This window comes from Gemmatimonadaceae bacterium (assembly GCA_035606695.1).
In the GTDB taxonomy this organism is placed as follows: Bacteria; Gemmatimonadota; Gemmatimonadetes; order Gemmatimonadales; family Gemmatimonadaceae; genus JAQBQB01.
The window spans coordinates 57,672-115,342 of record DATNEW010000041.1; the positions used below are offsets into that span (position 1 = coordinate 57,672).

The window sequence follows — 57,671 nt, forward strand, 5'->3', positions numbered from 1 at the left end:
CAGATCCGATGCCGCCGCGAGCGCCTCGACCGCGGCGCGATCGTACTTGTGACTGAGCTCCGTGCGAATGAACTCCCCGTCGGCCAGCACGAGACGCGGCAGTCCCGGAATCGACACGACTTGCTGTCCGCGCGACACCAGTCGCATCTCGATGCGATGCTCGCGCTCATCATAGAGCGCACGATGCTCGAAGGCTTCCGGGTTGAAATCCGCCCCCAACTCCGCGTTCAACACGCGGAGCATGTTGCGATTGAATTCCGCGGTCACACCGGCGGCATCGTTATACGCGGCATGCAACACGTCCGAATCCTTTCGGAGATCGGTGCCGAGCAGAAGGCGATCGCGCAGGCCCATCTGTCCGCGCACCCGGCGCAAGAGCGCGATCGCGTCACGCCCGGCGAAATTGCCAATCGTGCTACCCAAGAACGCAAACAACAGTGGACGCCGGATATCGCGAGGCAGCGCGATCGTGCTGCCGATGTCGGCAACGATCGGCAGCACCTCGAGCCCGGCGTACTCGCGCTCGAGCGCCTCGCGTGTCGCGTCGAGGAACTCGGCGCTCACGTCGATGGGCACGTATGCCGGTGCGTCGATCTCGGCAAGCATGGCGTTCAAGAGCAGACGTGTCTTCTCCGCGCTGCCGGCGCCAAGCTCGACGAGCGTGCACGGTGCGACCGAGCGCACGAGACTCGCCGCGTTCGCCTCGAGAATCTCGCGTTCGGCGCGCGTGAGATAATACTCCGGAAGCCGCGTGATCTCCTCGAACAACCGAGATCCGCGCTCGTCATAGAAATACTGCGGCGACAATTCCCGTGGAGTTCTCCACAGCGTCTCTCGCACGTCGTCGAGAATGGCCCGTCGCCGAATGGCCGCGCCGTCCTCGCATCGCGGAATCGTCGAACTAGTCATCGCGCGCGCACCGGAAGCCGCTGAAGATCTGCCGGCGAATGGGATAATCCCAATTGCGGAAGGTCGCGCGCGCGACAGCGGGACGCGTCGCCCACGATCCGCCGCGCAACACCTTGTACTCGCTGCCGAAGAACACTTCAGAGTATTCGGGATAGGGAAACGTGCGATATCCCGGATACGGCAGGAAATCGCTCGAGGTCCATTCCCACACGTCGCCGATCATTCCATAGCAGCCGAGCGGGGACCAGTTTTGACCGTAGCTCGCGATGGGCATGGTGCCGAACGACAGTTGATCGACGTTGGCGTGCGACGCCGTGACGGCTTTGGGCTCGTACACGCTGTTCGCGCGTGGGCTCCAGCGCGCCGCAACCTCCCACTCGAATTCCGTCGGCAACCGCTTGCCCGCGAAGCGGGCGAATGCCTCCGCCTCGTAGTACGAGACGTGACACACCGGCAGCTCGGGCCGCAGCGGCTCGACGCGATCCATCACGCGCACGCACCAATCAATGTGGCTCGTCGCTGCGGCGCTACGCACCTTCGCTCCGAGTTCCGCCGAGGCGGCCGCGGCGTGGCTCGTCGCTGCGGCGTTACGCACCTTCGCTCCGAGTTCCCCCGAGCCGGCCGGCGCGTGGCTCGTCGCTGCGGCGCTACGCCCCTGCGCTCCGAGTTCCCCCGAGCCGGCGTCTCCATCACGGATCCAGTACTTCGGCGCCTCGACACGCGCTTCCTGAAGCCACGCCCAGCCCGCATCTGACCAGAACTCTCGTGTCGTGTAGCCGCGCGCGCGGATGAATTCGCGATAGTCGTCGTTCGTCACCGGAAACACGTCGATCGAGAACGGCGCAACGTCGCGTTCGTGCGCGGGGCGCTCGTTGTCGTACGCGATCGTTCGGTCGTCGGTGCCGATGATCACGCGTCCGCCGCCGAAGCGCACACTGTCGCGTACGGGCCGCGACGACGGACGTCGCGGTTCGGTATAGCGTCGCGACGCAGCATAGGGCGCACCCTGCTTGAGCTGCAGCGTCTGCAAGATGGTCTCATTGTGCTGATACTCGTGCTGCAAGACCATGTTGTACACGTATCCATTCCGTAACAGCTCGTCGCCGTTCGCGAAGTCAGCCGATTCGAGGCGGCGCAGCACGCGTGCGCGAACGTCGTTGAGAAGCGTGCGGCATTCGTCGAGCGACGGAAGCTGCAACTCGCCCCGCACCTTTCGCGGATGCTCGAACGGGTTGTAGATGCCGGGCATCTCTCCGAACTCCACGGGCCCCTCGAGATTCCGCACCAGCCACAGCTCCTCGAAATGCGCGATGTGGCCCAAGTCCCAGATGATGGGACTCATCAAGGGATCGTGCTGGCGGTGCAGGTCCTCGTCGGTCAGCGGCTCGATCAGCTCGAAGGTTCGCGCGCGTGCCTCGTCGAGCCGCGCCGCGATGTCGTCGTGCGTCGCGATCATCAAGTTTCCGGTTGTGTCCAGCGTTCCACGATCGCGAGCCCGCCATCGACGGCGAGCGCCAGCAGCGCCGCGGGAATTGCTCCCGACAGGATCATGCGCGTGTCGGCCAGCGCGAGTCCAGCCACGATCGGTTCTCCCAGCCCGCCCGCACCGATGAAGGCTGCCAGCGTGGCGGTTCCGACGTCGATCACCGCCGCCGTACGAATACCGGCCATGATCACCGGCATCGCCAACGGAAACCGAACGTGGCGCAAGATCTGTGCGTCCGTCATTCCGAGCGCGCGCGCCGCGGCGACCGCGGCCGGATCCGCGTCCCGAACTCCCGTGAACGTATTCCTGACGATGGGATACAGCGAATAGAGAACCAACGCAACCAACGCCGGTACCACGCCAATCCCGAGGAGAGGAATCATGAAGGCGAGCAACGCGATCCCGGGCAGCGTCTGAAGTACACCAACCGCGCGAATCACGGATTCCGCGCGACCCGACATGCGCTCCAATACCAATCCCAGCGGCAGCGCCACGGCGACCGCGCAGAGCAGCGAGACCGCCACCAACACGATGTGTCGCGCGAGCAAGTGTCCGATCTCGCGCCAGTGCGCTCGCATGTACGCGCTCATACCATCGCGACCCGTCGACGCCGCAACGTCCGTCGCGCGCGTCGCGCCATCGAGTGAAAGCGACGCGAGCGCATCGCGCGCCACCGTCGCGACGGACGTACCATCGACTTCGACGCGCTTGTTGAGCGCGCGCATTTGCTCGTCATCCAAACGCCCGCTGAGCTCCGCGAGCGCGGCAATCGCGGCCGGATTGTCCTTCGCCAATCGAGGGCTCACCACGGCGGCAGCCTGGTACGGCGGAAAAAAATGTCGATCGTCCGCGAGCACGACGAGATCGTACCGCGCGATCAACCCATCGGTCGAATATCCGTCGATCACATCGACCTCGCCCGCGGCCAACGCTTGATACTTCACCGCCGGCAGCAACGCCCGCACATCACGGAAATGCAATGCGTACGCGCGCTGAAGTCCCGGCAGCCCGTCGGCGCGTCCTATGAAGTCCGGCGTCAGGCCCGCGCGCAAACGCGCCGACGCCGCGCCCAAATCGCTCAACGTGCGCAGATGCAGCGAATCCGCGGTGCGCCGCCTCACGGCGATCGCGTAGCTGTTCTCGAACCCCAGCGGCGGAAGCCACCGCACGTCGTACTTCACGCGAAACTCACGCGACACCCGCGCATATACGGCCTCGGCATCTCCCATCGGTTGTTCGCCGAGTATCGCAAGCAGGCCCGTACCCGTGTACTCGGGGTAGACGTCGATCGCGTTCGCGCGCAGCGCGCCGAACGCGATTTCCGTGGCGCCCAACCCGGGTCGCCGCACGACGCGCAGACCACGCGCCTCGAGAAGCTGAGCAAACATTTCCGCCAGGAGATACGACTCGCCGAACGGTTTGGATGCCACGACGACCGGCGGCGTCGCCCGACCTCCCTGGGTCGCCAGCTGAATGAATAGCGCCGCAATCGCGACGACGTTCACGAGATGTTCTCCGCCGGCTCAGCGGCCACTCGCGCGCGCTCCAGCAATCGTTTCACGTAGGCCGTCGCCGGATCGGCGACGAGCGCCTCGGGCGACGCGATCTGCTCGATCTTCCCTGCCCGCATCACGGCGACGTGCGTCGCGAGCAGCAACGCTTCGTGCAAATCATGCGTCACGAGAACCGTCGTCATCGCAAGGCGCTCGCGAATCCCCGCGAACGCATCCTGTAAGTCGGCGCGCGTGATCGCGTCGAGCGCGCCGAACGGCTCGTCGAGCAACAGCAGCGACGGTTCGCCGGCGAGCGCGCGCGCAATCGCAACGCGTTGCCGCTGGCCGCCCGACAATTTGCGCGGCCAGCGATCGGCGAACCGCGCAGGATCGAGCCCAACGAGCGTGAGCGCCGAGCGCGCGCGTTCCGCGGCATCGGGAGCGCCGTTCAGCCGCAGGACCAACTCCACATTCCGCTGTACTCGCCAGTGAGGAAGCAGTCCGCCGTCCTGCGGCACGTAACCAATACGCCGGCGCAGCTGCACGGGATCGACGGTCGAAACATCGACGCCATCTACACACACGACACCCGCGTCGGGATCGACCAACCGGTTGAACGTCCGCAGCAGCGTCGTCTTGCCCGATCCACTCTCGCCGATCAACGCGAGCGAAGCGCCCCGCGGCAGCGTGAGAGAAACCTCATCGAGCGCACTAACGTCACCGAAGCGCTTCGTGACACGCTCGGCGGACAATACAATCGATTGTGAATTGGTGCCGGCGGCGGAGACAGCCATCCGCGGAAGATCCATGCTCCCGCAAGGCCGCGGAAGATCGTCCGGCGATTTCTAGCGGAGCCTAGCGATGGCTAGCGCTCCGACGAACCGCTGTCGTCCCCATCGCGACGCGCCAGCCACATCGGTTGTGCGACGCAGTGGTCGAAGTCCTGACCATGACACGTCGACTTGGCCGACCGCTGGACTTCGCGACGCACGACGTCGGGATATCGCTTGCAGTCGCGCGTATTGCGGCCATGCACGCAGCCGTTGTAGCGCAGCAACGCCTTGCGCCACGCTTGATCCTGATTGTCCACGAGCTCGGTCGCCTTCTCGGCGACCCAGCCGAGAATGAAGACGCCGTATTTGAGATTCGTGGAGTCGGTGTGCACGTTCGACCCGAACTTGTGCTTGAGCCCGCTCCACGGCCGAGGCGAAACCTGCATCAAACCGATGGCGCCGACCTTCGAGCGCGCGCTGGACTTGAGCTCGTCGTTCTCGGTTAGCATGACGCCAAGCACCAACGCCGGCGGAACGCGGCGCGTGTACGCTTCGCGCACCGCGACGTCGGCCAGATGTTGCGCCCGCGCCTGATTCAGCTTGCCCGTGCGAAGCAGGTCCATTGCGAACAGCTCGCGATCGCGCAGAAACTGCGGCGTCTTGAGCGCCACCGCCGCCGAGGCGTGAATCCAGGGCGCGTGCAGCTCCGTCGAGTCCACATAGCTGTGCTCGATGATCGCCGACACGACCGGCTTTTCACTTACATAAACAGGCCGGCTGATGTTCACGGCAACAACGATCGCACCCAGAGAACCGAGCGCGACCGCCAGCTGCGACCAAAGAGAACGCCGAAATGAAATGACTGCCTCCGCGCGTCGGGCGAGTGGGCGTGGGAGTGCACGTGCGTGCGCGATGCCGGGAATGAGGCCACCGACACCAAACTTACCGAGCTCGGCGGACCAGAGTTCCAGGTCCGCGAGCCGAACTCAGCCAATTGGTTGACTGATAACGTCTTACGTTGTTCACAGGGTAAGGCGTGCAAGCCGTTCGCGCAACCCGATTTGCGATATTCTTGCAGATTGGCGCGGCATCCTTTTTGTCACACGCCGGGTATGTGACGCAGGTCCCAGTCACGCGCACGAAGCACACGCGCCTCATGTGCGGTTCTCTTGCGGTTCTCTCTAGCACCACCGACTCAATGGACAGCTCGGCCCGCACCGACTCGGAGTTCGATCCGCCGGCGCGTTCGCGACCACCACGCATCAAGAAGAAGCGCCGCATTCAGCCGCCGACGATGTACGCGATCGTGTTCATCGCGCTCGTCACGCTTGCGATTCTCGCGCAGTTCGCGGTGCACATGGCGCGCACGGACCCACGCGACACGCGCGCCATCGCCGAGCGCGAACTTCAGGTGAACACGCTGCTGCCCGGCGAGAAAGTCTTTCGCGAAGTGTCCGTGTTCAAACGGCCGGCGATCAGCTATTTCCGCGCGACACGCGGGCTGCTCGTTCTCACCAACAAGCGGCTCCTCTATCTCGGCCTCGAGCCGCGCGATCTTCTCGCGGCACCCGATCTGCCGCCCACATTCGAGGAGCGCGATTTCTCGCTCGACACGACGGTGCATGTCTCGTCGGGACGCACCTTCTTCGGATTGGCGAAAGCGGTCGTCATCAAGACGCCGACCGAAGAGCTGCGCCTTGGCGTGCCTTCAGGTGCGTGGCCGCGCGCCGACATTCTGATCATCGCGATGGACGCGCGCCACGACAAGGCGGTGGCGAATGCCGCGCAACAGCGCCAGTTCCTGGCGAAAGCCGAAGCGGAGCGCAAAGCCGCGGAAGTAGAACGCCGAAAGGCGAAGTACTACACCGTGCGCCGCGGCGACGCACTCGGCAGCATCGCGACGATCTGGAATACGACACCGGACAAACTACGCAATTGGAATCATCTGCCGGACAATCGCATTCGGGTCGGTGAAGTCCTGCTGGTCAAACCCGCGATCTGATTCAGTGGCTAGACGGCGTTCAGCGAACGTCCACTCTCGCGGCTCCGTCGAATACCACGCGCAACACGAACGCGCTCGATGTCGTGTACACGCGATCGATGCGAACGTCCGTCACGCCGCCGCTGAGTTGAACGCCGGGCGCGAGCTCGCGATCGAGCTGCGCGTCGAGCTGCGTCATGACGCGGTCGAGCTGATCGCCGATCGCCAGGTGGCCGTGTCCCGTGGCTTGGTCGAGCGCGCGACGAATACGCGGCGCGCCTAGTGTGGCTTTGATGCTCGAGAGTTTGCTCGAGCTTTCGAGCGTGAATCGCAGGTCGCCGATCAACACGGCGCGCGACGCGGCATCGTAGCCGACGCGACCGAGAAGATAGAGCGCGCCCGACACGCGTCCGGTGACGTCGACGCGGACGACGGCGGTATCGCCGACGCCCCAGACTTTGATCTCGCCGACGGTAATTCCCTTTCCCGCGACTTCGCCGGACAGCAGCGCCGTCGCGCGGCGACTGAGCTCATCGAACGGCAGCTCGATCTCGAGCGGGACGTGGATACCGTTGGATTTCGTTGCCAGCGTGAGCGAGGGCAGCGGCCGCATGTCCGCGGGAGGCGTCGAACCGACGACGACGCGCGGATGCGCCGTCAGCACGATCGACGTCGTGACGGCCGCGCCGTTGCCGGTCGGCGCACCAAGGCTGGCCGCATCGGGCGACATGCTGAACCAGATCGTGGATGCCGAATCGAGCGCGAACGGGTGCTGCAGCATGCGCCACATCGAGTCTGCCGCCGGCTTGAGATCCGCCACAGCAGGCACGATGGAGTCGAACTCCTGGCGCAGATGCGAGAGCTGGCCCTCGAGCATGTGCTTGATCGTGGGTGTGGCGTCGACGCGGAATGCGGTCACCTGACACGGATCGAGAATGTCGGGTGCGAGCACCGTCGCGCGCGACGCGAGTCGCCAATCGGTTCGCCAATACAGATTCGTGGCCAACCGCAACTCGGCGCGCTTCATGGGCTCGGGCTCGTACCCGCAGCTCGCGACGCCGATCCCGCCCGGCAAGCCGACGCGCGCGCGGAACCGCAATCGCGTGAACAGCGTGATCCGATCGTTGAACATCTTGAGATCGAGACTGTCGCGCCGATACACGTACTGATGGCAGACAAGACCACCCATCGCGCTGCACTGCGCGCGGTCGAGACTGTCGGTGACGGGAAAGACGGAGTCGATGCGCGCCTTGATGCCGCTCATCGCGATCGTGACGGGAACGGCAATCGTTGCCGGCTCGGCCGGCGGCGGCGTGACGGACACGCCTGCGGGCGTCGGCGACGGGACATCGAAATGCCGCGAGCAGGCCGCGGCGAATGAGAGCGCTATGACGACGCGCGCGCGACGCATCACGCGAGCGCTGATCAACGATCTCACCGCGCGGCGACCGATGCCGGCACTATCACGCCGCGACACTCGCCGAACCCGATGCGCGGCCTGCCCTCCGCTTCGCACCACCCGCGGAGGATGACTTCGTCTCCATCCTCGAGGAATGCGCGGCGTTCGCCCGTCGGCAGCTCGAGCGGCTCGGTTCCACGCCACGTGCGTTCGAGGAGACAGCCGCGCGACTCTTTCGTGGCGCCGGACACCGTGCCGCTCGCCAGCAAATCGCCTGGACGCAGATTGCAGCCGTTGCTCGCGTGATGTGTCAGCAGTTGCGCAATGGTCCAGTACATGTCGGTGAAGCTGCCGCGGCTGATCCGCATCGGCTCCATGGTGCGTTGGCGCATCTGCGCCGACGACAGCGAAACCTCGAGTGTGATCGCTAAACCACCTCGTTTAGTATCACTCTGCGAATAAAGATGCGGCAGCGGGACAGGATCCCCTGGCGCCCGCGCGAACGCCGGCGCGCGATACGGCTCCACGGCGTCCAGCGTCACCACCCACGGCGAGACCGAGGTCGCGAAACTCTTCGCGAGGAAGGGGCCCAGCGGCTGGTACTCCCACGTCTGCACGTCGCGCGCGGACCAGTCGTTCACGAGACAGAGCCCGAAGATGTGCGACGGCGCGTCATCCATCGCGATTGATGAACCCAACGTGTTGCCGGGCCCCACGAAGACGCCGACTTCCAGCTCGTAGTCCAGCCGCAGGCTCGGCCCATACGTCGGCGGTCCATCACCGTCGCGCGTCTGTCCGTTCGGGCGATGCACCGATGTTCCGCTGACGACGATCGACGAGGCGCGGCCGTGGTAGCCAATCGGCACCCACTTGTAATTCGGCAGCAACGGATTGTCGGGACGAAACATGCTGCCGACGTTCGTCGCGTGATGCATCGACGCGTAGAAGTCGCTGTAGTCGCCGATCGATGCCGGCAGCAGCATCTCGACGTCGTCCATGGGCACGAGCACGCGCGGCATCGGGGGCGCGCCGGCGCGCAGCAAATCGCTGATCGTTCGCCGGAGCGCTTGCACCGCGTCCCTGCCCTGTGCCATGAGCACATTCAAATTCGACGCATCGAGCAGCGACGCCGCGCGCAGGTCGAGAATCTGGTCGCCGATCGCGACACCGACGCGCGCGTCTTCGCCCGCGCGGCGAAAGACGCCGAACGGCAAGTTCTGAATTGGAAAGTCGGTCGCGGCGTCGTTCGCGGAATCCACCCACGAGCGAAGCGCCGGATCGTGCGTAGTGTCGAGCATGTCAGGGAAGAAAGCCGAGCAAACGAAGGTCGTCCACTGGCTCGCGGAAGGAGCACGAGCCGAACGAGGTCGCCACCCGTTGCCGCGCCGACGCAAGCGCACTCGCGTCGAGCTGGCGGCCGTGCCACGCGACGCTGTGCGGCGCGAACGTGAACGCGCTTGCATCACGTTCCGTCACAATGCGCTCGGCGTCCGCGTCCGATGTTCCCTGGGCCATGAACGCCGCCGCGAGAAAGACGTTCAGGTAGCCGTACATCGGTCCGTGCGGCGCATCGTCCGCATAGGTGAGTCGGAAATCGCCGCGAATGGGATGATGCAAACCAGCGGTCGCCTTGAACGGGACGCCGGCGTCGAGGCAACACCGAATGAAGCGAACGATGTCGCCCGGCGCGGGGAATGCTTCGGCGGTGACACCGCCGGTGCGAACCTTGGCGTGGATGCCTGCGCGCTTCACGGCGCGGACGAGCGCAGCCGGATCGGGCGACACCGGCAGCTCAGCGAAGACGACAAACTCGTCGTGCCCGAACGCCGCCGCGGCGACGATGTCTTCTTCACGCACTGCCTTGCACTCGAGCGTGTCGATCGCGGCGTTCGTCACGATTGCGTTGAATGCGCGAACGCGCTGCACATCGCCGGCGATGTCAGGGCCAGCCAACGCGGACACCGCCCACGGCGCGGGGCCGGCTGGATGCACGCCTTCGAGTGCGGCACCGAATTCATCGAGGCGCGCGACAGAGACGACGAACCGGCCGAGCATCCATGCGTCGGCCGACGTGCGGTACGCATCGTACTCGCGAACGGCGGCCGGCATGTCGAGCGCCGCGGGCGGAAACAGCCCGGCGTAATCCACCACGCCGTGCAGGAGCGCCCGCAGCGCCTCGCTCACGGCTCGAGCTTGCGCTTCGTATTGACGATGGTGCCGCGACAGGTCGCGGCGCCGCAGCGGCACCCGTAGAAACGGAGATCCGCCTCGGTGTACTTCGGATCATCCTCGTACATGTAGTCGTAGGTGATCTCGTCGCCCGCCGCGATGTCCTTCAACGCCTCGATCCAGATGCGCCCGCGAATCACGAACGTCTCCGCGTTCGGATCGCACGAGTGGTTGATGAAGCGCGCTTCATTGCCGTTGAACGCCGCGTCCACACACTGCTTCGTATTCACGATGAACAGAAACGTGTGGTGATCGCGCATTTTCTCATCGTCGTACCGGCGATCGGCTTCGGCGTTGCTGATCTTCTCGCCCGTGTACTCGATGATGCGCGTTCCCTTGGGGATAGCCTTGCGCGCGAACGCGCCGAGCCCGTGAATGGGCGAACCGCGCAGTTCCATCCACTCGTTGACGGGACCCGCTTTGCCTGCCGGCGACTTGCGTGCCGGCGGCGGCGTTGGCGCTGGCTTTCGAGTGGTGCGCTGCGTGGCGCGTTTGGCGGCGCGTTTGGTGGCGCGCTGCGTCGGACCTTTCTTTGCGGCGGTCTTCCTGCGTGTTTTCGTCGGCATGTCGTCCTGGTTTGTCATCCCGAGCGAGCGCTCTGCTCCGCTCAGGATGACAAACCTAGCCGATCAGAAATCGAACCGCATGCCCGCCGTAAGGCCGAAATTGTTCGCCGTGTTGCCCGTAATGCCGAGGCCGGTCGCGTCCTTGAAATTGAACTTGCCGATGTAGTCGCGGGCGAGAACGCGCAACGCCATTCCACGTCCCACGGTGAAGTCGGCGCCAACGCCGACGTTGCCGGCAAGGTTCGTCGCGCTCGCGTTGATGACCGACACGGCGTTGACGTCGTACTTCATCGCGCCGACACCTGCCTGCACGAACGGGGAGAGCGCGGTCCCGCCAGCCTTCGCGTTGCCGAGATCGTACTCGAGGTCCGCGTCATACAGGAGCACCGACGTCGTGCCCAGCTGCACGCCGCCGAGAATCGGCAAACCGACCTGCATGTTGGAATTCGTATAGCCGATGTTGCCGACGAGCGACAGCTGCGGCGACAACGACAAACCCGCCTGAGCGCCATACAGCATGCTTGGCTTGCTGCTCAAGCTCGTGCCGAGCGGGCCGCTGAGATAGTTGCCGAAGATCATCGCGCCGGCGTATGGCGTGACGTGAAGAACGGTGCCGGATTCCGGCGCCTGGGCGAGTGCGGGAGTCGCGAGTACCGACGACGCGATGAGAGCACGAATGAGGCTGCGCATGAGTCGAATGATTGAGATGTGAGCGTGTCTTCAACCGCCCACTCAGGCACGATGGAGACCACTGGGCGTGCCCGCTTTAACATCTTGCAATCACTCGGCTTAGCAGATTTGTGGCGTTCCGCCGAAACGGCTCGGCGTCATCTGCATGGGACGCGCATTCGTCCTCTTCCAGCTACCGCCGCAAAGTTACGGGTCGCTACAGGTATCCCATCGCCTGGAGCGCCTCGTAGCGGCGAAGCGGCGACGACGGAAAGTTGGTTCCACCGCCGTCGATGCGAAACGAGCGTCCGGGAAACTTCACCGCATGCGCCTTCGCGACGACCGCTTCCCACGCGGTGGGAATGGTGTAGCCGAACGCGTTCGCGACGAGCACGTCGTCGTAGTAGCCGGCGGTCAGCAGGAGATCGCCTTCTCGGTACGCGTCGTAGAGGTACAGATCTCGCGCGATCGTCTCGGGAAACTGAATCACCTTCCCCGACGCGCGATGATCCATGTACATCGAGCACGACGCGCCGAAGCCCGGCGCGAAGTTGGGACGGAACGTGCCGTCGACGAGTGACGCGAACGTATCGCCGAGCGGATCGCGATTCAGGTTCCACAGCAAGTTCGGATGCGCGTTGTACCCGAACCGCTCGCACTTCTCGAAGAACCAGACGCCATCGCGCGCGGCGATGAAGTTGGCGTCGCCGAATCCGGTGTAGCGCATCTCGCGGTACGCCGGAAACAAGCGGCCAACACTCTCGCGAACCGCGCGGCTGTCGACAGGAATGCCGAACACGAAATCGAACGCGCAGCCGATCAGATCGCCCAGGTCGCCCGCGAGCTTCTTCTTCGATTCGATCGACATGAACGCGAATTGGGGTTCGCCGTTGACGAACCACACCTCGACGTTCGTCTCGATCCCGTCCTTGAGCTCCTGCAGTACGAAGGACGAGTTGGTGCCCAGCGACTTGAGATGCTGCCGCAACTCGAGATTGGCCTCCTCCGCCGTCTCCGACTGCGGCAGCCACGTCTCGTAATTCTCGCCGCGATCGGGCTTGTACACGTACGCCGTGTTCGGGTGCTGCTCCAGGAAGGACACCGCCGCACACGACTCGTCGAACGCGAAGGAAGGCGGCGGCGTGATGCCGTACTTTTCGACGAAGCTCAGACAAGCGTCGCGGTCGTGCTCCATCGTGTCCGCATACTTGCCGCCGCCGAGCACCTTGAAGCCCTCGGACCGCAGCAGCTCGTTCTCCTCGACGCTGTGGTTCTCGTCCCACACCCAGTACGCGTTGCGGAAGCGGTGGCGGTCGTGAATCACCTCGCGCAGGGCGCGCTTCTCAACGAGCCCGTTGCCGACGAGATCGTACGCGCAGGCCGCGCGCCGGTCGGCGATGCCACGATAGGCAACCAACACGTCGTGACCCTCGTCGCGGAGGCGAAGGGCGAATCCTAGACCGGCGAAGTGACTGGTGGCGATGACGAAGCGCATGGCGCTTCTCTCGAATTCAAGCGGCGTGCCGGTACGAACTGTGCATTTTGCGGCACGCGAGTCGAACCCTTCTCACGAGAGCGGAATGAGCAAACTGCTGCGCGGCGTCGCCGCCGGGTACGGTGCGAAAAAACTGGGTGGCGGCTGCTTCAGCACCGTCCTGATTTTCATCCTGCTTTGGTGGCTGCTCGGCCACTTCGGAATCTTCAAGTAGATATCGACGCGCGCCGTGTCTTCGTCACTCGCCAGCCGAATCGCGCGAGCGACACCCGGCCCGCCGCGTCGACACGCACACCTTCGCGCTCGAGCAGCAGGCGCTGGGTAATTCCAGCGCCGCTGCGCGCGAGCTCGAGACTCAGTCGTCCCTGCGCGTTGATCACTCGGTGCCAGGGAAGCTTGCTCCCGGGCGGCAGCGCGTGCAGTGCGTACCCCACGAGCCGCGGCTGCCCCGGCATTCCGGCGATTCTGGCGACGCTCCCGTATGTCGTAACGCGGCCGCGCGGAATCTTCCGCACGGCCGCGTAAATCTTCTCGTACGACGTTCCGCCTCGCGGCACGCGGGCGCCCTGGTCGCTACTTCCTCGATCCGGCCGCGGACCCCACCGCGGCGCCTCGCTGCTCCTGCAGCAGCTCGACGAGCGAGCACCCGGCGCCGAGGATGTGCTTGCGCATGCGATCGAGCGCGGTGTCGACGTCGTTGGCGACGATCGCATTCGTGATGGCGCGGTGCTCCTCGTTCGCGCGTTCGCCGCCGTGCGCAAGCAGCACCTGCATGCGGAAGTAGCGATCGCTGTGCTGATGCAGTTTCTGCAGCAGGTTCATCGTGAAGACGCGGTTCGCCGGCGCGTACAACGCCGAATGGAAGTGCCAGTTGAGCGGCCCCCACCGCGTCGCCTCGCCGGCGCGCAACGCGTCCTCGAATTCATCGAGCACGTCGATCGCGCGGTCCAGTTGTTCCTTCGTCATGCGGGGAATGGCGCGACGCAGCAGATCGGACTCGATGTCCGCGCGCAACTCGAAGAGCTCGACGATCTCCTCGAGCGAGAGACTCGACACGACGGCGCCACGGTGCGGGCTGAACGTCACCAGCCCTTCGGCCTCGAGCTGGCGCAACGCTTCGCGCACGGGAATGCGGCTCACGCCCAGTTCGTCGGCGAGCGCATCCTGGCGCAGCGGCTCGCCTTCGGGGTAGTCGCCGCGCAGAATGCGTTCGCGAAGTGCGTCGACCGTCATGCTGGCGATGGTCTGCCGTTGAATCGGCACGGCGGTACCGCGTGTGGGCGCGACAGGGATTGCTGAATAGAGGGGGAGGCGGCTCGGTTCGGTGGCGGAACGTCTCGTCATCCAAGCTCCATGGGGACCGCGGGTACCGCGAGTGCGACGCGCAACGGTGCAACTTTATCGCAACGCGGCGGATACAGTATCCTCGCGTTCGCCATGCCGCAAGCAAGGCACCGCTTCGACCGGCAACGCATTACCATCTCCGCCCATGCCCTTCCGGACACGCGGTCCTTGAAGCATCCTCAAGGCTGCCCGCAAGTCCACGCCACGACCGTCCGAACGGCGTCCCCACCGCATATCTCACTCTCATCCGGCCGTCCCGGGACCCTATCTCATGGACTTCCTGACCCGCGTTCGCAATGCAGAACCGATCGCTCTTCTCATCGCCGCCATGGGAGCCGTCACCCTGTTTTATTTGGTGATCTTCATTCGCGCGATGGTTCGCGATCGAGAGTCCGGTCAGCCGGTCAGGTCATCGGCCCTCATGTGGCCGATCAGCTTCGTCGCCAACTTCTTCGACACACTCGGCGTCGGCTCGTATGCGACGACGACGACGATGGTGCGGTTCTTCAAGCTGATTCCGGACGAAAAGATTCCGGGCTCGCTGAACGTTGGCTACGTGTTGCCGACCGTGACCGAAGCCTTTCTGTTCATCTATGGATTCCGCGGCCTGATCACCGTCGAGCCGGTGCAGGTCGATCCCAGAACGCTGATCTCCCTCATCGTTGCCTCGATTCTTGGCGCATGGCTCGGCGCCGGCGTCGTTTCGTCCTGGCCGCGCCGAAAGATCCAGGTCGGTATGGGACTGTGCCTTCTCGCCGCCGCCATCATCATGGTCGTGCGCATGACCGTCTTCCATTCCCTGACCGTCGGAACCACGAGCCTCACGGGCACGCGATGGATTCTTGGGATGGGCGGCTTGTTCATCCTGGGCGCGCTGATGACACTGGGCATCGGCCTCTACGCGCCGTGCTTGATTCTCGTGACCGCGCTGGGCATGACGGAGAAGTCGGCGTTCCCGATCATGATGGGCGCGTGCGCGTTCCTCATGCCGGTGGCCGTCGCACGGTTCATTCGGGCGCGCGCGTACTATTCGCCGGCGATGATCGGCATGGCGATCGCCGGCATTCCGGCCGTGCTGCTCGCCGTGAAGTGGTTTACGAATCTGCCGATGGCGTACGTCAAAGTCCTGGTCATCGTCGTGGTGACGTACACCGCGATCAGCATGCTGCGCGCGGCGCGCAGAGAGAGAGACCTCGCCAGCGACGCGACCGCGGCGGAAGCGCAGCCGGCGCTGTGAGCAAAGTGCCCTTTCGTCATCCCGAGCGAGCGTCGGCGAGTCGAGGGACCCCCGTCCCGGCGGAGGAGTTCTCCGTAGTGAAGGGGATCCCTCGACTCGCTTCGTTCACTCGGGATGACAACTCCTCGCTGACGTTCGCACGCGATGACTGCGTAGTCAGTGTATCGCGCAGAACGTCTTGACCTGCTCCGACACATACGGCCGCAGCTTGGCGACGTAGTCGAGGAACTGCTTCGCTGCCTCGGGCGCCGCGGCACCGCCGCTCACCAGATTGATCTCGGCATCGGTCAGCGTGGAGTCGGCGAGCTTCGATAACTCGCAGCTCTTGGCCGGCGTCGCTTCGTTGGCCGCCGACTGGCTGATCGACAACGATGATGCTCCGAGCAGGAATTTTGCCTGCGCCGACGGGGCGATTTTCTCGGCGAACGCCAGGAACTTGATCGCGCGCTGATAGTCCTCTCGCTTCTGCGTTCCGGTCGCCGCCTTGTACAACGCGTTGCCGCGCGCGAGCGCGAATTGCGCGACGGTGCCGCGGTCTTCCCCGTTCTTCAACGCGAGGTCGATCGACGCGAGCGCGCTGTCAGGCTGGCCGGCGTCCATCTCGAGCTGCGCTAGCTGCAGGTAGCCATGCTGGAGCTTCGGATTGGCAGCCAGGGCGCGCCGCGTTTCCTCGAGCGCACCGGACGCGTTGCCGCTGCTCTTGAGATTCTGCGCGGCGAGCACGTGAAGCTCGGCGCTTTCGGGAAAACGCGCCAGTCCTCGCGGCAGTGCCGCGTCGTTTTCCGCGTGAACGAGCTGCAGATAGACGACGTACAACGGCGCATCCTTCGGGAATTTCGCGACGCCCATCGCGGCGATCGCCAGCGCGCGCGACGGTTGGCTGTCGGATCGATACGCTGTCGCGAGCCGTGAGTAGAAATCAGGATCGTTCTGGGCGCCCAGGTCCTTGTCGAGCAACCGCTCGCCGGCGGCGATGGCACCCTTCCAGTCGTTGTACGCGAGATGCACGAGCCACCGGAGCTTGAGCAGCGGCAGGTTTTCAGGGTGCTCGTTGGTCCCGCGGTCGATCAGCGGCGCGGCCACGCGCGCGTTGCCTTCGCGCGCGAGCGCGTTCACGACTTTCTCGATCAATGCTTCGTTCGACGAGTCCGTCGCGAGCAAACGGACCCACTCAGGCGCCGCCGCCTCTTGCTTGCCCTTGCTGTCGAGCGCCTGCGCGAGATCCTCGAGGGCGATGGGATTGGCCGGCGCCACTTTCAGAATCGCCTGCGAAACCGCGATGACGCTGTCGGCCGAGACGTCGAGCTTCGCCAGTGCATTCAACAGACAGATTCGAGCCGGGACCGCCGGCGCATATGCGGAGATTGCGGTCGCCGCCGCGGCGACGCCCTCTTTGGGCCGATTTTCACGATCGGCGTTCTCGCAAAGGCGCAGTGGCACGAGCTGCTTTCGTGCGGCGACGGCGTCGCGCGCGAGCGCCTCGGCCGCGTCGCTCACGGTTGGTCCGTCGGCGGCGAGCGGCTGCGTCAGTCGAAGATCGCGCACCAGCGTGAGCTCGGCATCGATGTGGACTTTGCCCGTGGCGCGCGTCACGGTGCCCGTGATGCGTTCATCCGCGCGGAACTTCCGCGCCATTTCCTTCAGCTCGCCTTCGCTGAGAACGGCGTTCTCCTCGAAGCCGGACAGGCGCAGCCACTCGTCGATGTCGCCGCCCGAGATGACCCGAAGCTCGCTGCGCGGAAACGCGCCGGCGATGCGGCTGCGCACGATGTCACTCGCTTTGCCGGCGATGCCGCGGTCGGAGCCGCGGAACGCCGGGACGATCAGGATCTGAGTGGTGAATTTCTGCTGCGCGCCGGCCTCGATGGGCCACAGGGCGGCAGCGAATATCAACGACAGGACGGTCGAGCGTAGCGGCATCGCAACGAAGCGGCTCGAGAGGGTGGGCGGGAGACGTCGTTCGATCGGCGGTGCTGTCGGACGTTCCTTCGGTAGACTATGATCGAGATTTGTATGTAAAGGTAACGCTCGACGCGGCAAAGCGTTGACGGGTCCGCCGCGAGCCAGGTTTTTTTGATGAACACTTTACAATTCCTACGCAAAAAAGGCCCGCCGGTCGGCGAGCCTTTTCACGGAGCGAACTCGAGCGTCGAACCGACCTCGACCGTCCCCTAACCGTACTACTGGACGACGACCTGGCCGTTCATCGCCGTGCCGTGGACGCCGCAGTGATACTTGAACGTGCCGGCGGTGGCGAACGTGCGGGTGAAGGTGCCGGCCGATTGCTCGGGCGAGCTGATGTTGCTGCCATCGTCGAAGACGACGCTATGTGTCACGCAGCTCGCGTAGCCACCGTACCCGGTATCGTCGCAAGCCGGCCAGGTCCACGTCACCGTGGTGCCCTTGGGCACATTCACCGTCCCGGGCGAGAAGGTCTGGCTGCTCGTCATGGTGACTTGGTTCGTGTTCGAGGTGGTCGGCGGTGGTCCGCCGGTGACCGGCGGAGTGGTGGTCGGGCCCGTGCTATCGCCGCTGCCGCCGGCGCCGCCGCAACCGGCAAGTACGGCGGCTGCCATCAGGGCAGCCGCGAAATTCCATCGTTTCATCGGGGTCCTCCAGAGCGAGAGCTGAACGTGGGAGTCGGCCTCGAAATCCGGAAGGACTTGAATTGGTTCCTGACCGATGCTGGAGGACGGTTTCCAGCATCACCGCGTCACGGCATCAGGGCATCAGGGCATCAGGGCATCAGGGCAGCAGTACCCGGGACCGAGCGCAGATTGAACAACGACTTGTAGTCGCTCGGTTGCGCTTGCTCGAGCAGCCCGCGGATGTCGCGCAGCTTCACCGCCGTGTGGTAGATCGTCCACGCCGTGCCGGCCAGCGCGGACGGCCATAAGTGGAGCGAATCGGTGCCGGCGTCGTAGCGCACCGTGCCGCGATACCACGTCGAGATCGCGCGTTGGCTCGCCAGCTTCATTGTCCTCCAGAAGATCGGCATCGCGTACGTGCGCCAGTGAATTCCGTCGGGGCTCGCGGCGAGCCAGAGATCGCTGTACCCGCAACTGGTGCCGTCTCGGAATGCGACGACGAGCGCCACGTAACCCGCATCGCCCGGCAGCGCCGAGACGTCCAGATGCCAGACGACGGAATTGGGGATTTTCAAGTCGACCGGCGTGGCCTCCGACCAGTTGGTTTGCTCGAAGCGCTGGCTGCTGTCCGGTTGCGCGGTACGCATCTGCACGCTGCTGCTCTGCGAGCTGCACCCATCCGCGCCGGAGCGCACGTACCAGAGCCGCGCGCCGCGATTCGCGTCGATGATCAGCGACGGCGACACCGCGTCGTGGTTGCGTTCCTTGAACGCAACGCGCGGGGCGGTCCACGTCCGCGCGTCGGCGGTCGACATGATCATGATCTTGTTGAAGCTGTCCGCGACGACGCGATAGACCTGAACCAGGCGTCCGGTCCCGGGGTCGAACGCGTGATCGGGATCCGAGTTGTACGCGCCCACGCCGGGAAACGGTACGATCGGATTCGTGATCGAGGGCGGCGTGCGCCACGACGTGTCCGTCGACGCGATCAGCACGCCCGGATTTTCATATGTTGAATTCGAATTCTTATACGGCGTGTACATCAGCCAGCACGCCGCGCCGTTCCAGGCGCGCGGCGGGCACGCGATGTCGGGATGCACGGCGTCCGACGCCGCCGAATACGAATCGGCCGGGAGCGAGACTTTGGCGAAGCGTTGCGACACGAGCTCCGCGACGCGGTCGGGGATCGGCCGGCCGTCGAGCCGGCCGATGGCGCCTGAAACCGAGTCAGCGTGGGGAGTGGGAAGCAGAGGAGAGCGCAATGGTTGCGTCACTGCCGTCGGCGTTTTCACGTCGGAGCAGGCGACCAGTGCGGCGGCGCACGTGAGTCGTAAGAGGGCTCTCATTCCCGTTTCCTGAACAGCAGGCTTGGAAAGGCATGTCGATCATCACGAGCGTGATCCCCGTGCGAAGACGCGGATATTCCGGGTACCGGAAAGTCAGTAACAAGCTAACGCGCGGCGCGGGAAATAGCGCCATTTGGATGCAGTGCAAATGCTTTGGTCCCAACGCGTTACAAAGTTAGTTTGCATGTAGACCAATGTATTATTGACGCAAACCAACGGCTCACCGCATTCTGCCCGGGGGTGCCAGCGGGTTCGTCACGGCATCGACACCCGTGACGGCCGTTCGGAGACGCGCCGCCACCTGGACCGATCGGGTATACTGAACGAACGCGATCGCGCACCAGCCTGGTGATGCGTCTCGCAGTCAGCCACGGCGATGAGGAGCAACCATGGCGAAGCAATGCCAACACCTGAGCGACGTTCGCGACGTTCGCCCCCACACGCCGAACGGCTGTGAGGAATGTCTAAAGATGCATTCATCGTGGGTGCATCTCCGGCTTTGCCTCGAGTGCGGCCACGTCGGCTGTTGCGACGACTCACCCAATCGCCACGCGACGAAACACTTTCACTCGACGGCGCACGCCATCATCAAGAGCTTCGAGCCGGGCGAGGATTGGGGCTACTGCTACGTCGACGATCTGATGTTCGAACCGGCGCCGACGCCCCAGTAGCGGATGCCCCCGGACGTTCGAGGCGCCGCCGACTCGGCCTGGCCGAGCCTCTCGCTGGAGGCGTGGCGCGATACGCACGCCACGCTGCACATGTGGCTGCAGATCGTCGGCAAGACGCGTCTTGCGCTCGCGCCGATGGAAAATCACTGGTGGCAGACGACGCTGTACGTCACGCCGCGAGGCTACACGACGTCCGCGATGCCGTACGGCACACGCACACTCGCCGTCGACGTCGACTTCATCGATCACCAGCTGAACGTGCGAACGAGCGACCGCGCCGCGCGCGTCATTCCGCTCGTTCCGAAATCCGTCGCGACATTCTACGCCGAGTACCTCGACGCATTCCGGTCCCTGGGCGTCGACCTCCATCTCTACCCGGTCCCCGTCGAGGTCGAAACGGCGATTCCGTTCGCCGACGACGACCAGCACGCCGCCTACGATCGCAGCGCTGCCGAGCGCTGCTGGCGCATGTTCGTGCAGGCCGATCGCGTGTTGAAGCAATTTCGCGGCGGCTTCATCGGCAAAGCGAGCCCGGTGCATTTCTTCTGGGGCAGCTTCGATCTGGCGTACACGCGCTTCTCCGGCCGGCGCGCGCCGCCGCATCCTGGCGGAGCTCCGCACTGCCCCGCATACGTCATGGCCGAAGCCTACTCGCACGAGTGCAGCAGCGCGGGCTTCTGGCCCGGCGGCGGCGCGATCACCGAGCCGGCCTTTTATGCGTATGCGTATCCGGAGCCGCCCGGGTACGCAGACCGTTCCGTGGCCGCCGGCGCATTCTACAGCCGCGATATGGGCGAGTTCATCTTGCCGTACCGAGTTCATCTTGCCGTACGAGGTAGTGCGGACCTCCGTCTCGCCCGACGCGACGTTACTCGCGTTTCTCGAAAGCACGTACGCGGCGGCGGCGGATCTCGGCCAATGGGATCGAGCGGCGTTGGAACGTGCGCGCGCGATCGACCGCGGTGCGTCGCCGGCGAGCAGTGAAAAAGCCAGTCAAGTCATCGACTCGACTGGCTATCCGTGATTGCATGAGACTTCCGCAATATCGAAACTGGAACGTCGCGGGCCGCGAATCAGTCAATCCGATCGCAGGATCGTCGTCGGCGTGACGCGCCCAAGCCGCCAGGCCGGCAGGCCGGCAGGCCGCTCGCAACCATAGCGACGACGGCGAACGCCGGCCGCCGCCGTAATGAGCCCACCGCAAATCGCACGTCGCCGCTCGTCTGCTCGAGCAAGCGCGTGCCGCGCCCGTCACGAACAGCTTCCTTCGCCCGCTCCACGCCGCCAAATGCAACGAGCGCGGCGCGCCTCGCCACGTCCGCGCCCATACCGCGCGCGACGTTGAGCTCCGTCGCACGTTCGAGATGAAAGCGCAGCTCTCGATCCATGTCGTGCTCGACCCAGTCGCGGCGCAGCGCGGCACGCAGCCAGAGTCTGGACGCTCGGAGGAATTCATCTCAGCGCTCGGCGACCAGCACGAGATCGACGGCGTCCGCGAACCGGCGCCAACCGGTCGTCTCGGCGGATAGCGGACGGTGTCCGGCGGCCGTGAGACGATAATACTTGGCCTCGCGATTGTTCTCAGTGGTGGACCATTCGCTCGTCACGAGCTCTTTGCGGTCGAGCCGGTAGAGCGCCGGATAGAGCGACCCTTGACCAATCTGCAGCGCGTCGCGCGATAGCTGCTCGAAGACCAAGGGGCCGAGCAATCAACCGGTGGCAAAGGCTGGGTGGGAGCATATCCCACCGGCTTTGGAGCGGCGCCGACGAAGCTGGGCTCCTCCACCTTGCCGCGGCAACGCCGTTGTCCTAGCTTCCCCTCTAATTCAGAGGGGTACCGCTGAGCGCGCCAGTATGTCGACGCCATCGGCCATAGCGCGCACGAAATCACAAGGAGGAATAGGAGACATTCCTCATGTCACTGTGTCTCTTGTCGGAGCTATCAATGCCGTTCGCCTTACCGGTGACGATACTGAGGATCAACCGAGCGGCCAGCGCGACGCTTCTGACCATCGCCGTCGTGCGAAGCGCGCCCGTTCTCTGCCAGGCGGCGGCGATCGCCGTTCCGTCGGCAAAGACTGCGGTCGGGCCGTTCGACGTCCGCATCGTGCAGCGGGCCGCGGCGCTGCTCTCGTCGCCCGGACACTGGAATCGTGTCGACCGCGGTGGATGCCCCCGGGAGGACACGACGTATACGGTCCGGTGTGCGTTGGGCCGCGCCATCAAGGAAGCGGCCGGGCTCGAGTGGAATCCCGCGGCCGCTGGCGCCCCCGCCAATACGAAGTCATCGCCCCGGCCGATCGAATGCGCACTACACGTCTCGGCTGATGACCCAGGGGGATCGTGTGGCACGCTGTGGGAAGAGGTGCCCGTGTTCTTCGTCTCGCGAGCCAAAACGATCAGCAGCGGCGTGTGGCGCAAGGACGCGCAGCCAACGGAAGTGTGGGCCGGCACGATGGCCGACGCGGAGGGGCCGGTCAACTTCGAAGGGCGCCACGGCGTGGACGTCGTCGCTCGGCGAAAGGGGTCTGACCCGCTCATTGAATTCAACAATGACTCGACGACGACGTTTGCCGACGTGCGGGAATACTTCCGCGAGTTGGAAGCTCGAGTGCAACAGCATGCGGCGTCGGACATGGAACGCGTCGCGGACAGTGTGGAGATCGAGATCTATAAGGGCGGCCACGGCGTGATCCGAACCTACAACGGCTGGTTCCCGGTATCTGGCTTCACGGCGCACGGCTCGCGCATCACGTTCCGGATGGACACGACGAAGGAGATCGCTCCGAATGCGGTCGATCGCCAGATCCTGGTGCGCGCCATGAAGATCCTGTCGTCGGATTCCGTGTGGAATCGCGCCGACGACCGCACGTGTCCGGCGCACGCCACGAAGTGGAGCATCTACTGCGCGGTGGAGCAGGCGGAGATCGACGTGGCAGGCGGATACCATCACCGCCGGCCCGCGGGCGAGCTGGTGCGCGAGATCGTCGACGAACGCACGAAGTCGCGGAATTATCACCATCGCATGATGGACTACAACAACGATCCGACGACGACGCTGGCCGACGTGCAGAGCCTGTTCGCCGAGGCGATCGCGCGAATCAGGCCGTAGGGCTGCAGATTCGGTTGGTTTCTTCCAATAGCAGGGGTGGGACTCGAACCCACGACCCCGGCATTATGAGTGCCGTGCTCTAACCACCTGAGCTACCCTGCCAACACGTGCCGCCAACAACCACATACCCTGAAATCAAACGGCCGGCCCCTAAGGACCGGCCGTCCGAATAGCGGGGGCGGGATTTGAACCCGCGACCTTCGGGTTATGAGCCCGACGAGCTACCAGGCTGCTCCACCCCGCGGCAGTGACCGTAAACTAAGGGTACGTCAAAGCGTGTCAAGGCGACTTGGGTGCCTTCGCCACCGTGTCCGGCGCACTGCTGAATCGATACAGCAGTTCCTTGTTGCCGCGCACCATACCGAACACTTCACGCGCGATGCGCTCCTGCGTCGCCGGATCGTGCTGCACCTTGTCCTTGTAGCGCGTGAGCGAGTCGACGACGCGCTGCAGTGAATCAACCGCTTTGGTCACCCGCGCGCGCTGGCGCTTCTGACGCACGAGATCCGTCGTGCCGAACTCGCCACCCTGTACCGCGAAGGCGAGCCCGGCCAGCCCGAGCGCCGCAATGATCAGGCGGCGAACGACGGTGCGACCATCCACGGTCAGAGCGGTCAGATACCGTACAACGCGCCGCCCGGGAACTCCGCGGCGCCGCCCAGCTGCTCCTCGATGCGCAGCAGCTGATTGTACTTCGCGATGCGATCGGTGCGGCTCGCCGAACCGGTCTTGATCTGCCCGGCTCCGGTCGCGACCGCGAGATCGGCGATGAACGTATCCTCCGTTTCACCGGAGCGGTGCGAGATCACCGACAGATAGCCCGCCGCGCGGGCCATCTCGATCGCCTCGAGCGTTTCGCTGAGCGTGCCGATCTGATTCACCTTGATGAGGATGGCATTCGCGACGCCGCTCTCGATGCCGCGCGCCAGACGCTCGGTATTCGTCACGAACAAGTCGTCGCCCACGAGCTGGCAGCGATCGCCGAGCGCCGCGGTGAGCTTCGACCAACCATCCCAGTCGTCTTCGGCGAGCCCGTCTTCGATCGACACGATCGGATACTCGTCGATCCATGACTTGTACAACTCGATCATCCCTTCCGCGTCCTTCGTCCCTGCTCCGCTCTTCTTGAACGTGTATGCGCCGTTCGAGTACAACTCGCTCGCCGCGCAATCGAGCGCGAGCGCGATCTCCTTGCCTGCGGCGTAGCCGGCGGCGTCGATCGCCTCGAGGATGACCTTGATCGCTTCCTCGTCGTCGCGCAGATCCGGCGCGAAGCCGCCCTCGTCGCCGACGCCCGTCGCGAGCCTCCGCTTCACGAGCACTTTCTTCAACGCGTGGAAGACCTCGGTGCCCATGCACAGCGCGTCGGCGAACGTCTCGGCGCCGATGGGCACGATCATGAATTCCTGAAAGTCCACGGTGTTGGTGGCGTGGGCGCCGCCGTTGAGAATGTTCATCATCGGCACGGGCATGACGCGCGCGAGGGGACCGCCCAAGTAGCGATACAGCGGCATCGTGACAGAGGCCGCGCCCGCGCGCGCAACGGCGAGCGACACGGCGAGAATGGCATTGGCGCCAAGGCTCGACTTGTTCGGCGTACCATCGAGCTCGATCATCGCGCTGTCGATGCCGAGTTGGTCGGTCGCGTCGCGGCCTTGCAGCGCCGGAGCGATCGTATCCTCGACGTTCTGCACGGCGTGCTGAACACCCTTGCCGCCATAGCGGCCCGAGTCTCCGTCACGCAGCTCGACGGCTTCGTGTTCGCCGGTGCTCGCGCCGCTCGGAACGGCGGCGCGGCCGGTCACGCCATTCGCGCACAGGACGTCGACTTCGACGGTCGGATTGCCACGGCTATCGAGAATCTCTCGCGCCTTGATCTGTGAGATGGTTGCCATGCCGATAACGCTAAAACCATCCGGCGTGGTTGTCATCTCGACGCGCGTGCATTACTCCACGGGTACGCAAATCTCGGTGAGCAATTCTTCCTTCGGCGTGCGCGTTGGATCGTTGAGGTAGCGTTCGTAGCTTTCGCCCTGGGCGATCCGAACGGCGTTCGCGGGAATCCACTCGCCCATGAAGCGCGCCCACGTGTCGCCGAGCCGCTCGTACGGTCCCTTGTGTACGGTGCATGCGTATCGCCGGGCCGGGAGGCGGTGCTCGGTGAGCGTGTCGGGAATCTTCACGCCCTCGGGCACGACGATCGCGGCGTCGGAGCGGAGCTGATCGGCCGCCGTGGACTCCGGGTCGTCGTGATAGAGTGCGATCATCACCGCGCCGGGGTGCCCGAAGAGACCCGCCGGTCCGGCAATCGCACCCAAACGCCCGAACGCCTCGTTGATCTGGATGTACGGGCCGATGTGTCGCACGCCCGCCGCGCGCATGGCGGGTTTGTCCTCGATGTCGACGTGCATGTCGAGTCCTCCGGTGTGTCGTGGTGTGAATGCGGCGATCGCGGCCGCGGCGGCATTCGCGGCGTGCGGCTCGTAGTGTACACCGCAGGCAGCCGCGAGCTCGATCCGCGCCTGTGAGAGTTTTCTAAATTCGGTCGGCGGCATGTTGTAGTTCGCGCGAAAGGCGCGCGTGAAGGCCTCGTGCGTGTCGTAGCCCGCGCCGAACGCGACGTCGGTGACGGGCGCGCCGGAGTGTGCGAGTCGCCACGCGGCGCGCTCCATCCGCAGGCGCCGCACGAGCTCCATCGGGGTTTCTCCGACCATGCCGCCGAACACGCGATGAAAATGGAACGGCGACAGACAGGCGTCGCGCGCCAGCGACTCGAGGTCGAGCGCGGCATCGAGATGATCGACGACGCGCGCAAGCACGCGGCGTACCGCCTGGCCGTAGAAGCTCCGCGTTCCCGGTTTCATTGCACGGGAATGTAGGAAGCGCCGACGAGACGCGCTTGATATTTCTTGCGAAGTTTCGCGGCGTTGTCGCGCGCCGAGCGCGGGGCTTACACGCCCGCGACCGGATGCTCCGACGTCGACACGCCGTAGATCGCGCGTAGCGCGTCTGCCATCCGGGTCCACGTTTCCGTCATCAATTCGGCGCGATGATCGTAGTCGTAACCGACCGTGGGCAAAGGCTCCAGAAAGTGGAGCTCGATCGTGCCGGGCCGCACGCGAAACGTGCCCTTGGGCATCACTTCGCGCGCACCGTAGACGACGGTGGGAATGATCGGCGTCTGTGACGCGATCGCGAGCACGAACGGCCCCTTCTTGAACGGTCGAAGATGGTAGTCCTGGCCGCGCGTCCCTTCCGGGCAAACGATGATCGCGCGCCCGCGCTGCACTTCCTTCGCGGCGACCTTGTACGACTCGAACGCCGCTTTGCGATTCTCGCGCTCGAGAAACACGATGCCGGCGCATTCGGCCGCGAAGCCAAAGACGGGGATGCGACGAAGCTCAGCCTTCGCGACGAAGCTGCACCACGGCACCTGCGACGCGAGCGCGAAGATGTCGAACCAGCTCACGTGGTTGGCGACGAACACCGAGCCCGATGCGCGATTCAGCCGTTCCGCGCCGTTGACGTGCACGGTCACTCCCGCCGCGCGGTTGATCGACCGCGCCCACGTCCGAACGGCGCGGGAATAGATCGAATCCGGCCCCTGCGGCCGTCGGAGCAGACGAGCGACGATGACCGTTGGCCCCAGAATCATCGTCATGACCAGCGCGACAAGCGCGACGAACAGCGATCGCATCAACGCGAAAAGTGATCGTGGCCCGCGCTGATTTCAACGCGCGCGCCCATTGCGTCCTTCACGTGAACGCCCACGCCGCTCGCCTCCGGTTGACGGACGCGGCCAATCTCCGTCAGCGGAATGCCGAAGCGGGCTTCGAACGCGCGTGTATCGAACGCCGGCCCGGTCACGAGCAGCTCATATTCTTCCCCGCTGACGAGCGCGTCGCGCGCATCGATGCCGCCGATGAGCGGCAACCGCGGCGCGTCGATCACGATCCGCGCATCGCTGGCCGCGGCGAGATGACCGGCATCCGCAACGAGACCGTCCGAAATGTCGACGGCCGCCGACGCACCCTGCCACGCGAGCCATCGCGCCTCGGCAAGTCGCGGCACCGGATGCGCAAAGCGCTCGTGAAACCGCTCAGCACGTTCGCCGCGACGGAGTGCAGTCAGCGCAGCGCCGGGTGCGCCAAGCCGGCCCGTCACGAACAGCTTGTCTCCAGGCGTGGCGCCACTGCGCATCAATGGCGCGAACGCGTGTCCGAACACGGTCGTGGTGATCGAAAGCTCGCTGCCAGAACTGATATTGCCGCCGCGAATTACCGTGCGAGCAGCGGTCACCGCTTCACCAAAACCGTCCGCCAACTCGCCGAGCGACTCGCGCGCATCGCTCGGTACGACCAGCGAGATCAACACGCCGCTCGGGTGCGCGGCCATCGCCGCGAGATCGCTCAGCGCCGCGGCGACGGCGCGATATCCGATCTCGCGAAGTGAGAGCCAGTCACGCCGAAAATGGCGTCCGTCGACCGCCGTATCGACGCTCGCGACGACCCGATCGCCGCGTGGCGGCGACCACACCGCCGCGTCGTCGCCGACGCCCTGGGCTCGCGTGCCCCACCGCGCAAGCAGCTCGCGGATGGCGTCGAATTCCGCGCCCGGTCCAAGTGCGATCTCGCCCGTCATCTACCGATCGCCGGCAGCTCGGCGAGTACGGGATATCGCGTCGGCCGATCGTCGAACGTCCAGCTCTGGCGCAACTCGGCGACGACGTCCTCGAGCGAGATTCCGCGCACGCCGGCGCTGCTCGGAATGCGCTCCGCCGCGCGGCCGTGAACGTAGGCCCCGATCGCGCCGGCAACGAACGCGTTTCCGGTTTGAGCGAGCATCGTTCCCGCGATGCCGCTCAACACGTCGCCGCTGCCGGCAGTCGCGAGCGCGGGCGTACCCGTCGCGCTCACGAGCTGCGCGCCGCCGCGTGACGCGATGATCGTCGGCACACCCTTGAGAAGAATCGTCGCGCCCAACGCCGCTGCCTCGGAGCGAGCGACGTCGAAGCGATTCGCGAGCACCTCTTCGGCCGGAATGCCGCTGATGCGCGAGAACTCGAGCGGATGCGGCGTCAGCAACGCGGCCTGGTCGCCGATCAGTCCCGCGAGCAGCTGTGCGCGTCCCTCGAACAGCGTGATCGCGTCGGCATCGAGCAACATCGGACCATTCCAATTATGTAATACCAATTCCAGTATCGCCCGGCTGGCATCGGACCGGCCGAGTCCGGGACCGATGACGACGGCGTCGGCCCATTCGGCGATGGTGGTGCGGACGCCATCCGCATCGGTCGGCCACGGCGCGGCGAGCGCGTGAGGCTCGGTCTCCTGAATGACCGGCACGCTCGCCGGGTCGACCACCAGCTTGACCATGCCGATCGCGCTGCGCATCGCGCCGCGGGCGGCCAGGACGGTTGCGCCCGCCATCCTGGCCGAGCCGCCGACGATCGCCAGCTTCTTTCGCGTGCCCTTGTGGGCTTCGGCGCCGATCGGCGGCAGATTTGCCGCGACGTAGGCATCGTCAATGAGCGAGGGCGCGCCGTCGTCGAGTGAGCTGTGGACGCCGAGCCCGATGTCGAGGACGACGATCGTTCCGCAAGCGTCGCGGCGTATGAGGTGTGCGCGTTTGATGGTGCCGAAGGTCAACGTGCAGTCGGCCGAGATGGCGTGCTCGCTCGATTCGCCCGTCGTCGCGTCGACGCCGCTCGGCAGATCGAGCGCAACGACAACCGCGCCGCGCTGTCGTACGGCGATCGTCAGCTCGGCACACTTCGCGAACGCACCGGTGAGGTGTCCTCGGCCGCCGGTGCCAAACAACCCATCGACGACGATGCGTTCGACGCCCGCGATCGAATCAGTCGCGTCCGTGCCGGACACGAGACTGCCCTCGGGAAGCGTCTCGAGCGCGAGCGCGCGCTCGGCCGACGCATCGGGTGTCTTCGCTTCGATCGGCTCCAGAACGCGGACGCGTGCGCCGGCAGCCGACAACGCGCGTGCGACGACCCAGGCATCGCCGCCGTTGTTGCCCGGACCCGCAAGCACCAGGACGCCCGCCGACAACCGATCGCGATAGCGGAGCGCGATCTCGCCCGCGGCCGCGGCACCGGCCCGTTGCATGAGTGCGCGCGACGGCACGCCGGCGGCAATCGCCGAAGCATCTCGCGCCGCCGACTCCGAGCTCGTGACGACGCGGATCATAATGGAATGGGGTGGGGTGGACTGCTACTTCTGCGACGTTCCGACGGTGCGGCCGTAGCTCAGTTCACCGTTGTCGATGCGGACGTTGAAGCCGCAATCGGGATTGCTGCAGGCCCAGGCTTTATAGGTGATCGGCGCGCCATCGCGGCCATAGTCGCTCAAGGGAAGCAACGTACCCACGTTGCATTTCCTGCAGCTCGGAAATTCCATCGCTTTCTCCATGCCCACCCTCTCCCATCATCACGTCGTCAAACGCGCTCGCCATTCGTCGCGGACGCGCCGCAGGATGAATCGCGATCTCGAACCTCAGAACGCTAAACGGTCAACACTCCGGACCACGGATACTCGCGCTCGAACGCCTGATCGAAAGCAAACACTTCGGCAAATTCTTCGCGCGTGTCGGTGGGTTGGCTCATGAGAAGCCCCAGGTCGACCAGCGTGAAGACGACATCGCCGATGTCGGCCGAGCTGCGGACGCCCCAGTGCTCGAGCACCAGGCGGGCCATGACGCCGAACCGGTCCAGCGCTAGATCGCGGCAGGCCAGCGCGAGCTCTCGCCCATTGATGTGGCGGCGCTCGTCCAGACGCTGCTGGCAGTACTCGAGGGCGGCGAGCACGAACAGATAGGCGCGCTCGTCAAAGCGCTGCTCCCGCAGCCGGATGCGGTCCATGATGCCGTCTCGAAACGCCAGTTCCGCCACTATCCCAGGTACCTCCGTACCTCAACAGTCCAAAGAAACGGCGAGACTCGCGGTCCCGCCGATGGAGACAAAATGACGGCTGTTCAGCGCCGCCACAACCCTTTCGGGCCACTGAATGACGCTCGAAAAGGCTGAGGCAGGCGGCGTGCCGATCCAAATGGTAGATTATTTGACAACGGTTACTGCGGGTGATGCTGATTTCTGCCCGCAACATGGTCATTCACCTTGTCCACCGAACCCGATGCCGACGAAGCGCGCCTTCAAGTACGACGTAGCGATCACCGCTGCCGACTTCGACGCACTCGCGGTGGCGGAGCTCAAGCGCCGCCTCGAGCAGCGTCTGTCGAAGCCCGTGTTCGTGGCGCCGAAGACCGCTGACAAGCCGCGCACCGCAATCGCCAACGCCGCGATCAAGAAAACGATCGAGAAGGATGCGCGTGTGGTCGTCGTGCTCTTTCAGCGGCTGTGGGGCGCGTCCGAGACGAGCGGCATCGAAGCCGCGGGCGTGAAGGCGCGCATCGGCACGACGAAGAAGAAGGACGTCGTCGTCATTCCGATCGACAACGCGCCGATTCCGAGTTGGATGAAGGCGACGATTCTCAGGTCGAGCGATTCGCCGACTGGCCAGCTCGCGATCGACACGATCGTCGGGGCGGTCGTCGAGGCGGGTGGTGCGCCGAAGAAACTGACGGAATCGGCGATCGCCGCGCGTGCAGCGGACGATGAACAGCGTGCGCGCGCACGGGCGTCGTTCCTTTCGTCGCAGCGCGCGATGGCGCTCATCAACCGCGAGCTCGACTCTCTCTCGGCGACGGTGCTGAAGCTGTGCGAGGCGCCGGGTACGCTGCCCGCGGGACTCGCCGCCGAAGCGCGGCGCACCCCCGATCGCTACACGGTGCAGATCGGACCGGTGGGCTTGAGCTTTTCATGGATTCGCGGCCGCTCGAACGCCATCGCTGACGGACAACTGCTCGTCATCGAGTGGGCGGGACAGCTCGGCGACCAGAATGGCGTGGCCGACGCCAAAACCGCCATGCCCGCGTTCGAGCACGTGTTGCAGCCGCACGCCACGAGCCCGGAAGATTGGCAGTGGCGGCGCACCGACCTCGATCTGTGCTCGTACACGACGCGCGATCTCGCCGCGCAATGCGTGGCGTCGGTGGTGCGGCGGTTGCCCGCGCAGGCCTAACTTGTCATCCTGAGCGAAGCGAAGGACCCCTTCCACGTCGGAGGAGATTTCTCCGGCGACCAAGAGGTCCCGCGGGCCTTCCGGCCCTCAGGATGACATGTTCAGGCGTACAGCGGAAATTTTCGCGTCAGCGCGCGAACTTCGTCGCGCACCGCGGTTTTCTCGCCGGCGTTCTCCGGATCTTTGAGCACGCGGTCGATCAAGCCCGCGATCGTGGCCATTTCCCGCTCGCCCATACCCCGCGTCGTCACCGCCGGCGTGCCGATGCGAATACCGCTCGTGACGAACGGCGACTGTGTTTCCTTCGGCACCGTGTTCTTGTTGACCGTGATCGCCGCATCGTCGAGCGCGAGCTGCGCGACCTTGCCCGTGAGGCCGCGGTTTCGCAGATCGACGAGCATGAGGTGATTGTCGGTGCCGCCCGACACGATCTGAAAGCCGCGGTCCATCAGCGCCTTCGCCAGCGCTCTCGCGTTCGCGATGACGCGCGCCGCGTAATCCTTGAACGACGGATCGAGCGCTTCCTTGAAGCACACAGCCTTCGCGGCGATGATGTGCTCGAGTGGACCGCCCTGGCTGCCGGGAAACACCGACTTGTCGATCGCCTTCGCGTGCGCGGCCGTCGATAGAATCAATCCACCGCGCGGGCCGCGCAGCGTCTTGTGCGTCGTGGACGTCACGACGTCCGCATGGGGAATGGGCGACGGATACACGCCCGCCGCGACGAGCCCCGCGAAGTGGGCCATATCCACCATGAACACCGCGCCGATCTCGCGCGCGATCTCGGCGAAGGCCGCGAAGTCCACGACGCGCGAATACGCGCTATATCCGGCGAGCACCATGCGCGGGCGATGCTCGCGGGCCTTGGCGCGCACGTCGTCCATGTCGATCAAGCCTTCGTCGGTCACGCCGTATGACACCGCCTTGAACAGCATGCCGGAGAAATTCACCGGCGAGCCGTGCGTGAGATGTCCGCCGTTCGACAGATCCATGCCCAGGAACGTGTCGCCCGGTTTGAGGAACGCGGTCATGGCGGCGTAGTTCGCCTGCGCACCCGAATGCGGTTGCACGTTCGCATGCTCGGCGCCGAATAATTGCTTGGCGCGGTCGATCGCGAGCTGCTCGACCTGGTCGACGACCTCGCAGCCGCCGTAGTAGCGCTTCCCCGGCAGTCCTTCGGCGTACTTGTTGGTCAGCGGCGAGCCCATCGCTTCGAGCACCGCGGGCGATACGAAGTTCTCGCTCGCGATGAGCTCCAGGCCATCCTTCTGCCGGCAGATCTCTTCGTCGATCAGCTTCGCGATGTCGGGATCGCGCTCGCGCAGTGCCTTGCCGGGCGAGCAGAGCGGATGGTTCGTCCAATCAGTCATGTGTCATCCCTGAATCGTTTTCAAGTTTTCTCAATCTTCTCGACGCGCCGAGCATGTCTGCCGCCTTCGAACGGCGTTTCGAGCCACGTTTTCAGAATGGCGACGGCCTTGTCGTCATCCACGAAGCGCGCCGGCAGCACGAGCACGTTCGCATCATTGTGCTCGCGCGCCAGCTTCGCGATTTCAGGCTCCCACGCGACCGCCGCGCGAACGTGCGGATACCGATTGGCCGTGTAGCTCATGCCAAGTCCCGTGCCGCACATCAAGACGCCGCGCTTGACCTTCCCTTCACTCACCTGCTGCGCCAGCGGATGCGCGAAGTCGGCGTAGTCCGACGACTGCGGGCTGGCGGTGCCGAGATCGTCCACGTCGAATCCGAGCTCGGCGAGCTTGCGCTCGAGCTTCTCCTTCAATGCGAAGCCGGCGTGATCGCTGGCGATGAGGATGCGTTCTTTCATGGGCGTATGGGCGTATGGGGGCGTATGGGCGTATGGGCGTGAGGATTGTCATACGCCCATTCGCCCATGCGCCCACGCGCCTATTTATTCGGCCACTGCGGCCACGTCCGCACCATCGAGCCCACCGCCTGAATGCGCTGTTCGGCGAGACGGTCCGCGGCGAGATACGTCGGAATCTTGTCGTTCTTCGCGATGGCGAAGACCTTGAGAATCGTATCGTAGATCTCGTCGGCCTTGCGGAACGCGCGAGCCGACGTCCAGCCCGCGAGCTCGCTGTAGACGTTGATCACCCCGCCCGCGTTCGCGACGTAATCCGGCGCGTACATGATCTTGCGGTGCTCGAGCTCGTCGCCATGACGCTCCTCGAGCAGCTGATTGTTCGCTGCCCCCGCGACGATCTCGACCCTGAGCTGCGGGATCGTCTTGTCGTTGATGATCGCACCCAGCGCGCACGGCGCGAAGATGTCGGCCTGCGCGCCGTAGATCTCGTCGGCGGTCACCGCGCGCGCGCCGAACTCGCTGACGACGCGCTTCACGCGCTCGGCGTCGATATCGGTCACGATGAGTTTCGCGCCCGCCTCGTGCAATTCCTTCGCGAGATAATAGCCGACGTGGCCACACCCCTGAACGGCGATGACCTTGTTGGTCAGATCGTCGGAGCCCCAGCGCTCCTTGGCCGATGCTTGAATGGCGCGAAAGACGCCGTGCGCGGTGACCGGCGACGGGTCGCCGGAACGACCGGCGAGACCGCTGACGTAATCGGTCTCCATGTGGACGTAGTCCATGTCCGCGGTGCTCGTGCCAACGTCTTCCGCGGTGATGTAGCGGCCACCCAGACTTTCGACGAACCGGCCGTGCGCGCGGAAGATCATCTCACGATCGGCGGTCTTGTTGTCGCCGATGATGACCGACTTGCCGCCGCCGAGGTTCAAGCCCGCGACCGCGTTCTTGTAGGTCATGCCGCGCGCCAACCGCAGCGCATCGACGATGGCGTCTTCGTCCGTGGCGTAACTCCAGAAGCGCGTGCCGCCGAGTGCGGGCCCAAGGACAGTGCTGTGCACGGCAACGATGCCGCGATATCCGGACGCCGAATCCTGGCAGAGCACGAGCTGCTCGTGGCCCATGTCGGCGATGGTGTCGAAAAGCTTCATGGTTAGGGATAGATGATTGTTATGGGCGTGTGGGCGTGTGGGCGTATGGGCGTGTGGGCGTGTGGGCGTGTGGGCGGCGCGCAGTTAGCGATTGTCATACCCCCATACGCCCATACACCCATGCGCCCATACGCCCATACGCCCGTCATTTCGAATACAGCTCGCGTGCAATCACAATACGTTGAATCTCCGAAGTCCCCTCGTAGATCTCCGTGACCTTGGCGTCGCGGAACAGCCGTTCCACCGGATAGTCCTTGACGTAGCCATAGCCGCCGAAGATCTGAATGGCCTGTGTCGTCACCCACATCGCGGTTTCGCTCGCGAGGAGCTTGGCCATCGCACTGTACTGCGTCATGTGCTCGCCGCGATCCTTCGCGCGCGCCGCCATGTGGAGCAACGCGCGCGCCGCGGCCACGCGCGTCGACATGTCGGCGAGCTTGAATTGTATGGCTTGAAATTCCTTGATCGGCTTGCCGAACTGCTTGCGCTCCGCCGCATACTTCGCGGCGTGTTCGAGCGCCGCCTCGGCGATGCCGATCGACTGCGCGGCGATGCCGAGTCGCCCGTTATCGAGCGACTGCATGGCGTAGATGAACCCGCTGCCCACCTGGCCGAGCAGGCGGTCGCCGGGCACGCGCATGTCCGAGAAGTGCAGCTGCACCGTCGGCGAGGCGCGCAACCCCATCTTGTCTTCCTTCTTGCCCACGCTGAAGCCCGCGAGCTCCGGCGTGACGATGAATGCGCTGATGCCGCGCGCGCCGCGCCGGTCTTCGGGATTGTCGGTGCGCGCCATGACGATGATGACGTCGCCCTTCGTGCCGCTCGACACCCACGCTTTCGTGCCGTTCAGGATCCAGTCGCCGCCGTCGCGCACCGCCTGCGTACGCAGCGACGCCGCATCCGATCCCGCCTCGGGCTCGGACAGCGCGAACGCGCCGAGCATCTCGCCGCGCGCCAGGGGTTTTAGAAAACGCTCTTTCTGATTCTCTGATCCCCACCGCAGGATCATCTGCGTCGGCAGCGAGTTGTGCACGCTCACCAGCACGGCCACCGACGCGTCGACCGTCGCGATCTCCTCGAGCGCCACGAGATACGTCAGCGTGTCGAGACCAAGCCCGTCGTACTGCTCCGGGATCATCATGCCGAGGAAGCCGAGCGCGCCCAGCTTCTCGACGATGGACGGCTCGAAGTGCTGGTCGCGGTCCCACGCCTCGGTGTACGGCGCGATCTCACGCTGCGCGAACTCGCGCGCCGTCTTCTGAATTTCGCGCTGCTCTTCGGTGAGAGGGGTGAGAGCCCAAGCCATCAGCGATGGGCGTTGGGCGATGGACGACGGGCGCTGCGGCGATTCAGCCTAGTAGGCATAGAAGCCTCGTTTCGTCTTTCGGCCAAACCACCCAGCGGCGACATACTTCCGCAACAGCGGACAGGGGCGGTACTTCGGATCGCCCAGCCCATCGTGCAGGACCTCGAGAATCGCCAGGCACGTGTCCAGGCCGATCAAATCGGCGAGCGCCAACGGACCCATCGGATGATTCATTCCGAGCTTCATCACCGTGTCGATCGCGTCCGGTGTGCCCACGCCTTCCATCAGGCAGTAGATCGCCTCGTTGATCATCGGCATCAGAATTCGATTCGCGACGAAGCCCGGATAGTCCTGCACCTCGACCGGCGTCTTGCCGACCGCCTTGCTCAGCGCGAGCACGCGCTGCGTCGTCTCGTCGGACGTCGCGAGGCCGCGAATCACCTCGACCAGCTGCATGACCGGCACCGGATTCATGAAGTGCATGCCGATCACGTGATCCGGCCGCTTCGTGCGCGCCGCGATCTCCGTGATCGAGATGGAGCTGGTGTTCGTCGCGAGAATCGCGTCGCCGCCGGCGACGCGATCGAGCTCCCCGAAGATCTTGAACTTGAGATCTCGATTTTCAGTCGCGGCTTCGACGATGAGCGTCGCATCGGCCGCCGCGTCGACCGACTGCGCCGTCCGCACTCGGCCCAGGATCGCGTCTTTGTCCGCCGCCTGGAGCGTGCCCTTCTTGATCTGCCTGTCGAGGTTGCCGGCGATCGTTCCGCGCCCGCGCTCCAGCGCGTCGGCAGACACATCGATCATCGTCACGTCGAACCCGTTCTGCGCGAAGACGTGGGCGATGCCATTGCCCATCTGTCCCGCGCCAATCACGGCCACACGTTCGGCCATCCGTCAATTCTCCTGAGATGCTTCAGATACGAGAGATGCTTGCGATGCTCGAGATGCTGTAGGCGTCGCGTCAAACCGCCGCCGCGCCGCGAACATGAACGCCATTCCCGCCACCATGCCGAGCGCCGCCGGAACGCCGCCTTCAGGCCCCCATGGCCCGCCCGTCGCCCAATCCGGACCCGAATCAACATAACGGTAGATGGGCGATTCCATGCGGATGCCGCTCACGGCGGTATGAAAGAGCACGGCCATCGTCCAGTTCCAGGCGAAATGCGCCATCCACGCGGCGTACAAGCTTCGCGTCGCATAGAGCACCGCGGCGAGAAAAAATCCGGCCAGCGTGACGAGCCCGAGCGATCCCGCCGTCGCATCGGGATTCGCGAAGTGCAGCAGCCCGAACGCAAGGCTCGTCGCCACGATCGCGGCGGTCCATCCCCAGCTCTCGCGCAGCACGGAAAGGATGTACCCGCGCGTGAGCAGTTCCTCGAGCAGCGCAGCAGGCAGCAGCGTCAGCGTCACGCGAAGCGCCGCCGGCGTCCACGAGCCCGGCGGCGAACCGACGTTGCGCATCCAGTGCGCAACCAGCAACAGCGCCACGGGCAGACCAATCGCGAACGCGCCGACGGCGAACCCGTACGCGAGCGCCGAGGGGCGTGCCGCCGAGCGATCGAGCCACACTTCACGCCACGTGCGCTTGTCGATCTGCCGAACGCAGATCGCCGTCGCGCCGAGCGCCGCGATCGCGATCACCCACGAGCTGGTATCGACGCCCGCCAGCCCCACGCGAGCGAACGACCACTCGAAGATCGGGCCGACAAGGCTCTGCACCACCACCACGCCGACAAACGTGATGGCGATGAACGCGACAATCCGCCAGGGCGCATGGAGCTGGCCGCCCGGGCCGTACAGGAATCGCCGCGCGTTCAATCCCGGCGGCGAACGATGGCGGCGGCGACCAACGCTTTCACGACGTCGAGCGCCGCGAACGGCGTGACGCCGAGTTGAATCGCGCGCGTCACGCTCGCGTCGAGCAGCGACAGTACCGCGATGCCGCCCACGTAGATCACGGCGATGCCCGCAACGCCGGCGAGCCAGCGGCCGCGCAAGGTCGCCGTGCGCCGTGCGAGCGCGCCCGCGACGTACGCGGCGACGGGATACGCGAGCAGGTAGCCCCCCGTCGGTCCCATGAAGCGCGCGATGCCCGGCGCTCCCAACGGCGTGAACACCGGCAGTCCGGCCGCGCCGGCAGCGAGGTACAGCATCATGCTCGCGGCACCGACGCTCGGTCCGAGCATCATGCCGGCGAGAATGACGAGCATCGGCTGCAACGTGATCGGCACCGGGGTCCCCGGCAGCGGGAGGGCGATCTGCGACGCCGCGGCGACGGCGGCGGCAAACAACACCGCGCCGAACACGCGATCCGACGCGAAGACGCGGCGCGCGTTTTCGCGCCTGGAAACGAGTGTCGTCGACATGTCAGTCGACATGTCAGTCGACTCGCGAAACGCTGAGCGCCACGGCATCGCCGCCGCCGAGACACAGCGTGGCGAGCCCGGTGGTCTTGTTGCGATCCTTGAGCGCGTAAAGCAGCGTGGTGAGGACGCGCGCGCCGCTCGCGCCAATCGGATGACCGAGGGCGATCGCGCCGCCGTTCACGTTCACGCGATCCCAATTCCACGACAAGCCCTGCCCGTCCGCAATCGCCTGCGACGCGAACGCTTCGTTCGCTTCGATGAGATCGTAATCTCCGATCGTCGTGCCGGCGCGCTTCATCAAGTTCTGCACGGCGTGAATCGGGGCGAAGAAGAGATCCTGCGGCTCGGTCGCGCCGGTCGCATACGCGTCGATGCGCGCGAGAATCGTGAGACCGTTCGCGCGCGCGTACTCCTCGGACGTCACGACGAGCGCCGATGCGCCGTCGTTGAGGCTCGACGCATTGCCGGCCGTCACCGACAACGATTCGTTCTTGTCCTTGCCCGGAAACGCGGGACGCAGCTTCGCGAGCGTTTCGGACGTCGTGTCCTTGCGCGGGCTTTCATCGGTGTCGACCGTCGTGGGTCCCTTGCGACCCGGAATCTGCACGGGGACGATCTCGTCCTTGAACTTGCCGGCGTCGATCGCGGCCACGGCCTTGGCGTGCGACTTCGCGGCGAATTCATCCTGCATCTCCCGCGTCACGCCCGCTTTCTTCGCCGTATACTCGGCGTGGCCGCCCATGTGGACGTCGCAGAACGAGCACCACAGGCCGTCCTTGATCATGCCGTCGACCAGCTGTTGATCGCCGAGCTTCACGCCGCCCCGCATGCCATAGTTGTAATAGGGCGCGTTGGACATCGACTCCTGGCCGCCGGCGACGACGACCTGTCGATCGCCCGCTTTGATGCCCTGCGCCGCGAGCATCACGGCTTTGAGTCCGGAGCCGCAGACCTTGTTGACGGTGAGCGCCGAGATCGTGGCGGGAATACCGGATTTCAGCGCGGCCTGGCGAGCCGGCGCCTGGCCAACGCCACCCTGGATGACGTTGCCCATGATGACTTCTTCAATGTCGTTCACGTCGATGCCGGCGCGCTCGACGGCGGCGCGGATGGCGACGGCGCCGAGCTCCGGCGCGGCAAGCGGCGCGAGGCCGCCCAGAAACTTTCCGATCGGCGTGCGGGCCGCCGAGACGATGACGGGGGTGCGAGAGGTGTCGGGCATGGGAGAAAGATAGTGCGGGCGCGGCGCCCGCCGCGCCATCCCCTGCGGCGCCCGCCGCGCCATTCCCCTCTTGACTCACCCCATCAGCCCCACCATGTTCTATCCAGACTCTCAATAGAGCATCTGAAACTATGAAGCTCCCCGTCCTCAAAGGCACCCTCGACCTGCTCGTCCTCCGCGCCCTCTCCTGGGCGCCGATGCACGGATTCGAGATCGTCTCCTGGCTCGAGCGCGCCGCCAACGGATCGCTCGACATCGACGACTCGGCGCTCTACCAGGCCGCCTACCGGCTCGAGGAGCGCGGCCTCCTCCAGGCCGAGTGGGGCGTCACCGAGAACAACCGCCGCGCGCGCTACTACAAGCTCACGGCGGCCGGGCGCACACATCTGCGAGCGGAAACGAAGCAGTGGAAACAGTACGCCGACACGGTGACCGACATTCTCACCGCGAAAGGGGCGACCGCGACCGGCCCCACCGCATGATTCGCCAGGGTATTCGCCGCGTCCTCTGGCTCGCGCTGCGCCGGCGCGACCGCTGGGAACGCGAAGTCGAGGAGGAGATCAAGATCCACCTCGCACTGCGGGCCGAGCAACTCATCGACGAAGGTCGCTCGCCCGACGCCGCGTATGCCGAGGCGGTTCGCCGCTTTGGTCCGCTCCACGACGCACGCGCCCGATTACTCCAAGCCGCACGCCACCGCGAGGAACGCATGCAGCGCACCGAATACCTGGACGATCTCCGGCAGGATACGAGCTTCGCGCTGCGGGGCCTCGCGCGACAGAAGATGTGGACCGTCGTCACCGTGATCACGCTCGCGCTGGGCATCGGTGCGACGACGGCGGTGTTCAGCGTCGTGAGCACGCTGCTGCTGCATCCCCTGCCCTATCCGCACGCGGATCGCATCGTCTACGTCAATCAGCAGCCGAGCGGCGGCAACAACACCGGCATTCAAGTCACCATCACGCCGTCGGCGCCGGTGATGCGCGCGTGGATGCAAAGCTCGCGCAGCTTCGAGACGCTGCTTGGATCGACACTCGGACCCAAGCGGCTGAAGACACAGAGCGGCGAGCCAAGCACCATCATGGCGGAAGCGGTGTTTCCGTCGTTCACGGACTTCACAGGCATGCGCCCCATGCTTGGCCGGATGTTCACGAACGCTGACATCGAGAGCGGCGGCCGCGTCGCCGTGGTCAGCGAATCCTTCTGGCGCGACCGACTCGACGGAAGTCGCGACGTGCTCGGCAAAGTGCTCACGCTCAACGATTCGACGTACGCGATCGTCGGCGTGATGCACGACATCCGCCTCGCGAACGGGTCGCAGCCTACAGCCGTGTGGCTTCCGCTCGACGTCCGCAATGATGCGCTCGGCATGTCGGTGATCGGACGCTTGCGGCCCGGGGCTACGCCCGCAACCGCGGCGAAGGAGCTTGATTCGATCTTCGCGCGCTCGGCGGGATTTACTGGCGGTAAAATCCCATTCCGTGCCGTCGTCACGACGCCGGCGCAACGCGTCGCGTTCCGCGACTCGTTGATCATGCTCGCCGCGGCGGTCGGTCTGGTGTTGCTCGTGGCATGCGCGAATGTCGCGCATCTCTTGCTCGCGCGCAGCGCGACCCGGCAGCGCGAGCTCGCGATCCGCGCCGCACTCGGCGCCGGGCGTGGCCGATTGCTCCGGCAATTACTCACCGAGAGCTTGCTGCTGAGTGGGATCGGCACACTCGCCGGGCTGTTCGTCGGCTGGGCCGGGCTCCACGCGCTCATCGCGAAGCGGCCAAACTCGCTGCGGACGCTTCAGCAAGCGCACCTCGACGGGACGACGCTCGCGATCGGCATCGGCATCGCGCTGGTGAGCGGCGCCTTCTTCGCGATCATCAGCGCCGTGCAGGCATCGCGGCACGCGACGCACGATGCGCTCAAAGCCGGCTCGCTCGCGACGGCGGGCGGCACGCGCCGCCATGGCCGCGGTCGTGCGCTGCTCGTCGTGAGTGAGATGGGTCTCGCGGCGATGCTGCTCGTCGGCGCGGTGTTGCTGGTGCGCAGCGTGAGCAGTTTACAGAATACGAATCTCGGATTCGAGCCACGGGGCCTGTACACGTTCAACGTTCCGCTGAAGGCGCCGTCGCTGGCGAGCGACGCGGCGAAGCGCGAAGCGCTCGCCGGATTCCTCGCTCGGCTGCATCAGCTTCCGACGGTACGCAGCGCGAGCGCCGCCAGTGTCGCTCCAGGCTCGCGCTGGTTCAGCATCGGACGCCTGGAAATTGGCGGCGAAGCGCCGCCGCCGCACGAAAGCTCGTCGTTCATCGACATCAACAAGGTGCAGCCGGGCTATTTCGCGACGATGGGCATTCACATCGTCGAAGGCCGCGTGTTCTCGGACACGACCGACGCCGGCCATCAGGTGATGGTGAACGAGAGCTTCGCGCGAAAGCACTGGGCACGTGGAACCGCGGTCGGTCGGCGATTGCGCATCGCGCAGACTGACTCCGAGCCGTGGCTCACGATCGCCGGCGTGGTCAACGATGCGCAGACGAACGGGCCGATCGCCGAATCGACGGCGCCGATGCTGTACGTGCCGCTCGACAAGATCGGAGACCAGGTCGTGGTGCTCGCCCGCGTCGCGGGAGACGCAGGGTCGCTCGCCCCGGCGACGGCATATCTGAAGGAGCTGGGCATCAAGCGTCCTGCGCCACCCGAGTCCGTGTTGCAGCGAGTGTCGGCGTCGATCGCCACGCCGCGCTACGTGACGATGTTGCTGACGATCTTCACCGCGCTCGCGCTCATGCTGACCAGTGTCGGTCTCTATGGCGTGATGTCGTACACGGTGGCGCAGCAGACGCGCGAGATCGGCATTCGCGTCGCCCTCGGCGCGAACGGCGGCCGAATCGCGCGGGCGGTGGTCGGCCGGGCCGCGGCACTCGCGGTCTGCGGCGCCGTCGTCGGCTTGATCGCCGCGGTGTGGGGGACCAAGCTGATCGAAACACAGCTCCACGGCGTGACGCGCCTGGACCCGCTGTCGTTCACCGTCGGCGGCGTCGTGTTGATCGGCGCGGCGCTCGCGGCGTGTATCGTGCCGACGCGGCGCGCGCTGTCGGTGGATCCGGTGACGGCGATTCGGGCTGATTAGAGAATACTAAACCGCTGCGTCACCGTTCGCGGGTCCAGAGCATGAGCGCGCCGCACCGGCCGGACGTGTGCGCAAAACCGATGGGCAGCAGGTCGCTGTCGGGATACCATTCCACGGCGCCGAGCGTCGTGACGTCGTATTTCGAGAGGTCGAACGGCAATTCGTCCAACGAGAGTCCGCCGCCGCTTCCTTTCTCGAGCACGCCGTGCACGTGCGTATCGCTCGGCGGGCTGTACCCCATCGGCAGATCGGGTGCGAGCGGCACGCCGTCCAGATAGACCTGCGGTGGTCCGCCCGACGCGCACCGCGGTGACTTGAGCAGCAGGATCGCCGACGACGCGTAGCCCTTCGGATTCTGTACCACCTTGAAGCCGGGCGCGCGCGAGGCGAGCACGTTCGCCAGCGGACGTCCCTCGTTCGCGCGCAACACCTTCTCATCGACGAAATACCCACTCTCGGTCTTTCGCCGCTCCTCGAAGCCGCGCAGCCCGATGGACAAGTAGTGCGGCGCCGAGTCGGCTTTGGTGACGACAGCGCCGAGCTGCGTCACGCGCCGCAATACGACGGTGACCGGCGTGGTATCCGACGGCGAAATCGCGACCAGAAGTGTTTGCACCTCATAGCCGAGTTTTTGAAGGCGAACGAGGCTGCCGCCGTCGGGAAGAAAGACGAGAGCGACGGTGCCGGTTTTCGTCGTCTGTGACGACATCCCCGTGACCACGTCGGTGACCTTGACGCTATCGACCGGGTCGCCGCTCGCCTCGTCGAAGACGCCGAGGAGGCGAAGGCGGTACGCCGGCACCCGCGTTGCCGACGCTTGCGCGGATGGTTGCGACGGTGTTTGCGCCAGGCTCGCCGCACTCGTGACAACGACTAACGCTGCGGCGAGCGTCAACAACCGACGTCCAGCGGACCACATCATTGGTCCTCCTCACGCGAAGTCCCCGGTGGTTCGGCAGCTACGTCAGCTACGGCCCCGGGACAATTCGATAAATCTTTCCCTCGAACGTCATTACATATAGCTCGCCCGCACCGTCTTCCGCAAACGACATGATCGACCCGACGTTGTCGAACCACTGCTGTGCATCCACGGGAACGCCATTTTGAAGCCGGAAGCTCCGAATCCAGCCGGCGCAGAAGTCCGCATAGAAGTAGCTGCCGCGAAGCGCGGGAAGCTTGTTGCCGCGATAGACGTACCCGCCGGTGACGGAGCAGCCGGTCGGGTGCGTCGACGTCAAGGCGCCGGGACGGCCGGGATGAGAATACTCTAACACCGGCACGATGGAGCCCGGATCGCTGCAGCCGGTGGTGCTCTCGGGCGAGCAATGCGTGGCCTCGAGCTTGTTCCAGCCAAAGTCGTCGCCCGCGCGTGTCGGCGAGACGGCGTTCACTTCTTCCCAGTCGTCTTCGCCCACATCCGCAACGTAGAGGGTGCCGGTCACGCGGTCGAACGAATCCCGGAACGGATTACGAAGTCCGTACGCCCAGATCTCGGGCTTCACGTTCGCGACGCCGACGAACGGATTGTCGGCGGGCACCGCGTACGGCGTACCGCCATCGACGTCGAGCCGCAGGATCTTTCCGAGCAAGAGGTTCTTGTTCTGCGCGTTCTCCGAGTCGCCGGCGCCGCCGTCGCCCGTCGAGATGAAGAGCTTTCCGTCCGGACCGAACGCCATCCACCCACCGTAATGATCGAACGGCGGCGGATGATCGATCTCGATGATCGGCTGCGCCGTCGAGGTGCTCACCTTGTTCGGATCGCTCGACACCGTGAAGCGCTCGACACGGTTGTTGAACAGCGTGTCGACGTAATCCACATAAATGAATCCGTTCTTCGCGTACTGCGGGTGAAACGCGAACGCGTACAGGCCGTTCACACCTTTGTTGACGCGGTCGCGAAGATCGAGGAACGGATCGGGAAGGATCTGGTCATTTTGAATGATGAAGATGCGCCCGTCGACCGTCCCCAGGAACAAGCGCGAGTCGCCGGGTGGCGCGGACATGAATCGTCCGCTGACGCCGCTCGCGATCAGCTGCAGCGCGAGATGCGGCAGTGCGCCACGCACGACGGTGAACGTCGCCGTGCCGCTCTTGCCTTCGGACTGCGCGGTGATGGTCACGCTGCCCGGTGAGACGGCAGTCAGCACACCGCCGGTGCGCACCGTCGCGACCGAGGTATCGGAGCTCGTGAACGTCACGGTGCGTCCGGTGAGATCGTTGCCGTTGGCATCCTTGACCGTGACGACCAGCGTCCGCGTGTCGCCGATCGTGAATGTGCTGGTATCAGCGCGAATGGCGACGGTGGCGACGGGCTGCGGCGTGACCGTAATCGCGACGCTCCCGCTGGCTCCGCCGCTCGTCGCGTGAATGGTCGTGCTGCCCGCACCAACCGCGGTCAGCAGGCCGCTGGCGCTGACCGACGCGACCTGCACGTTGTCGGAAGTCCACGTGAAAGTCGCGGCGGTAACCGCCGATCCATCGCTCGTTCGCGCGACGGCTGCCAACTGCTCGGTGGCGCCGACGATGAGCGACGCGTTTGGCGCCGTCACGTCGACGCGCGCGGTCACGATGGGCGGCGTGGAATCACTTCCGCACGCCGTGATCGCGCCGACGCAGAACGCGGCGGCGACGAGGGATCGACAACGAGCCAACATCACTCCTCCAAATGTCTTCAGTTCGACGCGCTGCCTGCGCGCTGGCCGGTGCCGTTCAGGAAGCGGATGAACTCCGCCGCGCTGCGCGTCATGCCGAGGAAGGTTCGCTCGGGCGTTCCGGACGCGTCGATGATGGCGTACAGCGGAAGCGCCACCGTATTGAACCGGCCTTGCTCGAAGAGCTGTTGCTCGCGGTCGCGCTCGGTGCGGCCGTCGGTGAACAATCGCACACGCACGAAACGTCCCAGCTGCGCACGAACGTCCTCGCGCGGGAACATGTTCGCTTCCATCCAGCGGCAGTTCGTGCACGTGTAGCCCGTGAAATCGATCAAGACCGGTCGCCCCGTCGCGCGCGCCTCGGCGAGCGCGCCCTCGTAATCATCGATGCGCCAGATCAGCTCGCGGGACCGAACGATCCCGCTGGCGCCGGACCCCGCGGGCGGCAGAAACGCCTCCGCTTCGCCCAGGCGCCGGCCACCGATGCCCGAAGCAAAGAACACTCCAGCGACGACTGCGACGGCCGCACCAACCCAGTAGCGCGTACGAGAGAACGTTAGCCCGCGGACACCGACGCGCACCCCGGACAAATATCCCGCTAGCAGCAGCGCGAGCGCCGCCCACACCGCGAGCACGACGCCGCGGGTGAACACGCCCCAGCCACTCACCAGATCGGCGTTCGACAGAAATTTGAGCGCGGCGCCCAACTCGAGAAACGCCAGCGTTCCCTTGAGAGCGACCATCCAGGCGCCACTTCGCGGCAGTCGCGTCAGTGCCCGCGGCACGAGCGCCAGCACGAGGAATGGCAGCGCGAAGACACACGAGAACACGAACAAGCCGATCGCGGGCCACCGCCAGTTGCCCTGTGTCGCCGACACGAGCAGCGTGCCGACGAGCGGCGCCGTACAGGTGAACGACGTCAACGCGAACGTCGCGCCGATCAGCAACGTGGTGCCGGCGCGCCCGAACCGATTCGCGCGCGACAACGCGTCGACGCGATTGATCACCTTTGACGGGAGCGCGAGATCGACCGCTCCGAACAAACTGAACGCGAACGCCACGAACAGGGCGGCGATCGCGAGGTTGAGCCACGGGTTCGCCGCGAATCGGCTGAGCGCTGCGGTCCCGAACGCGATCGACATGCCGAGCCCCAATCCCGTAAACGCGCCCACGATGCCGAGCGCGTACAGCGCGGCGTCCGCAACCGCGCGGCCGCGGCGCCCCGACGCACGCGTGCTGAAATACGAGATGGTGATGGGCACCATCGGGAACACGCATGGCGTAAGGAGCGACAGCGCGCCCATCGTCGCCGCCAACCACACGAAGAGCAGCAGATTCTCGCGGCCGGAGGTCCCGTGTTCCGTGATGGGCGCGGATGCTGATGCTCCCTGCACGCCGCCGCCGCCCGCGACAGACCCGGCGACCGGGGTGCCCTCGACCCGCACGTCGACCCGCGCCGTGTCCTCGCGTGGAGGCAAGCAGTATCGCGCGTTGCACGTTTGATAGCCGACGCGAACGAGCAGCGCGAATTTGCCGCGCGCGATCGGATCGATCGTCACCGGAACGGTGAACGTCGCGCTATCGTCGTACGTCGAGGTCTCGAGCTGAAAGTTCGGGTCCATCGCCACGACCGGCTTCGGCGCGCCGACCGGACCGGCGACTCCGGCGAACATGGACGGGCCAATGTCGATCGAGGTCGCGATCGGGCCGCCGGGCGGCTCCGTCAGGCCGTACAGATGCCAGCCTTTCGGAATCTCGGCGCGAACCACCAGCGAAAGGCGACCGCCCGGCCGCACGGCACTCGAGCCGGCGACGCGGGCGGTGATGGCGATCGGATGTTCCTGCGCGCGACCGATGGACGGCCGCGCGACTGACATTCCAATGAGCGCGGCGACAATTATGCGGTGCGCACCGACGTCAGGTGCCATCACTCGCATGCGCGCTCAGCGTCAGCGCGCGCGTCCGATTCTCCTCGACGACGCGTTGCACGAACGTGTCGAGCGAGATCGAGTTGGGCTTCTGCTCCTTGCCCGCGCCGCGCACATTGACGGCCACGGTCCCCTGTTCCGCTTCTCGTTTTCCGACGACCAGCATGTACGGGACTTTCATTCTCGCGCCCTCGGCCACGCGGTACTTGAGCGTCTCCGAGCGTGCGTCGAGATGAACGCGCACGCCCGCGTCATGTAATCGCTTCTGCACCGCTTCGGCGTATTCACGATAGTCGTCCGTGATCGGCAGCACGCGGACCTGCTCGGGCGCGAGCCACACCGGGAACGCCCCCGCGAAATGCTCGATGAGAATCGCAATGAACCGCTCGAGCGAGCCACTGACCGCCCGGTGAATCACCACCGGACGATGCGCCGCGTTGTCCTCGCCGACGTACGTGAGCTCGAACCGTTCGGGCGCGTTGTAGTCGAGCTGAATCGTCCCCAGCTGCCATGGGCGGCCGATCGAATCGGTGACGTCGAAGTCGATCTTCGGCCCGTAGAACGCGCCGTCGCCCGGCTTGAGCTCGAACTCGTGCCCCGTGCTCTCGAGTGCCGCCTTGAGCGCCGACTCCGCGCGATCCCACAACTCGTCGCTGCCGATGCGCACCTCGGGGCGCGTCGCAAACTTCACCGTCGCGCTCAGGCCGAACGTCGCGTAGTAGCCGAGGATGAACTGCAACAGAAACGCGACTTCGCTCGCGATTTGATCTTCGCGGATGAAGACGTGACAGTCGTCCTGCTGAAACTGGCGCACGCGCGTGAGGCCGGACAACGCGCCCGTCACTTCGTTCCGGTGCAGCACGTCGAACGTCACGTACCGCAGCGGCAGCTCGCGATAGGAATGCTTGTGCGACTGATAGAGCAAGTAGTGCGACGGACAGTTCATCGGCTTGAGCGAGAAGTCATGCTCGCCCGTCTCGGTATCGAGCACGAGGAACATGTTCTCGCGGTACTTGCCCCAGTGCCCCGAGATCTCCCACAGCCCCTTGTTGTAGAGCAGCGGCGTCTTGATCTCCTTGAAGTCGTCGCGCTGGCGCTCGCGAATGAAATCATTCAGCGCGTTGAACAACACCGTACCCCGCTCGGTCCAGAACACCGCGCCGGGCGAGAACTGGTGCATCATGAACAAGTCGAGCTGCTTGCCCAGCAGGCGATGGTCGCGCTTCTTCGCCTCTTCGATGCGGGCCAAGTGCGCGTCCAGATCTTCCTTCTTGAAGAAGGCCGTGCCGTAGATGCGCTGCAGCATCTGACGCTTCGAGTCGCCGCGCCAATAGGCGCCAGCCGTATGCGTCAGCTTGAAGTGCTTGAGCCGGGACGTATCGGGCACGTGCGGGCCGCGACACAGGTCGATGAACGGACCATCCGTGTACGTCGAGATGACTTCATCGTCGCCGAGCTCCGAGAGCCGCTCGAGCTTGAGCGGATCGTCGGCGAAGCGTTTCTGTGCTTCGGCGCGATTCACCTCGTCGCGGACAAACGGATACTTCTCCGCCGTGACTTTGCGCATCTCGTTCTCGAACGCCGTTATGTCGTCCGGTGTGAACGGCTCGGCGACCTCGAAGTCGTAGTAGAAGCCGTCATCGATCGAGGGACCGAATCCGATCTTCGCGTCGGGGCGCAGGCGCCTGACGGCCGTCGCGAGGATGTGCGCGGCCGAGTGGCGCAGAACGTCGAGTGCGTGCCGATCGCGGTCGGTGAGCACCTTGAACGAGCCACTCGCGCGCAGCGGCGTGACGAGATCCTGAATGGCGCCGTTGACTTCGACCGCGACGGCGGCCTGCAAGAGGCGTTCGCCAATCGACTTGACGACTTCCGAGGGGAGCGTGCCGGCGGGCACCGTGCGCTGCGAACCGTCGGGCAGCGTGAGGGTTAATTGCTTTTCTTCGGAGTCAGCGGGACGATCGATCATCTAGGTTGTTATTTCCGAGGGAGCGAAGCGACCGAGGAATCCGGCAACAAAAAATGGCCCTCTTTTTGCACGCCGTGCAACGGATTTGCCCAGTTGCTCTGTCCGCGTAAATTATCCCTCTGCAACAACCTCCGCCACAGGATTCACGCGCTATGTCACCGTTCCGCTATCGTGAGGAGGAATCCTCATCCACCGGCACCATACTCGGCGTCCTGGCTGGCGCCGTGGCGGGATTCGCCGTCGGGATGATCGTGGCGCAACGCGTGGGCGGCTTCAGTGGCCTCAAGTCGAAGATCGCGCGCCGCGGTGAGCAGATGCGCGACAGCGCCCAATCGTTCCGCGAGCGCTACGCGACCGCCGACGACGAAGGCGAGGACGAATTCGAGGATTACGAGTCCGACGACTTCGAGGGCGGCGACTACGACGCGGGACTCGAGGAGCGGGTGCTCGAGGCCTATCGCAACGATCCCATTCTCTCAGAGCGCGCGATCGACATCGGCTCGATCTCCGACGGTGTGATCGAGCTCGCGGGCTGGGTCGAAGACGAGAGCGAGGCGCAGCACGCCGTGACCGTTGCCCGCGGCGTCCCGGGCGTGGACACCGTGGTGAATCGCATTGCGATCGGCGACGAAGAGCGGCGGTTCGAGGAAGCCGCGCGTCGCGTGCGTGAAGGCGATCCTTCGTTGACCGAAGCGCACTGGGAAGGCGGCCAAGTGGGAACGGGCCGCCGCCGCCAGGGTAGCTCCGACGAGCCTGACCGTCACGCCAGTCCTAAGGTTCCGCTCGAGGATCGCTGGATGCGCGCGGACGACGCGGTGCGCAACGCCGCAGACGACGTCGAAGGTTTGGCCGAACGTCGCTCGCGGTCGAAGAAGTCCGTGCGTGGCGATCGCACGGGCGGCGCGCCCGTCGCGCCGACCGGTGTCCCCAAGGGGGACCACGTTGCGAATCCGCTCGAGGCGGACAGACAAGCGGCACGAATCGACGCCACCAAGGACTCGGGTGGCGCGCAGACCGAGAGCTCGGATCGATATTGATCCGCTTTCACGGTTGAGTGATTCGAGGGCCGCTGAAAAGCGGCCCTTTCCTTTATCTTAGAACCACCTATGTCCCTGCCAGACCGATTCGATTTCGCCAGCACCGAGCCCGAGATCTACAGGCGGTGGCTCGACGCCGGGGTGTTTCACGCGAACGCCGACGACTCCAATCGTGTCGGCGGCGATCGCGCGCCGTACACCATCGTCATGCCGCCCCCGAACGTGACGGCGATTCTGCACGTCGGCCATGGGCTCAACAATACGGTGCAGGACGTCATCATTCGCTGGGCGCGAATGAAGGGAACGAACGCGTTGTGGGTGCCGGGCACCGATCACGCCGGCATCGCCACCCAGAACGTCATCGAGAAGCAGCTGGCGGCTGAAGGCAAGACGCGCTTCGATCTCGGCCGCGACGCGTTCGTGCAGCGGACGGAAGGTTTCGTCGCCGAAACAGGTGGCGTCATCCTCGAGCAGTTGCGCGGCATCGGCGCGTCGGCGGATTGGTCGCGCACCGCGTACACGTTGTCGCCCGAGCTCTCGCGCGCGGTGCGCGAGGCGTTCGTGCGGCTGTACGAGCGCGGCTTGATCTATCGCGGCTACCGCGTGATTCACTGGTGTCCGCGGTGCCTCACGTCGTTGAGCGACGAGGAAGCGGAGTTCAACGACGAAACGGGAAAGCTGTATCACATCGCCTACGCGGTGCAGGGCCAGCCGGGCCGCACGCTCATCGTTGCCACCACGCGTCCCGAAACGATGCTCGGCGACGTGGCGGTGGCGGTGAATCCCGATGACGAGCGGTATCGCGATTTGATCGGCAAGCACGTGATGCTGCCGGTGGTGAACATCGCGATTCCCGTGGTGCCCGACGCATATGCCGACCCCGCGTTCGGCACGGGCGTCGTCAAGATCACGCCGGCGCACGATGCGAACGACTTCGAGGTGGGCAAGCGGCACTCGCTCCCGATGCCGATCGTGATCGACGAACGCGGCCTCGTGCGCGAGGTGAAGGACGCCGACGGACGCGTGCCGGCGGAGTTGAGCGGGCTCGATCGATTTGACGCACGCGATCGCATCGTCGAGATGCTGCGCGCGAGCGGCGCGATGCAGAAAGTGGAAACGCACAATCATGCGGTGCGGCACTGCTATCGGTGCGACACTGTGGTCGAGCCGCGCCTGTCGGATCAGTGGTTCGTGAAGATGGAGCCGCTCGCCCGCCCTGCCCTTCAGGGACATCGCGACGGTGCCATTCGCATTCTGCCGGAGCGGTGGGAGGCGGTGTACGTCAACTGGCTCACCAACATTCGTGATTGGAACATCTCGCGGCAGCTGTGGTGGGGTCATCGTATTCCGGTCTGGTACTGCAAGGACTGCGATCCGCCGCAGGACATCATCGTGAGCCGCGAGGATCTCACCGAGTGCCCGTACTGCGGATGCCCGGTGAAACAGGACGAAGACGTGCTCGACACGTGGTTCTCGTCGTGGCTGTGGCCGATCTCGACCCTCGGCTGGCCAGACGAGCAGTCGCCCGATCTGGCGGCGTTCTATCCGACGGACACGCTCGTGACGGCGCCGGAGATTCTCTTTTTCTGGGTGGCGCGCATGATCATGTCGGGCTACGAATTCATGGGCCGAGCGCCGTATCACACGGTGTATCTGCACGGCACGGCGCGCGACACGCAGCATCGCAAGATGTCGAAGTCCCTGGGCAACGGAATCGATCCGCAGGACGTGATCAAGTTGTACGGCGCCGATGCGCTGCGCTGGACGCTCATCGCCGGCATGGGCATGGGCACCGACGTCATTCTCGATCCGGACGACATCGACAAGTCGTTCGCGCCGGGCCGCAACTTCGGCACGAAGCTCTGGAACATCGGACGCTTTTTACTCGATCGGGTCGGGAACGATCCGGTGCGCGCGGTGTCGCAGCTCGATGCGGCGTCGCTCACGCGCGCGGACCAGTGGATTCTGTCGCGGCTCGACACGGCGATCGAGGAATGCGATCGCGCGCTCGGACCGCTGCAGCCGACGACGCCGCACGAGTCGCCCGACACGCACGTGTGGACCGACGCCGAGCGCTACGCGGGCCTGCGGCTGAATGAGTACGCGGAGTCGGCTCGGCGCTTCGTCTGGAATGAATTAGCGGATTGGTATTTGGAATCTCTAAAGTCACGTCTCGAGGTGTCGGGACCGGACCGCGAGGTCGCGCGCGCGGTGCTCGTGCACGCGTTCGACAACGCGCTGCGCCTGCTGCACCCGGTGGTGCCGTTCGTGACCGAAGCGCTGTGGCAGCAATTGCCGGGACACCGCGCCGGTGAATTGCTGGCGACCGCGCCGTGGCCCGCCCGGGAGCGCGCCACACAAACCGTCGCGGCGCAGGAATTCGAGTCCGTTCGCGAGGCCGTGCTCGCGATTCGGCAAATTCGCGGCGACAACAATGTGCCGCCCGGCAAGATGATCGACGTGCTCGTGCGGCCGAAGGCCGCGGGCAACGGCGGCAACGGCGGCAACGGCGGCAACGGCGGCAACGGCGGCAGTCCGCGCGCTGTGTTCGAGAGCGAGTCGGGCACCATCGCCCGCCTCACCCGTGCCGAGGTGCGCGTGGTGGACACGGCGCCCGAGGGGGCCGCGGCGCACGCCGTGATCGGAGGCGGCACCGAGATCATCGTGCCGCTCGCCGGTCTGATCGACGTCGAGAAAGAATGCGGCCGCCTGCGCGGCGAAGTCGCGGAGCTCGAGAAGCAGATCGCGTCGCGCGAGGGGCGACTGAACAACGCGAAATACCTGGAGCGCGCGCCGGCCAACGTCGTCGCGAACGACCGCGCCATCCTCGAGGAGATGAAATCCAAGCGAGATCAACTCGAGGACAAGGTGAAATCCCTGTGCGGAGCGTGAGCATTCCAACCACGCTCCGCTGGACGGCCGCGGCGGTGGGCGTCGGCCTCATCGCGTGCGCCTCGGCCGGCACGCCGCCCGGCGGTCCCGAACGACACGATCCTCCGAAGATCGTCTCGATCTCGCCCGAGTCGGGCGCGACCAACGTCAACATCAAGAGCGCCGAGATCAAGTTCGACGAGGTCGTGAGCGACCGGCCGTCCGGATCGGCGACGGACCTCGATCAGCTTTTTCTCATCTCGCCGCGCGACGGCGCCGCGTCGGTAAGCTGGCATCGCGACCGAATCACGCTCAAGCCGCGCAAGGGCTTCCGAGCCAACACCGCGTATCGCATCACGATGTTGCCGGGACTGGCCGATCTGCGCGGCAACGTTCGGAAGGATGCACTGACCATTCTGTTCGCGACCGGCGCCAGCTTTCCGCCGTATGGCATCATCGGCCGCGTGTTCGACTGGGCGACGCAACAGCCCGCGCGTGGCGCGTACGTCGAAGCGTCCGTGGTCGGCGATACCACGCTCGCCTACATCACGGCGACGGATTCACTGGGCCAGTTCGACGTCGGTCCGCTTGCCGCGGGCAGCTACCGCGTTCGCGCGATCATCGACGCGAATTCGAATCGCACGCTCGACCGCGGAGAAAAGTGGGATACGGTGACGACGCAGGTCACGACGTTTCGGCCCACGGTCGAGTTGTTGGCGATCGAGCGCGACACCATCGCCGCGAATTTCTCGCGCTTCACGGTGGACGACAGCGTGACGCTGCACGTGGAGTTCGATCGCCCGCTCGATCCGTTACTCCCGCTGCAGCCCGCGCTCTTCACCTTGCAGCGTCCGGATTCGTCGCAGCTCGAGATCACGTCGGTGCAATGGGCGGCGGCATTCAATCACGCGAAGGCGGTCGCGGATTCCGTGCGCGCCGATTCCGCGGCGCGAGCCCGGCCGGACACCGCGGGGGCGCGAGCAGCTCCGCCCGCGCCGACGCCACCGCCCGCCGCGGCGCCACAAGTCCCGGGCTTCCGCCCGCCGCCGCCACCGCCGAAGCCAAGTCAGCTTCCCCCTGAGAACACGATCGTCATCAAGGTGGCGCCGACCACGCCGATGCTGGTCGGCAAGAGCTATCGCCTGAGCGCGCGCGGCATACGCAATCTGCTTGGAAAGTCCCGGCCCATCGCTCGAACGTTCACGGTCCCGAAGCCCGTTCCGCGCGACACGACCAGGCGCTCGCCCACCGACACGACGCGTCGGCCCTCGACCCCAGGTAGACCACCTACAGGTAGACCGCCTACGGGTCGACCTCCGACAGGTCGTCCGCCCATCCTCCGATGACCGACGCGCGACGCGCCCTGCCCAGCGTGAACGCGCTCCTCGACAGCCGCGCGGTCCGACCGCTGCTCGAGCGCGCGCCGCGGAGCCTGGTCGTGGACGCCATTCGCGACGCGCTCGACGCCGCGCGGCAGACGCCGGCCTCCGCGCCGGCCGACGAAGGGGAGTGGGCCCGGGCCGTATCGTCGCGGCTCGATCGCGCCACGCGGCCCTCGCTGCAGCAGGTCATCAACGCGACCGGCGTCGTGCTGCACACGAATCTCGGCCGCGCGCCGCTCGCCGCCGTCGCGATCGACGCCATCGCCCGCATCGCCGGCGGATTCACAAATCTCGAATACGATCTCGAACGCGGATCGCGCGGCAGCCGGTACGTGCACTGCGCCGCGCTGTTGCGCGAGCTCACCGGCGCCGAGGACGCGCTGGTCGTGAACAACTGCGCGGCGGCGTTGGTGCTCGTGCTGAATACCGTCGCCGACGGTCGCGACGCCATTCTGTCGCGCGGGGAGCTCGTCGAGATCGGCGGCAGCTTCCGCGTGCCTGACATCATGCAGAAAAGCGGCGCGACACTCGTCGAGGTGGGAACGACCAATCGCACGCACCTCGATGACTATCGCCGAGCGATCGGCAGCGCCACCGGCGCGCTGGTCAAGGTGCATCGCAGCAACTTTGCGCTGACCGGATTCGTCGCCGAAGCAAGCTCGCGCGAGCTCGGCACGCTCGCGGCCGAGCACAAACTTCCGCTGATTCACGATCTCGGCAGTGGGCTGATGCTGCGACTCGACGAGTTCGGCCTGAGCGGCGAGCCCACGGCGCGCGACGCGCTCGCCGCCGGAGCGAGCGTCGTGACGATGAGCGGCGACAAACTCCTCGGAGGGCCGCAGGCGGGACTCATCCTGGGCTCGCGCGAGATCATCGAGCGAGTTCGTCGCAACCCGCTCACGCGCTCCTATCGCGTGGACAAGCTGACGTTGGCCGCCCTCGAGGCAACGTTGTCGCTGTATCGGGATCCGGCGCGGGCACTGCGCGAAATTCCGGCGCTCGCGCAGCTGACGTGCTCGGTGGCCGACCTGCGCGAGCGCGCCGACCGCATGCTTCATCAGCTCGGCTCCGCTCGCGTGAGCATCACCGACAGTGAGGCGAGCGTCGGCGGCGGCGCATTTCCCGACGCGCGCATTCCGTCCGTGGCGCTCGCGATCGACGGAGCCGCGACGGCGATCGAACAAGCGCTGCGAGGCGGAGAGCCGCCGATCGTCGGCCGCGTGAACGACGACCGGGTCCTGCTCGATTTGCGCGCTGTATTCCCGGCGCAGGATGAGGCGGTGGTGTCGCGACTGCGCGCGATCCTCACGTGACACGTCGTCCCGCCGCCTTTCTCGACCGGGACGGCACGATCATCCGTGACGCCAACTACGTGGGCGATCCAGACGACGTCCAGCTGCTCCCCGGCGCCGCGGCGGCGATCCGGCAGCTGACCGACGCGGGCGTCGTGCCGGTGATCATTACGAATCAGTCGGGCATCGCGCGTGGCTATCTCACCGCCGACGACTACGAGCTCGTGCGCCGGCGTGTGGACGCCATGCTTCACGCTGAAGGCGCAGCCGTCACCGCGACATACATGTGCCCGCACCACCCGTCCATCACCGGTTCGTGCGACTGCCGAAAGCCGGGCCTTGGCTTGTATCGGCAGGCCATCGCCGAGCTCTCGCTCGACCCTGCCCGCTCACTCTTTACCGGCGACCGTTGGCGCGACGTGGCGCCCGCCCGCGAGCTCGGGGGACTTGGCATCCTCCTCGACGTCGGATCGACACCGCGCGCCGATCTCGAGCGCGGCCTGCGCGAAGGATTCATCACCGCCGATTCACTCGGCGAGGCCGTCGCGACATATCTGCATACGCTTCCACCATCCGCCGGAGTTGAATAGAATCCGCGCGATGACTGCACGCATCGCGGTGCTCGCTTCCGGCGGCGGCTCGAACCTGCAAGCCATTCTCGAGCACTTCGATCGTCTTGGCGAGCGACGCGGCGGACAGGTCGTGGTCGTGGCGAGCGATCGGGCCGGCGCGGGCGCGCTCGAACGAGCCATGAGCCGCGACATCCCGACGTCGCTCATCGCGACCGACAAGTATCCCGACCGTCCGCAACTCGAGGACGTGCTGCGCGAGTATTCGATCGATCTCGTCGTACTCGCGGGATACCTCAAGCTCGTGCCGATCGAGGTCGTGATGAGCCATGTCGGGCGCATCATCAACATTCATCCCGCGCTGCTGCCATCGTTCGGCGGGCCCGGCATGTACGGCCACCGGGTGCATCAGGCCGTGATCGACTCCGGCGCGACGGTGACCGGTGTGACGGCGCACTTCGTCGACAATGAATACGACCGCGGCCGAATCATCGCGCAGTGGCCTGTGCCCGTCTTCGCCGCTGACGACGCCCGTACGCTCGCGGCGCGCGTGTTGCGCGTGGAGCACATCGTCTATCCGCGCGTCGTCGATGCGGTCGCGAGCGGGCGTACAACGCTCGACAATCCATGTATGCTCGGCGTCGGTGCGGTCGTCGACGGCCGTCCCTCGTTCACCCTGCTTCCGCATGAGGATTCTCGTCTTGCCGAGAACATCGAGCTCGCACTGGGCCATTGAACTGCGCGCTGTGACGCTGGCCGCATGCTGCGCCGTTGCCCTACCCGCGATCGCGACGGCGCAGGACACGAGCGCCGTAGGTCCGTACGCGCGCGCCGTGTCGACGTGGATCTCGCTGATCGCGTCGCCCGGGTCGGAGCGAATCGCGACGGATCGCATCGTCAGCGCCACCTCGGGATTCGTGCGCGATCGCGTGGGGAATCTCATCAAGAAGGTCGGTGACGGCTCTCCGCGGCGCGTGCTCGCGTGTGGGCTCGACGAGTCGGGCTATGTCGTGAGCGAGATCACCGACGACGGGTATCTCCGCGTGCACATGGACGGCAACGAGCGGCACGTCGCGCTGTGGGACGAGTATCACGAAGGCCAGCGCGTGATCGTCGCGGCGCTCGATCGCGCGATCGCCGGCCGCGCGCGCGATCTGCCGGGCGTCATCGCCGTGCGCAGCAATCACCTGTGGCGCCATCGCGTTGCGGACGAATCGCCGACGTCGATCGAGAATGTCTGGGTCGACATCGGCGCGCGATCGCGCGCCGAGGCGGTGCGCATGGGCGTCGACGTGCTCGATCCGGTAGTGCGCGATTGGCCCGAGTGGATGTACGCCGATGAAGTCGCGGGTCCCGCCGCGGGCAACCGCGCGGGATGCGCCGCGGTTGCCGCCGCCGCGCAATCCAACAATCACGACGCGTCGGGCGAAACGGACTACATCATCTCGGTGGAGAAGTCATTCGACTGGGCGGGCCTCACCTCGGCGATCGCACGCCTTGGCCGCGTCGATTCACTGTTCATCGTCGACGCCACGGTGGGCGGCGAACGCAGCGCGCCGCACGCCGTGAAAGCGCCATGGGCGG

54 protein-coding genes and 2 tRNA genes (2 of these 56 cut by a window edge) are annotated in these 57,671 nt (G+C 65.6%); 16 read left to right on the forward strand and 40 right to left on the reverse strand.

The annotated features are described in order from the left end of the window. From egtD to VN706_22055, 5 genes are all read right to left on the reverse strand, one after another. Nucleotides 1-909, reverse strand: the 5' portion of a protein-coding gene (gene egtD / locus VN706_22035) for an L-histidine N(alpha)-methyltransferase (protein ID HXT18327.1). 69 nt of this gene lie to the left of the window's left edge; the window shows 909 of its 978 coding nt (coding positions 1-909); its start codon is at nucleotides 907-909; its stop codon lies off the left edge, out of view. Next, on the reverse strand, nucleotides 902-2,365 hold the full coding sequence (locus VN706_22040; protein ID HXT18328.1) for an ergothioneine biosynthesis protein EgtB: 1,464 nt from the start codon (nucleotides 2,363-2,365) through the stop codon (nucleotides 902-904). Before VN706_22040 ends, egtD begins: the two co-directional genes overlap by 8 nt. Continuing rightward, nucleotides 2,365-3,900 carry a glycine betaine ABC transporter substrate-binding protein gene (locus tag VN706_22045; protein ID HXT18329.1) on the reverse strand — a complete coding sequence of 512 codons (1,536 nt, stop codon included), beginning with the start codon at nucleotides 3,898-3,900 and terminating at the stop codon, nucleotides 2,365-2,367. The genes VN706_22040 and VN706_22045 overlap by 1 nt, the downstream gene beginning before the upstream one ends. Further along, complete coding sequence (locus tag VN706_22050; GenBank protein ID HXT18330.1) at nucleotides 3,897-4,682, reverse strand: ATP-binding cassette domain-containing protein; 786 nt, start codon at nucleotides 4,680-4,682, stop codon at nucleotides 3,897-3,899. Before VN706_22050 ends, VN706_22045 begins: the two co-directional genes overlap by 4 nt. Nucleotides 4,683-4,753: 71 nt before the next feature. Continuing rightward, entirely contained in the window at nucleotides 4,754-5,407 is a 654-nt protein-coding gene (locus tag VN706_22055; protein ID HXT18331.1) for a lytic transglycosylase domain-containing protein, read from the reverse strand. Nucleotides 5,408-5,859: 452 nt separating this feature from the next. On the opposite strand from VN706_22055, the gene VN706_22060 reads away from it, so the two are divergent. Further along, nucleotides 5,860-6,663: a LysM peptidoglycan-binding domain-containing protein gene (locus VN706_22060; GenBank protein ID HXT18332.1), complete on the forward strand. Its 804-nt coding sequence runs from the start codon at nucleotides 5,860-5,862 to the stop codon at nucleotides 6,661-6,663. A gap of 19 nt (nucleotides 6,664-6,682) precedes the next feature. Here the strand turns inward: VN706_22060 and VN706_22065 are convergent, their stop codons facing one another. The 6 genes from VN706_22065 to VN706_22090 form a co-directional block, all read right to left on the reverse strand. Next, nucleotides 6,683-8,080 (reverse strand): DUF4403 family protein, encoded by a 1,398-nt coding sequence (locus VN706_22065; protein ID HXT18333.1) that lies wholly within the window; start codon nucleotides 8,078-8,080, stop codon nucleotides 6,683-6,685. After that, nucleotides 8,077-9,339 carry a fumarylacetoacetase gene (fahA, locus tag VN706_22070; protein HXT18334.1) on the reverse strand — a complete coding sequence of 421 codons (1,263 nt, stop codon included), beginning with the start codon at nucleotides 9,337-9,339 and terminating at the stop codon, nucleotides 8,077-8,079. The genes VN706_22065 and fahA overlap by 4 nt, the downstream gene beginning before the upstream one ends. Before the next feature lies 1 nt (nucleotide 9,340). Next, nucleotides 9,341-10,225, reverse strand: coding sequence for a hypothetical protein (locus VN706_22075; protein ID HXT18335.1), 885 nt, complete (start codon nucleotides 10,223-10,225; stop codon nucleotides 9,341-9,343). After that, nucleotides 10,222-10,836 (reverse strand): SET domain-containing protein-lysine N-methyltransferase, encoded by a 615-nt coding sequence (locus VN706_22080; GenBank protein ID HXT18336.1) that lies wholly within the window; start codon nucleotides 10,834-10,836, stop codon nucleotides 10,222-10,224. Before VN706_22080 ends, VN706_22075 begins: the two co-directional genes overlap by 4 nt. Nucleotides 10,837-10,899: 63 nt before the next feature. Further along, nucleotides 10,900-11,526 (reverse strand): outer membrane beta-barrel protein, encoded by a 627-nt coding sequence (locus VN706_22085; GenBank protein HXT18337.1) that lies wholly within the window; start codon nucleotides 11,524-11,526, stop codon nucleotides 10,900-10,902. 196 nt (nucleotides 11,527-11,722) lie between these two features. After that, a complete protein-coding gene (locus VN706_22090) occupies nucleotides 11,723-13,000 on the reverse strand; it encodes a hypothetical protein (protein ID HXT18338.1) in 1,278 nt (425 codons plus the stop codon). Nucleotides 13,001-13,085: 85 nt separating this feature from the next. Between VN706_22090 and VN706_22095 the strand changes: the two genes are divergently transcribed. Beyond that, on the forward strand, nucleotides 13,086-13,214 hold the full coding sequence (locus tag VN706_22095) for a hypothetical protein (protein ID HXT18339.1): 129 nt from the start codon (nucleotides 13,086-13,088) through the stop codon (nucleotides 13,212-13,214). Here the strand turns inward: VN706_22095 and VN706_22100 are convergent. Further along, complete coding sequence (locus VN706_22100) at nucleotides 13,207-13,557, reverse strand: MGMT family protein (protein ID HXT18340.1); 351 nt, start codon at nucleotides 13,555-13,557, stop codon at nucleotides 13,207-13,209. The genes VN706_22095 and VN706_22100 overlap by 8 nt on opposite strands. A 16-nt stretch (nucleotides 13,558-13,573) precedes the next feature. After that, nucleotides 13,574-14,344, reverse strand: coding sequence for a GntR family transcriptional regulator (locus tag VN706_22105; protein HXT18341.1), 771 nt, complete (start codon nucleotides 14,342-14,344; stop codon nucleotides 13,574-13,576). Nucleotides 14,345-14,672: 328 nt separating this feature from the next. Between VN706_22105 and VN706_22110 the strand changes: the two genes are divergently transcribed. Beyond that, entirely contained in the window at nucleotides 14,673-15,581 is a 909-nt protein-coding gene (locus VN706_22110; protein ID HXT18342.1) for a sulfite exporter TauE/SafE family protein, read from the forward strand. A 156-nt stretch (nucleotides 15,582-15,737) separates the two neighbouring features. Here the strand turns inward: VN706_22110 and VN706_22115 are convergent, their stop codons facing one another. The 3 genes from VN706_22115 to VN706_22125 all read right to left on the reverse strand — a co-directional run bounded on the left by VN706_22115 (nucleotide 15,738) and on the right by VN706_22125 (nucleotide 19,515). After that, nucleotides 15,738-17,501 carry a hypothetical protein gene (locus VN706_22115; protein ID HXT18343.1) on the reverse strand — a complete coding sequence of 588 codons (1,764 nt, stop codon included), beginning with the start codon at nucleotides 17,499-17,501 and terminating at the stop codon, nucleotides 15,738-15,740. Nucleotides 17,502-17,761: 260 nt separating this feature from the next. Continuing rightward, entirely contained in the window at nucleotides 17,762-18,187 is a 426-nt protein-coding gene (locus tag VN706_22120) for a plastocyanin/azurin family copper-binding protein (protein ID HXT18344.1), read from the reverse strand. Nucleotides 18,188-18,318: 131 nt separating this feature from the next. Continuing rightward, nucleotides 18,319-19,515 (reverse strand): hypothetical protein, encoded by a 1,197-nt coding sequence (locus VN706_22125; GenBank protein HXT18345.1) that lies wholly within the window; start codon nucleotides 19,513-19,515, stop codon nucleotides 18,319-18,321. 389 nt (nucleotides 19,516-19,904) lie between these two features. On the opposite strand from VN706_22125, the gene VN706_22130 reads away from it, so the two are divergent. Beyond that, nucleotides 19,905-20,186 (forward strand): UBP-type zinc finger domain-containing protein, encoded by a 282-nt coding sequence (locus VN706_22130; protein ID HXT18346.1) that lies wholly within the window; start codon nucleotides 19,905-19,907, stop codon nucleotides 20,184-20,186. Between the two features lie 3 nt (nucleotides 20,187-20,189). Next, on the forward strand, nucleotides 20,190-21,170 hold the full coding sequence (locus VN706_22135) for a DUF5996 family protein (protein ID HXT18347.1): 981 nt from the start codon (nucleotides 20,190-20,192) through the stop codon (nucleotides 21,168-21,170). Nucleotides 21,171-21,259: 89 nt separating this feature from the next. Here the strand turns inward: VN706_22135 and VN706_22140 are convergent, their stop codons facing one another. Next, entirely contained in the window at nucleotides 21,260-21,613 is a 354-nt protein-coding gene (locus VN706_22140) for a permease prefix domain 1-containing protein (GenBank protein HXT18348.1), read from the reverse strand. 30 nt (nucleotides 21,614-21,643) lie between these two features. Continuing rightward, complete coding sequence (locus tag VN706_22145; GenBank protein ID HXT18349.1) at nucleotides 21,644-21,895, reverse strand: helix-turn-helix transcriptional regulator; 252 nt, start codon at nucleotides 21,893-21,895, stop codon at nucleotides 21,644-21,646. Nucleotides 21,896-22,131: 236 nt separating this feature from the next. Here VN706_22145 and VN706_22150 point away from each other — a divergent pair, with 236 nt between their 5' ends. Continuing rightward, nucleotides 22,132-23,298, forward strand: coding sequence for a hypothetical protein (locus tag VN706_22150; protein ID HXT18350.1), 1,167 nt, complete (start codon nucleotides 22,132-22,134; stop codon nucleotides 23,296-23,298). A gap of 28 nt (nucleotides 23,299-23,326) precedes the next feature. On the opposite strand, the gene VN706_22155 is transcribed toward VN706_22150, so the two are convergent. The 10 genes from VN706_22155 to VN706_22200 all read right to left on the reverse strand — a co-directional run bounded on the left by VN706_22155 (nucleotide 23,327) and on the right by VN706_22200 (nucleotide 30,199). Then, a tRNA-Met gene (locus VN706_22155) sits at nucleotides 23,327-23,400 on the reverse strand. 68 nt (nucleotides 23,401-23,468) lie between these two features. Beyond that, nucleotides 23,469-23,542 (reverse strand) — tRNA-Met (locus VN706_22160). A 35-nt stretch (nucleotides 23,543-23,577) separates the two neighbouring features. Further along, entirely contained in the window at nucleotides 23,578-23,901 is a 324-nt protein-coding gene (locus VN706_22165; GenBank protein ID HXT18351.1) for a septum formation initiator family protein, read from the reverse strand. Nucleotides 23,902-23,912: 11 nt separating this feature from the next. After that, nucleotides 23,913-25,193 (reverse strand): phosphopyruvate hydratase, encoded by a 1,281-nt coding sequence (eno, locus tag VN706_22170; GenBank protein ID HXT18352.1) that lies wholly within the window; start codon nucleotides 25,191-25,193, stop codon nucleotides 23,913-23,915. Between the two features lie 51 nt (nucleotides 25,194-25,244). Continuing rightward, the gene (locus VN706_22175) at nucleotides 25,245-26,162 is read right to left on the reverse strand and encodes an AraC family transcriptional regulator (GenBank protein ID HXT18353.1); all 918 of its coding nucleotides are present in this window, start codon (nucleotides 26,160-26,162) and stop codon (nucleotides 25,245-25,247) included. An 86-nt stretch (nucleotides 26,163-26,248) separates the two neighbouring features. Beyond that, a complete protein-coding gene (locus VN706_22180) occupies nucleotides 26,249-26,995 on the reverse strand; it encodes a lysophospholipid acyltransferase family protein (GenBank protein HXT18354.1) in 747 nt (248 codons plus the stop codon). After that, nucleotides 26,995-27,939, reverse strand: coding sequence for a thiamine-phosphate kinase (thiL, locus tag VN706_22185; protein ID HXT18355.1), 945 nt, complete (start codon nucleotides 27,937-27,939; stop codon nucleotides 26,995-26,997). The genes VN706_22180 and thiL overlap by 1 nt, the downstream gene beginning before the upstream one ends. Beyond that, entirely contained in the window at nucleotides 27,936-29,498 is a 1,563-nt protein-coding gene (locus tag VN706_22190) for an NAD(P)H-hydrate dehydratase (GenBank protein HXT18356.1), read from the reverse strand. Before VN706_22190 ends, thiL begins: the two co-directional genes overlap by 4 nt. Nucleotides 29,499-29,522: 24 nt before the next feature. After that, entirely contained in the window at nucleotides 29,523-29,720 is a 198-nt protein-coding gene (locus VN706_22195; GenBank protein HXT18357.1) for a hypothetical protein, read from the reverse strand. 92 nt (nucleotides 29,721-29,812) lie between these two features. After that, entirely contained in the window at nucleotides 29,813-30,199 is a 387-nt protein-coding gene (locus VN706_22200; protein HXT18358.1) for a Minf_1886 family protein, read from the reverse strand. A 241-nt stretch (nucleotides 30,200-30,440) separates the two neighbouring features. Between VN706_22200 and VN706_22205 the strand changes: the two genes are divergently transcribed. After that, on the forward strand, nucleotides 30,441-31,388 hold the full coding sequence (locus VN706_22205) for a hypothetical protein (protein HXT18359.1): 948 nt from the start codon (nucleotides 30,441-30,443) through the stop codon (nucleotides 31,386-31,388). 101 nt (nucleotides 31,389-31,489) lie between these two features. On the opposite strand, the gene glyA is transcribed toward VN706_22205, so the two are convergent. The 8 genes from glyA to VN706_22245 form a co-directional block, all read right to left on the reverse strand. Next, entirely contained in the window at nucleotides 31,490-32,758 is a 1,269-nt protein-coding gene (gene glyA, locus VN706_22210) for a serine hydroxymethyltransferase (protein ID HXT18360.1), read from the reverse strand. Between the two features lie 20 nt (nucleotides 32,759-32,778). Further along, nucleotides 32,779-33,216, reverse strand: coding sequence for a ribose 5-phosphate isomerase B (gene rpiB, locus VN706_22215; GenBank protein HXT18361.1), 438 nt, complete (start codon nucleotides 33,214-33,216; stop codon nucleotides 32,779-32,781). Between the two features lie 80 nt (nucleotides 33,217-33,296). Further along, nucleotides 33,297-34,367, reverse strand: coding sequence for a Glu/Leu/Phe/Val dehydrogenase (locus tag VN706_22220; GenBank protein HXT18362.1), 1,071 nt, complete (start codon nucleotides 34,365-34,367; stop codon nucleotides 33,297-33,299). A 145-nt stretch (nucleotides 34,368-34,512) separates the two neighbouring features. Then, nucleotides 34,513-35,673, reverse strand: a complete 1,161-nt coding sequence (locus tag VN706_22225; GenBank protein ID HXT18363.1) for an acyl-CoA dehydrogenase — start codon at nucleotides 35,671-35,673, stop codon at nucleotides 34,513-34,515. Between the two features lie 48 nt (nucleotides 35,674-35,721). Next, the gene (locus VN706_22230; protein HXT18364.1) at nucleotides 35,722-36,567 is read right to left on the reverse strand and encodes a 3-hydroxybutyryl-CoA dehydrogenase; all 846 of its coding nucleotides are present in this window, start codon (nucleotides 36,565-36,567) and stop codon (nucleotides 35,722-35,724) included. A gap of 3 nt (nucleotides 36,568-36,570) precedes the next feature. Beyond that, a complete protein-coding gene (locus VN706_22235; protein ID HXT18365.1) occupies nucleotides 36,571-37,494 on the reverse strand; it encodes a CPBP family intramembrane glutamic endopeptidase in 924 nt (307 codons plus the stop codon). Beyond that, nucleotides 37,491-38,054, reverse strand: a complete 564-nt coding sequence (locus tag VN706_22240; GenBank protein HXT18366.1) for a biotin transporter BioY — start codon at nucleotides 38,052-38,054, stop codon at nucleotides 37,491-37,493. Before VN706_22240 ends, VN706_22235 begins: the two co-directional genes overlap by 4 nt. Before the next feature lies 1 nt (nucleotide 38,055). Continuing rightward, nucleotides 38,056-39,264, reverse strand: a complete 1,209-nt coding sequence (locus VN706_22245; GenBank protein ID HXT18367.1) for an acetyl-CoA C-acetyltransferase — start codon at nucleotides 39,262-39,264, stop codon at nucleotides 38,056-38,058. Between the two features lie 131 nt (nucleotides 39,265-39,395). Between VN706_22245 and VN706_22250 the strand changes: the two genes are divergently transcribed. After that, nucleotides 39,396-39,746, forward strand: a complete 351-nt coding sequence (locus VN706_22250) for a PadR family transcriptional regulator (protein ID HXT18368.1) — start codon at nucleotides 39,396-39,398, stop codon at nucleotides 39,744-39,746. Further along, nucleotides 39,743-42,388, forward strand: coding sequence for an ABC transporter permease (locus VN706_22255; GenBank protein HXT18369.1), 2,646 nt, complete (start codon nucleotides 39,743-39,745; stop codon nucleotides 42,386-42,388). Before VN706_22250 ends, VN706_22255 begins: the two co-directional genes overlap by 4 nt. A 19-nt stretch (nucleotides 42,389-42,407) precedes the next feature. On the opposite strand, the gene VN706_22260 is transcribed toward VN706_22255, so the two are convergent. Genes VN706_22260 through thrS form a run of 4 tightly spaced genes read right to left on the reverse strand, consistent with a single transcriptional unit; the run spans nucleotide 42,408 to nucleotide 48,936 of the window. Further along, nucleotides 42,408-43,310, reverse strand: a complete 903-nt coding sequence (locus tag VN706_22260; protein HXT18370.1) for a hypothetical protein — start codon at nucleotides 43,308-43,310, stop codon at nucleotides 42,408-42,410. Nucleotides 43,311-43,356: 46 nt separating this feature from the next. Continuing rightward, nucleotides 43,357-45,042, reverse strand: coding sequence for a PQQ-dependent sugar dehydrogenase (locus VN706_22265; GenBank protein HXT18371.1), 1,686 nt, complete (start codon nucleotides 45,040-45,042; stop codon nucleotides 43,357-43,359). Between the two features lie 17 nt (nucleotides 45,043-45,059). Continuing rightward, nucleotides 45,060-46,976 carry a cytochrome c biogenesis protein CcdA gene (locus tag VN706_22270; protein ID HXT18372.1) on the reverse strand — a complete coding sequence of 639 codons (1,917 nt, stop codon included), beginning with the start codon at nucleotides 46,974-46,976 and terminating at the stop codon, nucleotides 45,060-45,062. Continuing rightward, a complete protein-coding gene (gene thrS, locus VN706_22275) occupies nucleotides 46,957-48,936 on the reverse strand; it encodes a threonine--tRNA ligase (protein ID HXT18373.1) in 1,980 nt (659 codons plus the stop codon). The genes VN706_22270 and thrS overlap by 20 nt, the downstream gene beginning before the upstream one ends. A 152-nt stretch (nucleotides 48,937-49,088) precedes the next feature. Between thrS and VN706_22280 the strand changes: the two genes are divergently transcribed. From VN706_22280 to VN706_22310, 7 genes are all read left to right on the forward strand, one after another. After that, entirely contained in the window at nucleotides 49,089-49,973 is an 885-nt protein-coding gene (locus VN706_22280; protein ID HXT18374.1) for a BON domain-containing protein, read from the forward strand. A gap of 69 nt (nucleotides 49,974-50,042) precedes the next feature. Then, nucleotides 50,043-52,865, forward strand: coding sequence for a valine--tRNA ligase (locus VN706_22285; GenBank protein HXT18375.1), 2,823 nt, complete (start codon nucleotides 50,043-50,045; stop codon nucleotides 52,863-52,865). Next, the gene (locus VN706_22290; GenBank protein ID HXT18376.1) at nucleotides 52,862-54,190 is read left to right on the forward strand and encodes an Ig-like domain-containing protein; all 1,329 of its coding nucleotides are present in this window, start codon (nucleotides 52,862-52,864) and stop codon (nucleotides 54,188-54,190) included. The genes VN706_22285 and VN706_22290 overlap by 4 nt, the downstream gene beginning before the upstream one ends. Next, nucleotides 54,187-55,539, forward strand: a complete 1,353-nt coding sequence (gene selA, locus VN706_22295; GenBank protein ID HXT18377.1) for an L-seryl-tRNA(Sec) selenium transferase — start codon at nucleotides 54,187-54,189, stop codon at nucleotides 55,537-55,539. The genes VN706_22290 and selA overlap by 4 nt, the downstream gene beginning before the upstream one ends. Beyond that, entirely contained in the window at nucleotides 55,536-56,108 is a 573-nt protein-coding gene (locus VN706_22300; GenBank protein HXT18378.1) for an HAD family hydrolase, read from the forward strand. Before selA ends, VN706_22300 begins: the two co-directional genes overlap by 4 nt. Nucleotides 56,109-56,118: 10 nt before the next feature. Beyond that, complete coding sequence (gene purN / locus VN706_22305; GenBank protein ID HXT18379.1) at nucleotides 56,119-56,823, forward strand: phosphoribosylglycinamide formyltransferase; 705 nt, start codon at nucleotides 56,119-56,121, stop codon at nucleotides 56,821-56,823. Continuing rightward, nucleotides 56,789-57,671, forward strand: partial view of a M20/M25/M40 family metallo-hydrolase gene (locus tag VN706_22310; GenBank protein HXT18380.1) — the start only. Its footprint extends 1,301 nt past the window's final position; 883 of the gene's 2,184 nt are visible here — the first part of the coding sequence; its start codon is at nucleotides 56,789-56,791; the stop codon falls past the right edge of the window. Before purN ends, VN706_22310 begins: the two co-directional genes overlap by 35 nt.

Coding starts and splice junctions, on each gene's coding strand:
- VN706_22040 (HXT18328.1), bottom strand. CDS start 2,365: ATGATCGCGACGCACGACGACATCGCGGCGCGGCTCGACGAGGCACGC.
- VN706_22050 (HXT18330.1), bottom strand. CDS start 4,682: ATGGCTGTCTCCGCCGCCGGCACCAATTCACAATCGATTGTATTGTCC.
- VN706_22060 (HXT18332.1), top strand. CDS start 5,860: ATGGACAGCTCGGCCCGCACCGACTCGGAGTTCGATCCGCCGGCGCGT.
- fahA (HXT18334.1), bottom strand. CDS start 9,339: ATGCTCGACACTACGCACGATCCGGCGCTTCGCTCGTGGGTGGATTCC.
- VN706_22080 (HXT18336.1), bottom strand. CDS start 10,836: ATGCCGACGAAAACACGCAGGAAGACCGCCGCAAAGAAAGGTCCGACG.
- VN706_22085 (HXT18337.1), bottom strand. CDS start 11,526: ATGCGCAGCCTCATTCGTGCTCTCATCGCGTCGTCGGTACTCGCGACT.
- VN706_22090 (HXT18338.1), bottom strand. CDS start 13,000: ATGCGCTTCGTCATCGCCACCAGTCACTTCGCCGGTCTAGGATTCGCC.
- VN706_22095 (HXT18339.1), top strand. CDS start 13,086: ATGAGCAAACTGCTGCGCGGCGTCGCCGCCGGGTACGGTGCGAAAAAA.
- VN706_22105 (HXT18341.1), bottom strand. CDS start 14,344: ATGACGAGACGTTCCGCCACCGAACCGAGCCGCCTCCCCCTCTATTCA.
- VN706_22110 (HXT18342.1), top strand. CDS start 14,673: ATGGGAGCCGTCACCCTGTTTTATTTGGTGATCTTCATTCGCGCGATG.
- VN706_22115 (HXT18343.1), bottom strand. CDS start 17,501: ATGCCGCTACGCTCGACCGTCCTGTCGTTGATATTCGCTGCCGCCCTG.
- VN706_22120 (HXT18344.1), bottom strand. CDS start 18,187: ATGAAACGATGGAATTTCGCGGCTGCCCTGATGGCAGCCGCCGTACTT.
- VN706_22125 (HXT18345.1), bottom strand. CDS start 19,515: ATGAGAGCCCTCTTACGACTCACGTGCGCCGCCGCACTGGTCGCCTGC.
- VN706_22130 (HXT18346.1), top strand. CDS start 19,905: ATGGCGAAGCAATGCCAACACCTGAGCGACGTTCGCGACGTTCGCCCC.
- VN706_22135 (HXT18347.1), top strand. CDS start 20,190: ATGCCCCCGGACGTTCGAGGCGCCGCCGACTCGGCCTGGCCGAGCCTC.
- VN706_22150 (HXT18350.1), top strand. CDS start 22,132: ATGCCGTTCGCCTTACCGGTGACGATACTGAGGATCAACCGAGCGGCC.
- eno (HXT18352.1), bottom strand. CDS start 25,193: ATGGCAACCATCTCACAGATCAAGGCGCGAGAGATTCTCGATAGCCGT.
- VN706_22175 (HXT18353.1), bottom strand. CDS start 26,162: ATGAAACCGGGAACGCGGAGCTTCTACGGCCAGGCGGTACGCCGCGTG.
- VN706_22180 (HXT18354.1), bottom strand. CDS start 26,995: ATGCGATCGCTGTTCGTCGCGCTTGTCGCGCTGGTCATGACGATGATT.
- thiL (HXT18355.1), bottom strand. CDS start 27,939: ATGACGGGCGAGATCGCACTTGGACCGGGCGCGGAATTCGACGCCATC.
- VN706_22190 (HXT18356.1), bottom strand. CDS start 29,498: ATGATCCGCGTCGTCACGAGCTCGGAGTCGGCGGCGCGAGATGCTTCG.
- VN706_22195 (HXT18357.1), bottom strand. CDS start 29,720: ATGGAGAAAGCGATGGAATTTCCGAGCTGCAGGAAATGCAACGTGGGT.
- VN706_22205 (HXT18359.1), top strand. CDS start 30,441: ATGCCGACGAAGCGCGCCTTCAAGTACGACGTAGCGATCACCGCTGCC.
- glyA (HXT18360.1), bottom strand. CDS start 32,758: ATGACTGATTGGACGAACCATCCGCTCTGCTCGCCCGGCAAGGCACTG.
- rpiB (HXT18361.1), bottom strand. CDS start 33,216: ATGAAAGAACGCATCCTCATCGCCAGCGATCACGCCGGCTTCGCATTG.
- VN706_22220 (HXT18362.1), bottom strand. CDS start 34,367: ATGAAGCTTTTCGACACCATCGCCGACATGGGCCACGAGCAGCTCGTG.
- VN706_22225 (HXT18363.1), bottom strand. CDS start 35,673: ATGGCTTGGGCTCTCACCCCTCTCACCGAAGAGCAGCGCGAAATTCAG.
- VN706_22230 (HXT18364.1), bottom strand. CDS start 36,567: ATGGCCGAACGTGTGGCCGTGATTGGCGCGGGACAGATGGGCAATGGC.
- VN706_22240 (HXT18366.1), bottom strand. CDS start 38,054: ATGTCGACTGACATGTCGACGACACTCGTTTCCAGGCGCGAAAACGCG.
- VN706_22245 (HXT18367.1), bottom strand. CDS start 39,264: ATGCCCGACACCTCTCGCACCCCCGTCATCGTCTCGGCGGCCCGCACG.
- VN706_22250 (HXT18368.1), top strand. CDS start 39,396: ATGAAGCTCCCCGTCCTCAAAGGCACCCTCGACCTGCTCGTCCTCCGC.
- VN706_22255 (HXT18369.1), top strand. CDS start 39,743: ATGATTCGCCAGGGTATTCGCCGCGTCCTCTGGCTCGCGCTGCGCCGG.
- VN706_22260 (HXT18370.1), bottom strand. CDS start 43,310: ATGATGTGGTCCGCTGGACGTCGGTTGTTGACGCTCGCCGCAGCGTTA.
- VN706_22265 (HXT18371.1), bottom strand. CDS start 45,042: ATGTTGGCTCGTTGTCGATCCCTCGTCGCCGCCGCGTTCTGCGTCGGC.
- VN706_22270 (HXT18372.1), bottom strand. CDS start 46,976: ATGCGAGTGATGGCACCTGACGTCGGTGCGCACCGCATAATTGTCGCC.
- thrS (HXT18373.1), bottom strand. CDS start 48,936: ATGATCGATCGTCCCGCTGACTCCGAAGAAAAGCAATTAACCCTCACG.
- VN706_22280 (HXT18374.1), top strand. CDS start 49,089: ATGTCACCGTTCCGCTATCGTGAGGAGGAATCCTCATCCACCGGCACC.
- VN706_22285 (HXT18375.1), top strand. CDS start 50,043: ATGTCCCTGCCAGACCGATTCGATTTCGCCAGCACCGAGCCCGAGATC.
- selA (HXT18377.1), top strand. CDS start 54,187: ATGACCGACGCGCGACGCGCCCTGCCCAGCGTGAACGCGCTCCTCGAC.
- purN (HXT18379.1), top strand. CDS start 56,119: ATGACTGCACGCATCGCGGTGCTCGCTTCCGGCGGCGGCTCGAACCTG.